Annotated in this window: 58 protein-coding genes and 1 pseudogene (1 of these 59 running past the window's edge); 27 read left to right on the top strand and 32 right to left on the bottom strand. The window is 45.5% G+C overall.

The features are described from left to right. On the top strand, positions 1 to 394 hold a 394-nt coding region (locus A3729_RS11720), incomplete at its 5' end, for a TetR/AcrR family transcriptional regulator C-terminal domain-containing protein (RefSeq protein WP_197475808.1). Between the two features lie 566 nt (positions 395 to 960). Here the strand turns inward: A3729_RS11720 and A3729_RS11715 are convergent. The 3 genes from A3729_RS11715 to A3729_RS34245 all read right to left on the bottom strand — a co-directional run bounded on the left by A3729_RS11715 (position 961) and on the right by A3729_RS34245 (position 1,783). Next, entirely contained in the window at positions 961 to 1,281 is a 321-nt protein-coding gene (locus A3729_RS11715) for a type II toxin-antitoxin system RelE/ParE family toxin (protein ID WP_068633161.1), read from the bottom strand. After that, positions 1,274 to 1,525, bottom strand: a complete 252-nt coding sequence (locus A3729_RS11710) for a type II toxin-antitoxin system ParD family antitoxin (RefSeq protein WP_068506949.1) — start codon at positions 1,523 to 1,525, stop codon at positions 1,274 to 1,276. The genes A3729_RS11715 and A3729_RS11710 overlap by 8 nt, the downstream gene beginning before the upstream one ends. Positions 1,526 to 1,651: 126 nt before the next feature. After that, positions 1,652 to 1,783 carry a hypothetical protein gene (locus A3729_RS34245; RefSeq protein ID WP_255374960.1) on the bottom strand — a complete coding sequence of 44 codons (132 nt, stop codon included), beginning with the start codon at positions 1,781 to 1,783 and terminating at the stop codon, positions 1,652 to 1,654. A 95-nt stretch (positions 1,784 to 1,878) separates the two neighbouring features. Between A3729_RS34245 and A3729_RS11705 the strand changes: the two are divergent. Beyond that, positions 1,879 to 2,928, top strand: a pseudogene (locus A3729_RS11705) (ExeM/NucH family extracellular endonuclease); the annotation flags it as partial. An 88-nt stretch (positions 2,929 to 3,016) separates the two neighbouring features. On the opposite strand, the gene A3729_RS11700 reads toward A3729_RS11705, so the two are convergent. Both A3729_RS11700 and A3729_RS11695 read right to left on the bottom strand, forming a co-directional pair. Then, positions 3,017 to 3,553, bottom strand: a complete 537-nt coding sequence (locus A3729_RS11700) for a GNAT family N-acetyltransferase (protein WP_068633554.1) — start codon at positions 3,551 to 3,553, stop codon at positions 3,017 to 3,019. A 67-nt stretch (positions 3,554 to 3,620) separates the two neighbouring features. Beyond that, positions 3,621 to 3,953: a zinc ribbon domain-containing protein YjdM gene (locus tag A3729_RS11695; protein ID WP_156495285.1), complete on the bottom strand. Its 333-nt coding sequence runs from the start codon at positions 3,951 to 3,953 to the stop codon at positions 3,621 to 3,623. A 206-nt stretch (positions 3,954 to 4,159) separates the two neighbouring features. Between A3729_RS11695 and tmpT the strand changes: the two genes are divergently transcribed. The 3 genes from tmpT (at position 4,160) to A3729_RS11680 (ending at position 6,203) form a co-directional block, all read left to right on the top strand. Then, the gene (gene tmpT, locus A3729_RS11690; protein WP_068633888.1) at positions 4,160 to 4,801 is read left to right on the top strand and encodes a thiopurine S-methyltransferase; all 642 of its coding nucleotides are present in this window, start codon (positions 4,160 to 4,162) and stop codon (positions 4,799 to 4,801) included. Between the two features lie 54 nt (positions 4,802 to 4,855). Next, positions 4,856 to 5,416 (top strand): bifunctional 2-polyprenyl-6-hydroxyphenol methylase/3-demethylubiquinol 3-O-methyltransferase UbiG, encoded by a 561-nt coding sequence (locus tag A3729_RS11685; RefSeq protein ID WP_068506961.1) that lies wholly within the window; start codon positions 4,856 to 4,858, stop codon positions 5,414 to 5,416. A gap of 178 nt (positions 5,417 to 5,594) precedes the next feature. Continuing rightward, positions 5,595 to 6,203 carry a Yip1 family protein gene (locus tag A3729_RS11680; RefSeq protein ID WP_068554227.1) on the top strand — a complete coding sequence of 203 codons (609 nt, stop codon included), beginning with the start codon at positions 5,595 to 5,597 and terminating at the stop codon, positions 6,201 to 6,203. Positions 6,204 to 6,280: 77 nt separating this feature from the next. On the opposite strand, the gene A3729_RS11675 is transcribed toward A3729_RS11680, so the two are convergent. The 11 genes from A3729_RS11675 to A3729_RS11630 all read right to left on the bottom strand — a co-directional run bounded on the left by A3729_RS11675 (position 6,281) and on the right by A3729_RS11630 (position 17,613). Then, a complete protein-coding gene (locus tag A3729_RS11675; RefSeq protein WP_068633885.1) occupies positions 6,281 to 7,960 on the bottom strand; it encodes a hypothetical protein in 1,680 nt (559 codons plus the stop codon). 86 nt (positions 7,961 to 8,046) lie between these two features. Beyond that, the gene (locus A3729_RS11670) at positions 8,047 to 9,414 is read right to left on the bottom strand and encodes an alkaline phosphatase PhoX (RefSeq protein WP_082880574.1); all 1,368 of its coding nucleotides are present in this window, start codon (positions 9,412 to 9,414) and stop codon (positions 8,047 to 8,049) included. Positions 9,415 to 9,441: 27 nt separating this feature from the next. Further along, positions 9,442 to 9,930: a DUF839 domain-containing protein gene (locus tag A3729_RS30855; RefSeq protein ID WP_082880573.1), complete on the bottom strand. Its 489-nt coding sequence runs from the start codon at positions 9,928 to 9,930 to the stop codon at positions 9,442 to 9,444. Between the two features lie 170 nt (positions 9,931 to 10,100). After that, the gene (gene hflK, locus A3729_RS11665) at positions 10,101 to 10,991 is read right to left on the bottom strand and encodes a protease modulator HflK (protein WP_068506873.1); all 891 of its coding nucleotides are present in this window, start codon (positions 10,989 to 10,991) and stop codon (positions 10,101 to 10,103) included. Beyond that, on the bottom strand, positions 10,975 to 11,874 hold the full coding sequence (gene hflC, locus A3729_RS11660; protein WP_156495284.1) for a protease modulator HflC: 900 nt from the start codon (positions 11,872 to 11,874) through the stop codon (positions 10,975 to 10,977). The genes hflK and hflC overlap by 17 nt, the downstream gene beginning before the upstream one ends. Before the next feature lie 25 nt (positions 11,875 to 11,899). Beyond that, entirely contained in the window at positions 11,900 to 13,564 is a 1,665-nt protein-coding gene (locus A3729_RS11655) for a cation diffusion facilitator family transporter (protein ID WP_068506876.1), read from the bottom strand. A 416-nt stretch (positions 13,565 to 13,980) separates the two neighbouring features. Continuing rightward, a complete protein-coding gene (locus tag A3729_RS11650) occupies positions 13,981 to 14,538 on the bottom strand; it encodes a DUF3299 domain-containing protein (protein WP_068506877.1) in 558 nt (185 codons plus the stop codon). Positions 14,539 to 14,548: 10 nt separating this feature from the next. Continuing rightward, positions 14,549 to 15,811, bottom strand: coding sequence for an FtsX-like permease family protein (locus A3729_RS11645; protein ID WP_068633881.1), 1,263 nt, complete (start codon positions 15,809 to 15,811; stop codon positions 14,549 to 14,551). Further along, a complete protein-coding gene (locus A3729_RS11640; protein WP_231872301.1) occupies positions 15,808 to 16,581 on the bottom strand; it encodes an ABC transporter ATP-binding protein in 774 nt (257 codons plus the stop codon). The genes A3729_RS11645 and A3729_RS11640 overlap by 4 nt, the downstream gene beginning before the upstream one ends. Beyond that, positions 16,550 to 17,146 (bottom strand): DUF2796 domain-containing protein, encoded by a 597-nt coding sequence (locus A3729_RS11635; RefSeq protein WP_068633879.1) that lies wholly within the window; start codon positions 17,144 to 17,146, stop codon positions 16,550 to 16,552. Before A3729_RS11635 ends, A3729_RS11640 begins: the two co-directional genes overlap by 32 nt. A gap of 65 nt (positions 17,147 to 17,211) precedes the next feature. Beyond that, positions 17,212 to 17,613 carry a hypothetical protein gene (locus A3729_RS11630; RefSeq protein ID WP_068513298.1) on the bottom strand — a complete coding sequence of 134 codons (402 nt, stop codon included), beginning with the start codon at positions 17,611 to 17,613 and terminating at the stop codon, positions 17,212 to 17,214. A gap of 182 nt (positions 17,614 to 17,795) precedes the next feature. On the opposite strand from A3729_RS11630, the gene A3729_RS11625 reads away from it, so the two are divergent. The 8 genes from A3729_RS11625 to A3729_RS11590 all read left to right on the top strand — a co-directional run bounded on the left by A3729_RS11625 (position 17,796) and on the right by A3729_RS11590 (position 25,500). Continuing rightward, the gene (locus A3729_RS11625; protein WP_068633877.1) at positions 17,796 to 18,521 is read left to right on the top strand and encodes a MotA/TolQ/ExbB proton channel family protein; all 726 of its coding nucleotides are present in this window, start codon (positions 17,796 to 17,798) and stop codon (positions 18,519 to 18,521) included. Then, entirely contained in the window at positions 18,511 to 18,906 is a 396-nt protein-coding gene (locus A3729_RS11620; RefSeq protein ID WP_068513304.1) for a biopolymer transporter ExbD, read from the top strand. The genes A3729_RS11625 and A3729_RS11620 overlap by 11 nt, the downstream gene beginning before the upstream one ends. Further along, on the top strand, positions 18,903 to 19,298 hold the full coding sequence (locus A3729_RS11615) for a biopolymer transporter ExbD (protein ID WP_068633875.1): 396 nt from the start codon (positions 18,903 to 18,905) through the stop codon (positions 19,296 to 19,298). Before A3729_RS11620 ends, A3729_RS11615 begins: the two co-directional genes overlap by 4 nt. After that, positions 19,295 to 20,164, top strand: coding sequence for an energy transducer TonB (locus tag A3729_RS11610; RefSeq protein ID WP_068633873.1), 870 nt, complete (start codon positions 19,295 to 19,297; stop codon positions 20,162 to 20,164). The genes A3729_RS11615 and A3729_RS11610 overlap by 4 nt, the downstream gene beginning before the upstream one ends. Before the next feature lie 9 nt (positions 20,165 to 20,173). After that, on the top strand, positions 20,174 to 22,558 hold the full coding sequence (locus tag A3729_RS11605) for a TonB-dependent siderophore receptor (RefSeq protein ID WP_068633871.1): 2,385 nt from the start codon (positions 20,174 to 20,176) through the stop codon (positions 22,556 to 22,558). Between the two features lie 72 nt (positions 22,559 to 22,630). Then, the gene (locus tag A3729_RS11600) at positions 22,631 to 23,755 is read left to right on the top strand and encodes an alpha-hydroxy acid oxidase (RefSeq protein WP_068633869.1); all 1,125 of its coding nucleotides are present in this window, start codon (positions 22,631 to 22,633) and stop codon (positions 23,753 to 23,755) included. Continuing rightward, the gene (locus tag A3729_RS11595) at positions 23,749 to 24,435 is read left to right on the top strand and encodes a Fe2+-dependent dioxygenase (protein WP_068633867.1); all 687 of its coding nucleotides are present in this window, start codon (positions 23,749 to 23,751) and stop codon (positions 24,433 to 24,435) included. The genes A3729_RS11600 and A3729_RS11595 overlap by 7 nt, the downstream gene beginning before the upstream one ends. Before the next feature lie 42 nt (positions 24,436 to 24,477). Further along, the gene (locus A3729_RS11590) at positions 24,478 to 25,500 is read left to right on the top strand and encodes an extracellular solute-binding protein (protein WP_068633865.1); all 1,023 of its coding nucleotides are present in this window, start codon (positions 24,478 to 24,480) and stop codon (positions 25,498 to 25,500) included. 170 nt (positions 25,501 to 25,670) lie between these two features. On the opposite strand, the gene A3729_RS11585 is transcribed toward A3729_RS11590, so the two are convergent. The 6 genes from A3729_RS11585 to amrB all read right to left on the bottom strand — a co-directional run bounded on the left by A3729_RS11585 (position 25,671) and on the right by amrB (position 29,470). Then, positions 25,671 to 26,030 carry a type II toxin-antitoxin system RelE/ParE family toxin gene (locus A3729_RS11585; RefSeq protein ID WP_068513323.1) on the bottom strand — a complete coding sequence of 120 codons (360 nt, stop codon included), beginning with the start codon at positions 26,028 to 26,030 and terminating at the stop codon, positions 25,671 to 25,673. Then, a complete protein-coding gene (locus tag A3729_RS11580) occupies positions 26,020 to 26,295 on the bottom strand; it encodes a hypothetical protein (RefSeq protein WP_068513326.1) in 276 nt (91 codons plus the stop codon). Before A3729_RS11580 ends, A3729_RS11585 begins: the two co-directional genes overlap by 11 nt. A gap of 126 nt (positions 26,296 to 26,421) precedes the next feature. Then, a complete protein-coding gene (gene chrA / locus A3729_RS11575; protein ID WP_068513329.1) occupies positions 26,422 to 27,570 on the bottom strand; it encodes a chromate efflux transporter in 1,149 nt (382 codons plus the stop codon). A gap of 87 nt (positions 27,571 to 27,657) precedes the next feature. Next, positions 27,658 to 28,014, bottom strand: a complete 357-nt coding sequence (locus A3729_RS11570; protein ID WP_156494819.1) for a hypothetical protein — start codon at positions 28,012 to 28,014, stop codon at positions 27,658 to 27,660. A gap of 71 nt (positions 28,015 to 28,085) precedes the next feature. Continuing rightward, entirely contained in the window at positions 28,086 to 28,640 is a 555-nt protein-coding gene (amrA, locus tag A3729_RS11565; protein WP_082880337.1) for an AmmeMemoRadiSam system protein A, read from the bottom strand. A 29-nt stretch (positions 28,641 to 28,669) separates the two neighbouring features. After that, positions 28,670 to 29,470 (bottom strand): AmmeMemoRadiSam system protein B, encoded by an 801-nt coding sequence (gene amrB, locus A3729_RS11560; protein WP_068513332.1) that lies wholly within the window; start codon positions 29,468 to 29,470, stop codon positions 28,670 to 28,672. 202 nt (positions 29,471 to 29,672) lie between these two features. On the opposite strand from amrB, the gene thpR reads away from it, so the two are divergent. Further along, a complete protein-coding gene (gene thpR / locus A3729_RS11555; protein ID WP_068633863.1) occupies positions 29,673 to 30,188 on the top strand; it encodes an RNA 2',3'-cyclic phosphodiesterase in 516 nt (171 codons plus the stop codon). Positions 30,189 to 30,190: 2 nt separating this feature from the next. Here thpR and recQ read toward each other — a convergent pair whose 3' ends face one another. Further along, positions 30,191 to 32,389, bottom strand: a complete 2,199-nt coding sequence (gene recQ / locus A3729_RS11550) for a DNA helicase RecQ (RefSeq protein ID WP_068633861.1) — start codon at positions 32,387 to 32,389, stop codon at positions 30,191 to 30,193. A 257-nt stretch (positions 32,390 to 32,646) separates the two neighbouring features. Here recQ and A3729_RS11545 point away from each other — a divergent pair, with 257 nt between their 5' ends. Continuing rightward, positions 32,647 to 33,261: a hypothetical protein gene (locus A3729_RS11545; protein WP_068509688.1), complete on the top strand. Its 615-nt coding sequence runs from the start codon at positions 32,647 to 32,649 to the stop codon at positions 33,259 to 33,261. Positions 33,262 to 33,343: 82 nt separating this feature from the next. Further along, a complete protein-coding gene (locus A3729_RS11540) occupies positions 33,344 to 34,360 on the top strand; it encodes a medium chain dehydrogenase/reductase family protein (RefSeq protein WP_068513341.1) in 1,017 nt (338 codons plus the stop codon). A 55-nt stretch (positions 34,361 to 34,415) separates the two neighbouring features. Here the strand turns inward: A3729_RS11540 and A3729_RS11535 are convergent, their stop codons facing one another. The 3 genes from A3729_RS11535 to A3729_RS11525 all read right to left on the bottom strand — a co-directional run bounded on the left by A3729_RS11535 (position 34,416) and on the right by A3729_RS11525 (position 38,672). Continuing rightward, entirely contained in the window at positions 34,416 to 35,609 is a 1,194-nt protein-coding gene (locus A3729_RS11535; RefSeq protein ID WP_156494821.1) for a hypothetical protein, read from the bottom strand. A gap of 104 nt (positions 35,610 to 35,713) precedes the next feature. Continuing rightward, on the bottom strand, positions 35,714 to 38,047 hold the full coding sequence (locus tag A3729_RS11530; RefSeq protein WP_068633857.1) for an EAL domain-containing protein: 2,334 nt from the start codon (positions 38,045 to 38,047) through the stop codon (positions 35,714 to 35,716). Next, positions 38,037 to 38,672 carry a methylamine utilization protein gene (locus tag A3729_RS11525; protein ID WP_082882087.1) on the bottom strand — a complete coding sequence of 212 codons (636 nt, stop codon included), beginning with the start codon at positions 38,670 to 38,672 and terminating at the stop codon, positions 38,037 to 38,039. The genes A3729_RS11530 and A3729_RS11525 overlap by 11 nt, the downstream gene beginning before the upstream one ends. Positions 38,673 to 38,924: 252 nt before the next feature. On the opposite strand from A3729_RS11525, the gene A3729_RS11520 reads away from it, so the two are divergent. Next, positions 38,925 to 39,818, top strand: coding sequence for a PP2C family serine/threonine-protein phosphatase (locus A3729_RS11520; protein ID WP_082880432.1), 894 nt, complete (start codon positions 38,925 to 38,927; stop codon positions 39,816 to 39,818). A gap of 128 nt (positions 39,819 to 39,946) precedes the next feature. Here the strand turns inward: A3729_RS11520 and A3729_RS11515 are convergent, their stop codons facing one another. Beyond that, positions 39,947 to 42,100 carry a glutamate synthase-related protein gene (locus A3729_RS11515; protein WP_082880433.1) on the bottom strand — a complete coding sequence of 718 codons (2,154 nt, stop codon included), beginning with the start codon at positions 42,098 to 42,100 and terminating at the stop codon, positions 39,947 to 39,949. A 137-nt stretch (positions 42,101 to 42,237) separates the two neighbouring features. Here A3729_RS11515 and A3729_RS11510 point away from each other — a divergent pair, with 137 nt between their 5' ends. The 3 genes from A3729_RS11510 to A3729_RS11500 all read left to right on the top strand — a co-directional run bounded on the left by A3729_RS11510 (position 42,238) and on the right by A3729_RS11500 (position 44,359). Continuing rightward, positions 42,238 to 42,546: a hypothetical protein gene (locus A3729_RS11510; RefSeq protein WP_068513352.1), complete on the top strand. Its 309-nt coding sequence runs from the start codon at positions 42,238 to 42,240 to the stop codon at positions 42,544 to 42,546. 42 nt (positions 42,547 to 42,588) lie between these two features. After that, positions 42,589 to 43,221 (top strand): peptide-methionine (S)-S-oxide reductase MsrA, encoded by a 633-nt coding sequence (gene msrA / locus A3729_RS11505; RefSeq protein WP_082870215.1) that lies wholly within the window; start codon positions 42,589 to 42,591, stop codon positions 43,219 to 43,221. Between the two features lie 85 nt (positions 43,222 to 43,306). Continuing rightward, positions 43,307 to 44,359: an aldo/keto reductase gene (locus tag A3729_RS11500; protein WP_068633853.1), complete on the top strand. Its 1,053-nt coding sequence runs from the start codon at positions 43,307 to 43,309 to the stop codon at positions 44,357 to 44,359. A gap of 12 nt (positions 44,360 to 44,371) precedes the next feature. Here A3729_RS11500 and A3729_RS11495 read toward each other — a convergent pair whose 3' ends face one another. The 4 genes from A3729_RS11495 to A3729_RS11480 all read right to left on the bottom strand — a co-directional run bounded on the left by A3729_RS11495 (position 44,372) and on the right by A3729_RS11480 (position 47,373). Then, positions 44,372 to 45,757, bottom strand: a complete 1,386-nt coding sequence (locus A3729_RS11495) for an ATP-binding protein (RefSeq protein ID WP_197470236.1) — start codon at positions 45,755 to 45,757, stop codon at positions 44,372 to 44,374. 21 nt (positions 45,758 to 45,778) lie between these two features. Further along, positions 45,779 to 46,456, bottom strand: coding sequence for a response regulator transcription factor (locus tag A3729_RS11490; protein ID WP_068513365.1), 678 nt, complete (start codon positions 46,454 to 46,456; stop codon positions 45,779 to 45,781). Between the two features lie 13 nt (positions 46,457 to 46,469). Next, the gene (locus A3729_RS11485) at positions 46,470 to 46,736 is read right to left on the bottom strand and encodes a PepSY domain-containing protein (RefSeq protein ID WP_068513369.1); all 267 of its coding nucleotides are present in this window, start codon (positions 46,734 to 46,736) and stop codon (positions 46,470 to 46,472) included. Between the two features lie 61 nt (positions 46,737 to 46,797). Beyond that, positions 46,798 to 47,373, bottom strand: coding sequence for a glycine zipper 2TM domain-containing protein (locus A3729_RS11480; protein ID WP_068509409.1), 576 nt, complete (start codon positions 47,371 to 47,373; stop codon positions 46,798 to 46,800). Between the two features lie 266 nt (positions 47,374 to 47,639). On the opposite strand from A3729_RS11480, the gene A3729_RS11475 reads away from it, so the two are divergent. The 4 genes from A3729_RS11475 (at position 47,640) to A3729_RS11460 (ending at position 52,324) form a co-directional block, all read left to right on the top strand. After that, on the top strand, positions 47,640 to 49,085 hold the full coding sequence (locus A3729_RS11475; RefSeq protein ID WP_082880434.1) for a wax ester/triacylglycerol synthase family O-acyltransferase: 1,446 nt from the start codon (positions 47,640 to 47,642) through the stop codon (positions 49,083 to 49,085). Positions 49,086 to 49,310: 225 nt separating this feature from the next. Further along, positions 49,311 to 50,966 carry a GMC family oxidoreductase gene (locus A3729_RS11470; RefSeq protein ID WP_068513375.1) on the top strand — a complete coding sequence of 552 codons (1,656 nt, stop codon included), beginning with the start codon at positions 49,311 to 49,313 and terminating at the stop codon, positions 50,964 to 50,966. A gap of 88 nt (positions 50,967 to 51,054) precedes the next feature. Then, the gene (locus A3729_RS11465) at positions 51,055 to 51,501 is read left to right on the top strand and encodes an NUDIX hydrolase (protein WP_068513378.1); all 447 of its coding nucleotides are present in this window, start codon (positions 51,055 to 51,057) and stop codon (positions 51,499 to 51,501) included. 520 nt (positions 51,502 to 52,021) lie between these two features. Continuing rightward, entirely contained in the window at positions 52,022 to 52,324 is a 303-nt protein-coding gene (locus tag A3729_RS11460; RefSeq protein ID WP_068511170.1) for a hypothetical protein, read from the top strand. A gap of 24 nt (positions 52,325 to 52,348) precedes the next feature. On the opposite strand, the gene A3729_RS31640 is transcribed toward A3729_RS11460, so the two are convergent. Continuing rightward, entirely contained in the window at positions 52,349 to 52,498 is a 150-nt protein-coding gene (locus A3729_RS31640; protein ID WP_156490768.1) for a hypothetical protein, read from the bottom strand. A gap of 57 nt (positions 52,499 to 52,555) precedes the next feature. Between A3729_RS31640 and A3729_RS11455 the strand changes: the two genes are divergently transcribed. The 3 genes from A3729_RS11455 to A3729_RS11445 form a co-directional block, all read left to right on the top strand. After that, complete coding sequence (locus A3729_RS11455) at positions 52,556 to 53,170, top strand: helix-turn-helix transcriptional regulator (RefSeq protein ID WP_068511171.1); 615 nt, start codon at positions 52,556 to 52,558, stop codon at positions 53,168 to 53,170. A 10-nt stretch (positions 53,171 to 53,180) separates the two neighbouring features. After that, the gene (locus A3729_RS11450) at positions 53,181 to 54,212 is read left to right on the top strand and encodes a GGDEF domain-containing protein (protein WP_068511173.1); all 1,032 of its coding nucleotides are present in this window, start codon (positions 53,181 to 53,183) and stop codon (positions 54,210 to 54,212) included. 543 nt (positions 54,213 to 54,755) lie between these two features. Continuing rightward, on the top strand, positions 54,756 to 55,504 hold the 5' portion of the coding sequence (locus A3729_RS11445; RefSeq protein WP_068511175.1) for an ABC transporter substrate-binding protein. Its footprint extends 88 nt past the window's final position; the window shows 749 of its 837 coding nt (coding positions 1–749); its start codon is at positions 54,756 to 54,758; the stop codon falls past the right edge of the window.

The raw sequence follows: 55,504 nt of genomic DNA, 5'->3' as shown, positions 1-55,504 counted from the left end.
GAAAATTGATGTTCATTATGATGCCGTCAGCCCCTTGGGTGAGCAGCTAACAGCATTACTAAAGCAAGAAGTGAATCTGGTGGGCGACAAAGAATATATCGATTTAGCACGCGTGGCGCTAGGGCACTTCCTGTTCCAGCCGGAGGCCCTACAAAAAGAACTTGAAAAGTTCGATGATGAAGACACCGCGCTGACGCTATGGTTAGAAAGCGCGTCTAAAGATAAGCGCCTAAATTTACATGACACAGAGCTAGCTTTCACACAGCTTCACAACCTAATAAAGGGAAGTTGCTTTTGGCCTCAAGTTGTTCAAATTGCGCCTGTTTTATCTGAACCTGAAAAACAAGCACTAGTGCGCGAAACCGTTGATATGTTTTTGGCTCGATATAAATAATGATAAATATTAATTGTAAAAGTCAGCGCTTGAGCTGAGCTATTAGAACACTGCGTTCGACTAAAGCGCACGACTCCTGCGCATTACTTAGTCGTTAAAGTGCCAAATTCGGCCCCTAGTACGTACCTTGTAGGTCGGGTTTCAACCCGACAGATCGGTGCCAATGAGGTAGTTAATAGGTATTGTAAGCACCGCGTCGGGCTGAAGCCCGACCTACGAATAAAGTGCGAATATGCCAAGTTCGGACTCTTCGATATCAATAGGGTGTGCCGTGCGCACCAGCGGAGTTTGATACCTCGTCTTAGTAGGCAGAGGGTTCAACCCCTCGCATGAATCTGCCCCGTGCTAGCCCGCTTGCGAGCCGTGGAAGGCTCTGCCTACAGGTTAGGGAAATTGCTTTGGCCGCCCCCCCATTACTGTTTGTTTGAGTCGCGGGGTTTATCGGTGCGCACGGCGCACCCTATTTGAGTTGTCAGGGTCTTAAATGCGGACTCATTGGCACTAGTGAAGAAAATTCCGATTAGATGTCTCAAAAAGTTACATCAAATTCATTGGCGGCAAAGAGCTTAATCTCGATCTAGGATATCAATTAGATGTTTACTTGGTTCCATGCGTTGATGAAGAACCCTGAAGATTTCAATGCCACCCTGGCACTCTGCATAATAAATGAAATGTGACTCAACTCTTACATGCAAACAGCTTGGTAGTTGGATATCAAACGTATTTCCCTTCTGAGGATTGCAAGCTAATTGCTTAAACATTATTTCTATATCTTTGATATAACGTGCAGCTCGAGCAAAACCAAATTTCTCTAGGCTATAATCAAAAATAGCTTCTAAGTCTTCATCTGCTTTTTGGTGTACAAAAAAGCTTTGGTTTTTATGCATTATGCTTTTTCTTCATCCGTTGAATAAAATCATCAGCATTCCAATTTTCGATAATGGGACTATTTTCACCATCTTTAATAAGCTGGCGTAATTCTGCTAGCTTTGATTCAGCGTAATGCTCTTGCAGAAGTCTCAAGCCCGCGCGAATGACTTCACTTTGGTTAGAGTAATCACCTGAACTAATCAGACCTTCAATAAAACCGCCTTGATCATCAGTAGGTCTAAATGTAACGGTATCTGCCATAACAAACCTCTTCGTAAGAATATGTCTTACAAATAAATTTACATGACTTTATTCAGGCTGGCAAGGAATTAACCAACACGGCTAAACAATAACTACACTTGAATTCGTTCAGCAAGATCAAGCACATCATCTACTTCTACCGGTACCACTATTAGCACCGGTGATGAGGTAAGTCTTACCTTTAAGAGACTCGATTCGCTCAGGTGTCCAGCCTTTTGGGCCGAATTGATGTTTAGTAAATTGGCGGTTGGTAGACATTGCTTAAACTCCTTTATGTGGAAATAAGGAAATAAGGGGTCGGTGACAACTGATTCTTATTTGTCACCGACCCCTTAGGCTCTTCTACGGATCGTGGCGCTGACAATGCCGATGAGCTTCAGCGACAAGAAGATAAGATAGTGAATGCTATTCTAGCGATGAATGCTGATATCGTCGGTTTGATGGAAATAGAAAATGACGGTTTTACTGAACAGAGTGCGATTGCTAGCTTAGTCGCGGCAATTAATGCGGCAGGTGGCGATTATGCTTATATTGATCCAGGTGTCGATCAAATTGGTACGGATGCAATTGCTGTTGGTCTTATTTATAGAAGTACCCAAGTAAAACCGATAAAACAAACGGTCATTCTGGATAGCTCGGTAGATTCGAGGTTTAATGATGATAAGAATCGACCAGTCTTAATCCAAACCTTTAAAGAAAAAGGTTCAAAGGAGAAGCTTACCGTTGCAGTCAATCATTTAAAATCAAAAGGAAGTGATTGTGACGAATTGGGTGATCCTGACATGAATGATGGCCAAGGCAACTGTAACTTAACACGTACAAGTGCCGCGACAGCATTAGTCGATTACTTGAATTCTGATCCAAGCAATAGTCGCGATAGTGATTTTCTGATCATTGGTGATTTAAATGCATATGCTAAAGAAGACCCCGTTTCTGTCATCAAAGAGGCTGGTTATGTTGATTTGTTTGAACACTTTGTAGGTGATAAAGCCTATTCTTACGTGTTTTATGGGCAGGCAGGTTCACTTGACCATGCTTTAGCGAGTGACAGCTTAAGCTCACAGGTAAGCGGAGTCACTGAGTGGCATATCAATACCGATGAGCCTCGTGTTCTTGATTACAACACTGAATATAAGAGTGATACTCAAGTAGCGGATCTGTATAGCGCTAGCCCGTACAGAGCTTCAGATCATGACCCTGTGATTGTTGAGCTAGCTTTGAAATCACCGTTAAAGGGTGATTTTGATGAGGATGGTGTTTTGGGCTTTGCCGACTTTTTAATCTTGATTGATCATTGGGGGTGTAGAGATCAAAGCTGCGCTCAATATGACTTAAATAAAGATGGAAAAGTCAACTTCCGAGACATTCGTAAGTGGCTTAAGTGGTACAGGAAGTCACGATAGTTTTCCTATTACCATTCAATTAAAAAAGGCAGCTCGAAAGCTGCCTTTTTTGAACTGTACACACTCTTAGCACAGCACATACTCGCGTTTACCAATACTCAGCTTTGGCCAAAGCCTTAACACTTCTGGAACGGCCATCTATTGCTTCGATCGAACAAGCTGTCAGTGACTGTGCCAGCCACCCTTCTGGCTGACTCAATTCAAACGGAGCCTTGACCACGTTCTCACTAATCGGCTCAAAGCCTACTTTAGAATAATAATTCGGGTCACCATAAGTAAAAACCAGTTCTACACCAAGAGATTGTAGAGACTCAATACCATAGTTAATTAAGGATTGACCTACCCCCTGCCCTTGACAGGTCGTAGCAACGGCAACTGGAGAAAGAATAAAAGCAAGCTTGTCATTTGGGAGAAAAAAGCGACTCAAGAAAATCGCGCCGACAAGCCTTTCATCTTTTGAGGCAACAAAACCAAGTAAATCTTCTTCGTTGGTGCTAGCAATCAAGTCGGCAACTAAGTCGCCAATTAACAAACCCTCTTCCTTTCCCTCAGCCCGAGAAAAGACATCACGAAACAGCCCAATCACTTCTTGTGACTGAGCAGGCGTAAACTCAGCTAAGTTCATAGTGCAAAGTCTCTAAGTGATAGAACGCGAGAATATCGATTCCCCCTATGAAGAGAACATATCAACACTAAGCTTTTTTAACGTATTTCGGTGTCACTTTAAGCGCACCGATTCCTGGGACCTTACAATCAATATTGTGATCATCAGAGCTTTCGATCAAGCGAATATTTTTGATCTTGGTACCGACTTTTACGACAGAAGAGGAGCCTTTGATCTTAAGGTCTTTAATAACGGTAACACTATCGCCATCAGCTAACACTGCGCCATTTGAATCTTTTACAATCAAACGATCTTCATCTTCTTCAGCATTAATGGGCCATTCATGGGCGCACTCAGGACAAACAAAACTAGGGCCGTCTTCATAAGGGTATTCAGAATCGCACTTCGGGCAATTAGGCATAGATATTCTCTTTTAGGTTTCAACATGAATCTAACAATGAATCAGCCTGCCCTGGGAGCAAGCTTTAAAGTGTTATTATCTACCAATTAGCATTTAGAATCTTCTAAATAAGTAAGATCATTTTATGTCGACACTTAGTTACACTTGCCTAAGCGCTAGACAGCGTTAAAATACTTAACCTTCCTAAGCTCATCCCAGGTATCTATATGCAATCCGATTTTTGGTTCAATTGTTGGAAAAACAACACCATCGGCTTTCATGAAAGTGAAGCAAACCCTAACTTGGTAAAACACCTCGACTTGCTCAAGCTCGCCCCCGGTAAACGAATACTTTTACCTTTATGTGGGAAAACTCTCGATATTCCTTGGCTAGCCTCTAAGGGATTTCAGATTGTTGGCATCGAGTTAAGCGAGTTGGCCATACAACAACTTTTCGATGAAATGGGCGTTCGGCCAGAAGTGAGCACCCAGGGGCAAATTAAACGCTATCATGCTGAGAATGTAGACATACTAGTCGGTGATTTCTTCAGTGTCGATAAAGAAGCGCTTGGCCAGGTTGACGCTGTGTTTGACCGTGGCAGTTTAGTTGCTTTGCCTGTAGAGATGCGCAAGCAATATGCCTCACACCTCAACACTCTGGTTGCTGGAACGCCTCAGCTAGTGGTTTGCTATCAGTATGATCAGAGCCTAATGGGTGGACCGCCTTTTTCAGTTAGCGAAGAAGAGTTGCAGCAACACTACGCACAGCATTACAACTTGCGGCCCCTTGATAGCACGAAGGTTTCAGACAAGTTTTCAGCAGCCTTTCCTATCACTGAATATGTCTGGCTACTTGAGGGCGAGAATTAAACCCTCAGCCCTTTTATTCTTGTTAGCAAGCCTACTCACTAGAAAGAGAAGACCATGAAAGAAGACCAAGCTCGCTGGAATAAGCGCTTTAGCGAGCGCCCGATGGTTCAAGCGAAAGCACCCGCTTTTATCGAGGAGGCTTTAGACCAGCTCCTACCCGGCAGTGTGCTTGATATTGCCAGTGGCGACGGTGCAGCAGCCTTATTCCTAGCCGCGAAAGGCTTTACTGTATCGGCTGCCGACATATCAGAAGTCGCCCTGGATCGACTGAACACCTTCGCACAAGAGAAAAACCTAGAAGTAAGCACTTATACCTTAGACCTCGATCACCCAGAACAACTAAACGAGCTAGAGACGTTTGATAACATCGTGATGACGCACTTTAAACCAGCGCCTCATTATTGGCCCCTGTTCATCGCACTGTTACGCCCCGGTGGAAAGTTACTTTTGAGCACCTTTAACCTCACCCATCATGAGAAAAACGGCTTTTCCCGTCGCTTCTGCCTAGAGCCAGGTGAACTCAGAAATATAAACGAGCACCTGGAACTCGAGCATTTCGCCTCCATTCAACGAGGTGAAAGTTATATGGATGATTATCTGTTTCGCAAAGTGTAAGCCTTCCTACGCTCACTCAAAAGCGGAGTTCATAAGAACAAAGGGGAAGTACACGTCGTTTTTTAAGTGCAAAGAGATCTAAGCTTCTGAACCCTGACTGGCCTATAATAAAACTGTCTAAGAAATAGACAGCGCAGTAACTCCTAAAAAACAATAATGATCAATAGAGGTTTACCGTATGTTATTAAGTCATGTCCCTGGAATGTTCACACACCCCGATGAAGAGTGGGAATCAATAAGAAAAGAACATTCAAGCCCGCTTAAGATGGCCGCCTATATCTGCCTTCTCGCCTTGATTGCCCCAGTATGCGCCTACATTTCAACCACTCAATATGGTTGGCAAGTGGGTGAAGGTCAGTTAGTTTACCTTTCTCAATCGAGTGCAATGACGCTCAGTATTTTGACTTATGTCGCCATGGTCGCGGGCATTTACTTTATTGGCTTTATGATTGACTGGATGTCTCGCAACTATGGCAGTGGCCATGATGAGTTTGCCGCGAACGGAATAGCACTCGTCGCTTACTCCTGCACGCCTCTGTTCCTAGCTGGTTTAGCACCACTGTACCCAGAGCCTTGGGTGAATGCTGCTATTTTCCTCGCAGCAGCGGGTTATGCAGCTTACCTGATGTATGACGGTTTACCTCATGTACTGAAGATATCCCAGGATCAAGCCTTCTTCTTTGTCGGTGCGATATTAACAGTTTCTCTGGTTTATCTGGTGACAACATTAATCGGCACCGTCATTATTTGGAGCATGGGCGCTGGCCCAGAGTTTGTCACACGTTAAAGGGCAAACACTAAAAAGGAAATACCAAAACGCAGAAGGGGACTTATATTAAGCCCCCTTCTCATTTCATATGCCACTTACCACTGCAAACGAATATCTTTCATACGCTGTTTATCTGCTGGTAGCGTCGGCGCAGTATCCGGATCCACTTCCTTATAAACATTTGTCACCGGCGTAATGTTCGCGTCTCGACCATGGATAAAGTCCTGGTCAGCAACAATGGTCATGTAGGCTTTGTTTAAATCAAGTGCTCGACGAACAGAAGGCGTTAGCAGCTCATATACATCGGCGGCAACCACCTCTTCTTCCTTAACTGTTCCATCTTCATTAAACCATTTCTCTAGCATTTCACCGTTCTCACGAAACTCATCACCACCACCAACTCGCTTTAGGTAGTCCAGGATTTCACCTTCGGTATCACCCATTACCGGCGCATCTTTCATGCCCTTCAAGTTAATATAGCCCCAACCTTCAGAGCCTGTAACCTTCCGTGGAAATGCAAAAGTCTGATCTATCGTACTGCCAATCGAGGTATGACAACCCATGCAGAAGTTATGTTCTTCATAGCTTTGTCTACGCATTGAACCGTCGGCATTTTCTATGAAGCCCAGAATCATCCAGCCAAAGCTGTTATCAAGCCCATGATCACCACGATTGATATACTTCGGCAATATTTCATCAATCTTTTCTTGTCGCTCGTTGCCATACATGGAAATCAAATCAGGCTCATCAAACAATTTGAATTTGCGCATGTAACGCACTTCCTTCATTCGTGGTGACACACCTATATCACCATCAGCTGACACGCCTACATAACGAACAGTATGAAGGAATTGAACACCTTCAGGGTAAAGCATTGGTACGACCGCTACATCAGACGCTTGCCCCACATAGAAAGCGGGTCTATCGATTTCGTAAATCACACCAAGGTGACCATCATTATTCAAGTCGGTACAAAATACGCGCTCATCAACTTGTGGCAAGGATACTGAATCCAGGTTTTTAATCGCCGCTTCCATAATCGCAAGGTTAGCTAAATAAGTATCTCGTGAATAAGCACTGGTATCGTTAGTACAACTCTCGGCAGCCGCTCTGAATTCTTCAGGTAAGCGCACCATTACGTCATCTGTAGAGCCATTTGTTGGCCAAAAGGTGCTAGGTTGAGGTTTGTAATTAAATGCGACCCAGTAGCTGCCGTCTTTGGCAATGCCTTCGTCGTCAAAAGCATCTGCGCCTTGCTGTAAATTTACAAGTTTTGGGATAGGGCCTTCCCAATCCGAACTTGCTTCTAATTGCTCAATTAAAGGCGTGTAGTTATCCGTATTAATGTAATCAATAACCTCTTGATCTGAGATCTGACCAACCTTTTCAGTCTTATCTTCAAACAAGTTCTTCCAATGATTGGTCACCCCAACATCAGAGAAAGCATATTCTGCCTGTAATACGCCATCGGCCATATAGTTTGTGCTGGAGCCAAAAGGATGTGTCTGGTGACAAGCCATACATGGATTGTGCTTTGCTTCATGTTTGGTATAACACTGAGGAGGGACAATCGCTTCTTTGTTATAGGTAATGCCATCTTCCGTCGCACGAAGCTGACCTGATGTTCCCTCATTAATCTCTGTCGGGAAATTAAGACTCGCTAATAGCTCTGTTTCAGCATCAGGGTCATTTTGTGTGTTGTTCTTGCTCGTATTCGAATCACTGCTACAAGCACTCATCAGAACAAGTAAGGCCAATAGGTTAATATATTTCATAAGAATTTCTTTAGTGTCTGAGAAAAAAGGAGGGCAACAATTCGCCCTCCCCTTGCAGTACTCTTAGAGTACTAACTTAATGAAAACTACAGTGCTGGATCTTCATATACCCAGATAACATTGTTTTCATGATTCCCAGTATCTTCACCAATCAATAGACGACCGTCGTCCATTACAGCTAGGTTATCCGGGTTAGAGATATTGTTAACACTACACTCATTCACATCACGATCAGAGTAGTATGGGCCACCCACAATTGCAGGAACCATAGTATCAACGTCTACGTTGCCAGCGTTTTCTTTCAAGGTCATACGATATACCACACCGCATGGGCCGTGAGTGCCGTCTAGCTGGATATCACCTTCATCATCAGCCATTGTTTTGTCAAATGATGACATAGCCATATACATGTAAGCCTGATCACCATCAGCAGCACCAGCATTCCACCAGTTATCTGCAAGACCATAGTTGATAACGACACCTTCCATCTTACGGAACTCACCCGTCGCGCCCAAAGCAACAGCGGCTTTACGGCTCTCTAGGAAAGCAGGGCGGTCATCAGTAAAGGGATCAGCTGCAACAGAACCGCTGCCATCTAGATCCTGAGAAAGCTTAGCTTCAGCCCAATCATTGATTTGCTGATCAGTAATATAGCTTGGGCTAGCAAGTGTGCCCACATCATATTCAGCAATTGCAGCTTCGATATCAGCTTCAGCACCGTGCGCAAGCTCAATCCACTCAATTGCAAAAGCAGCTTCAGAAGGATCGCTAACACCATTCGTCTGAGTGACTTTCGCAGCGTATAAAGTACCAGAGCTCATATCACCTGCTGCATCAGCAACAAACTTGAAGAACACAACACCCGTTCCGTCATCACTCAAGAATACTGTTTTCTGGTCAGGCATCACTACGCTGTTTTCGTGAGAGAAGCGGCCTTGAAGCTCAAGTTTATTTAGTTCTACGTTTGCAAGCGCTGGGTCTGCAGCAGTGCTAGACGTACCGACTTCAACAATGTAGCCATACTTGTACGGGTTTGGCCATGCACCAGAACCGTCAGTTGGGTAACCCAAGTACTGAGCAAGTGATTGAGGGTTGCTGAAGTATTGATATGATTCATCAAACCAATCAGCCGTGTCATCAAAGTAAAGCTCTTCTGCTGTCAAAGGCGTGCCCCAAGGACTGACAGTACCGAAGCAGTTTACCCACGTTCCATCAACTGAAGAGAAATCTAACATACCTTCAAGAGATATATTTTGGTAACCCGTCTCACCTGCGCCAAGGTTGCTTAGGTTCATACGGCTCATGCTTCCTGGGCGGTCTTCCCAGTTAGTGTATAGGTAGAAGCCTGTACCACCGTCAGAGATAACACCGTTAAAATCCGGGTCATTAGAGCTCTTAATCAGAGTCGTGCCATCGGCAGCAAGAATATCACCCATCTCATTGCCATCGACCAAAGTATCTTCTTGCTGAGCAAGAACTTGCTAACGACCTGTTGCTGTCATAACCACTTCTTTATCAGCAGTTGCAATTGGCGCATCCAAGGCAGCAAAGTTAGCCGGGAAGTTATTGAAGTCTTCACCAACAACAACACCTACAGTGCCCTTGTCAAAAATCTTGCCGTCTGCGTCAGCAGTTGTATTTGAAGAACTTGGGTGCTGTACGTTTAAGAATAATGTGCCATCAGTATTTAAGAACATACCGGTGAATTCTGCACCAACTGGCGCTGTTGCATAGCGCTTTAGCCCCATAGGAATATAGTTAGAAATACCATCGCTACCGTCTGCACCATCAGCGCCATCTGTACCGTTAGTACCATCAGTACCATTCGTTCCATCAACACCTGCTACACCAGCTGCACCTGCAGCACCCGCCTCACCATCATCACCATCTTCACAGCCTGCTAGCGCTAAGGTTGCAAGAAAAATGGCCGACACTAAAGGTCTTTTTGTAAACTTAGAACTCACACTCATCGTAACTCTTCCTCAAATAAAAAATCTTAGAATAGATGTTTTTTGCATGCGAAAGTTTGCAGAGCGGAAGTGAAAGTTTAGTGACATTTATGTGAATTAAAAAATACGGTTTCATCAATATAGAGCAGAAAAACCACATAAAAACGCACCGCGCCACTTGCGTTATAGCGCTATAACGCGGGCACCACAATTAGTCGAGATTCACTTAATAGAGACTTAAGCGTTATTAAGCGAGATTGCTGCATCACCCAGTCTGGGTTCTTGCGGTATTCGTTCAGATTACTAATAAAGCTGGCACTGGCACCTTCGGCTTTCTGTATTTCTTCTTCGATTGTCGCTTTGGCAGATTGATGCAAGGCATTGGCCTCACCTCGCGCTTGAGCCATTCTAGAGTTTCTTATGCTTTTCTGCTCCTGAACTCTTTTTCTTTTTTCCGTTCTCGCGATCGTTGCTTGATCAAAATTCTTTTTAATAGAACCGGGAGGCTTCAGCTTTTTAATTTGGATCGCAGTCAACCTGATACCTAAATTCAAGTCCCGTGCCTGCTGTTGAATGGAGTTCTTTAGATAGCTTTGAAATTGAATTCGACCCGTTGTTAACAAGTCGTTAATTGGTTTGCTGGCGATATATTGGATCACCTCAGCGGATGATACTTCAAATAGCAGCGCTTCAGGGTCGAGCGCCTGCGTACGAAAGATGCCAGGCTCCTCTATGGTATATTGAAGTATCAGACTGACCTCCAATAAGTTCTGATCACCCGTTGTCAGTTCCCGCTGAATTGGCGCCGATGTTTCCTCCACCATGTTCAGTTCCATTGAGCGTACCGAAGTCGCCTGTATCTTCTCTACCGTCTCCATGGGCCAAGGTAAATGATAATGCATGCCAGGCAAGACCTGATCGTCGACTATCTTTCCGAATCGCAATAATATTCCACGCTGCTCAGGACCAACAGAGTAAAAGCCACTTAAGAGATATATCAAAGGCAAGAGCCCTAAAAAGATCACCCACAAGACATGCTTATTTGACGCGAGTATATTTCTTAAATCACTTAGCATATGCATCTGACGCTCCGGGGCTCTCCAACAAGCGCTGAACGAGTGGTGACTCACTAGATAGAACCAAGGTCGTATCGTTGCCCATCATGTCTTTGTATAAATCCATGCTTTTTCGAAACTGGTAGTATTCCGGGTCTTGGGCATAAGCCTCGGTAAATATTTCGGTTGCTCTGGCTTCCCCTTCACCCAACATGGTTTGCGACTCTCGATGCGCTTTAGCCAAAAGCTCACGTACCTCTCGTTCAGATTCAGCCTTAATTTTTTCAGCCTCTTCAGTACCTTCGGCACGATAGCGAGCAGCAATACGTTTTTGCTCTGCAATCATACGGTCATAGATAGCCTGAACATTTTGCCTAGGGAAACCAAAACGGTTCGGGCGAATAGCAAGCACTTCAATACCGTAATCCTGTAAGGCAACCGGAGCACTATTTGCAGTAATTTCCTCAAATATGCTTCGCAAACTGGATTTGTCAGGCCTTGTAGAGAATATGCCACTCAAGGTCGCATGACCTATTGCAGCACCAATATTAGACGTCACCAGATCGGTCAGCCTCGATTGTGCGACTTCGAGATTACGCAAACTACCCAGAAAAAGCTCAGGCTTTGAAATTCGCCATAAAGCGAAGCTCTGAATCACTAAATTTCGACGATCGCTTGTCACATATTCAGATGCAGGTAGCTTAAGTAACTGCATTCGCTTATCCATAAATACCTTGGTCTGAATAGGCGCAGGCAATTTAACCTTTAGCCCTGCTTGAGTGATGGTGCGAACAGGTTTCCCAAACTGCATAATGACGGCAGCTTCATTTTCTTTCACCACTACCAGACAAGTCGTCAGCAGGTAGCCCATGATTATCAGGACTCCAAGAATCCAGGAAACTCTTTTCACACTCTTAACCTCATGTATTAGAAAGTTAGCGACGATCGTTTTGCGGTAACCATAATCGAAGCTGCTGATTGGAAATCTTTGGGTCTATCACAGTAAGTTGTTTACCCTGAACTTGTTTTGCTAAGTTATTTTGACGGCTCTGATAATGAAGCGCTTCGGTTTGGCTCTGAAATAAACTTTGCAAAGGCAAGTATCGATTGATATCTCCCTCGGCACGCTCTATTTGTTCTGCCTTCGTTGCTTGAGCCCGATTAACTTCTCCTAAGGCTTTTGCATTGGCATTCGCCAAATCTTCCTGGCTTTTGGAGTCAGCACTCAATTTAGCCTTTAGCATCTTTTGATAAGCATTGAATCTTTTCCAGTGCGAATCGACGACACTAGGAGGAGCTTTAATAGATTGGATATGAGAGCGAATGTAACGAAGCTCCAAACCGGAAGCAGATAGGTCTTCACGTATCAGCTTATTTAGTCGACTCTCTAAAGGCTTTCTCGGCCCATTAAGTAAAGTCAGGTACTCGTTCTCTGCCGCAAGCGTAAGCAAAGCAGATTCTGCATAGCCGCCAAGGATATCCTTTTGAACTGCCGGATCGAGCAACAACTGATGGTAAGGTTCCAGCGAGAAGTGCAGCTTTAGATTAATATCGACCAGGTTTTCATCACGGCTTAGGAAGAACTCTCCTTCGCCTTTCACCTGAGGACTTTTTCCATCAATTTTGTTTTGCCACAGACCGCTGGCAACAGAACTTTCTTGCTCTATATTCTTACGGGCACTATCGGTATCAACACTCAAAATATTACGGTCTTGAAGAATGACTAGCCCTCCAAGCGGCCAAGGAGCCTTATAGTATAAACCTGGAGACAAGTGCTCATTATCAAAATGATGCAGGAGGTGGCCATAGGCAACGTGCCCGTGAGGCACTATACGAAAGCCACTCAGTAAATATGCAGTGCCCAGCAATGCAGCAAATATCGCCAGGTTTGCAGGTTTTCTAAGCTGTTTAGAATGATGCTGGAGGTGCTGAACCGACGGCATATCCATCAGTTTATCCATCAACGATACTTGCTTCAGCTCTGCACCGGTAAGCAAACTCTTAATACCCGAAATCAAAAGCTCAAGGCCGGCTATCGTAACCATCACAGCAATAATCACTGCGACAATCTCATCGAGGTAGATACCTATCATTGTACCTATCAATGAAAGCAAGACCGCAATTGAAGAAAATACATCGAGTTGACTATGATAACCATCCGCCACCAGAGCCATGGAGTTAGTTTCTTTACCTACCCAGGTTTTTAAACGAGACATTAACCAAGCAATCGCTATACATAACAATATACCTACGATGCCAACCCATAAATGTTGTAAATCTTCTGCCTCTTGGGATTTTATTTCCTGAATAATTTCTACCGGAACGTAAAGAATCAAGCAGGACATTATGATCGCCAGAATAGATTCCAGCTGATGCGCTTTTTCTTCAGAAATGGATAAGCGCCCTTTCTCGACAGAAACGCGAATACAGATGCCACAAAGTAAGGTAAGCGAGACCAAAATATCAGACAGGGAGTGATAAGCGTCAGCAAGTAGCGCTGTACTGCCTGTTATCCACGATGTTACTAACTTGATGGCCGTTAATATCAAGTCTGCAACAATAGCGATTAACGATGTACGAATTCGTCGATCTGAAAACAAGAGGGTCACCTAGTTCAAAAGAGAAGGTGAGTCTCTCAACTAAATGTGACAATTTTGTGTCAGTTTATTTGGAGTCAGAGTAGAACGGCACTTGCTTAAGCATATTTTCAATCTGAATACATGTTTATCTATAGGGTGCAATTCAGATTAAATAAGAGCCATTCATTTAAGGGCCCTTCTTTTGGTTTTCTCCGTGCAGACCATCGGCCGCTCTGTGTCCTTTGTGGTGGATTCATTTTTGGTGTCTTGATCTTCAAGATTAAGGCCCTTAACCACAGAGGGCACAGAGCGCTTTGCTGCACAGAGGAATAATGTTTTTCTAGGCACCCACTGTAAAAAAGTGAAATTCAGTTTAAGTAAGTGCCATACCGCCCGGAGTAAAAACTGGCGTTCTTACTCTGGGCCTAAATATCTATTTAATACTCATAAACCTCGGTGATGGCATCAGTCATGTGGTAGCCCGCAGTCGCAAATTCAGTCATCGACAACTTCGCCTTCATTACCCCACTTACCCAGACAGGCGTCCAAAATTCACTAGTCATTAAGGGCTCTTTTAAAGTCACATAAACGATCTGATTTTCAGGAGGCGGCGGTACATGAATGCAAGCTCCTACATAGGGTACCAGCAAGAATTCCGACACCGAGTCAGCGGTGAATTTGAGAGGAATAATATAACCCGGAATCTTGAGTTTCTGTTGATCAAGAGATTTCACGACTGGTGCAGGCTCCTGAACCTGAGCAGGTATTGGGTTTAGGTCCCCATCGTAAGCCTGCCCCTCGAATGACTCACCTTCAAAGGCGCCGCTTTCGAAAGACTCTCCTTCGAAAAACTCCTGCTCTTGTGGCACCGGAGGCTCCCAACCTTCGGGCATTAAATCATCCCAGGATATCTCTTTATACGTGTCTTTCCCTATTGCAAAAGCAAGCGGAGAGACAACAAGCAACACAACTAAAAGCACTCTTAGTAGCTTCATTTACTTTCTCCTAAAGTTTGATCGACATGCCGTCAGCTAAAGATTGTTTATAGGCTCGATAGCCCGGTATACAGCCGATTAACAAACTCATACCGACGACCGCTGCCACCAAGGCAAGCTGCTCAGAACCGAAGCTAGTCAGCGATATCGTTAAGCCATAGCCTTGCAATAAAGATTGACTCATCAATACAGCACCGAAAAATACCGCCAACCCTAGCGCACACCCAAGCACTGCAAACAGCAAGGACTCTGAGGCCAGCAGTACAAATATCTGGTTCGGCCGGCAACCTAAAGAACGGAGAATCGCAATTTCGCGCCGACGTTCATTTAAACTGCTAAGAATACCCGTTAATAAGCCAACGAAGCTATTCAATAAAACGAAGACTGCAATAATCAGCAAAGCCTTTTCGGCCACACCAATTAACTGCCACAATTCCCCCAAAGCAAGGCCTGGCAATACAGCTAATAAGGGTTCTTTTTTGTATTTGTTTATCGCTCGCTGGATACGGAAAATTTCCATTTTCGACTTTAAGCCCAGCATAAATGCCGTGATTTGTTTTGGTTGAAGATCCATTTCTAGCGTTTGTTCTGCAGTGACCTTGTTCCGAGATTGTGTACCCGACTGCCAATCAATATGTAATGCTTCAATACCTTCCAAACTAACATGAATCGTTCGATCAACAGGCGTGCCTGTGCGGGCAAGTATGCCAGTTAGTATAAAAGGTTTATCATCATGCCGGGAGAACCCGGTATCGTTAACACCGTGCGCCAAGGTCAGCTGATCACCAATTTTATAGCCTAAGCTTTCCGCAATCTCAGCACCAATCACCGCATCATAAACCCCGTCAAAGTGCTTCCCTTGCTCGAAGTCCAGCCCTCTGTCATCAGCAAAGCGGTAGTGTTTGAAATAATCCTGCGTGGTGCCCATCACTCTATAGCCTTTGTGAGAGTCCCCAAGTGAAATTGGAATAGCCCAGGCAACCGACTTGTGTGAAGAGATTTTTTGATAACTATCCCAGCCGATATTGTTGGTTGCATTGCCAATACAAAAAACGGAATACAATAACAACTGCACCGAACCACTTCTCGCGCCGACTAATAAGTCTGTGCCTGAAATCGTATTGGTAAAACTATGCTTAGCCTCTTTACGCACCGTATCGACACTCAGTAATAGAAAAACGCTGATACAAATACTAAACAAGGTTAAGCCACTGGTAAATTTCCGGTTGAGGATACTTTTCAGCGTTAGCTTCATCAGCAGTGCCCAATTCATAACACGGCCTCCTGCCCTTTATTTGAAGACTGTTCGCAAGCGCGGTTGAGTTCGCCTAACTGAATACTGCGATCAAAAGCGGCTTCCAGGCCAGCATCGTGGCTAACAAACAATATGGTCGCACCACTTTGCTTACACTCTTCTAGTAGTAACTGAATAAAGTGTTCACGTGTATCGGCATCCAATGCAGAGGTCGGCTCATCGGCAATAATGAGTTCCGGCGAGCCAATCAAGGCCCGGGCGGCGGCGACACGCTGCTGTTGGCCAACGCTCAAATCAGATACTTTTCGTGTCAGCATGGAGCGATCATTTAGCTGAAGCTGCGATAACAAGCGATAAGCTTCCTCTTCCAGGCTGCCCGACTTTGCTAATACTCGTTGAGTACGCAACTTAGAAAATTTACATGCCAGTGTGATATTTTCAATTACCGACATATAAGGAATCAGGTTAAAAAGCTGAAAGATAAAGCCTATATGATCAGCTCTGAAGTGGTCTCGCCGGCTCTGACGCAGCTTGCTAATATCCGTCCCCAAAACCTCGATACAACCCGCATCAGGTAGGTTGATCCCACCTATAAGGCTTAACAAGGTCGTCTTCCCTGTACCACTCTCCCCTTTAATAAAGACACCTTCGCCACTAAGCACTTCAAACTTGGGGATATCGAGAACATCCCGCTGGCCCGAAGGCCAGCGGAAGCGTAAGTTGTCTACTTTCAACAGTACTTGTTTAGCATCCATATTAGAACGTAATACTCGTTTTACGGTGATCAAGCTCCTGTAAGCTCTGACCTGCGCTTGAAATAACCTGTGCTTCAACCTCCTGAAGAGAATTGAAGAGTTCAAACAAGCTAACCTTTACATCTTTCAGTGCCGCGATATTTTTACACTCGAAATGATACTCAGCTTCAAACTCACTATGTGATGCTTCGTGGTGATCATCATGTTCATCGTGATGCTCGTCATCGTGGTCCTCATGATGCTCGTCATAATGCCCCTTATGCGCTCCTGACAATAGCGCAGAAGAAACCGTTACATGCTCCAATTCGCAACCAGCACTCGAGCTCAATTGAAATAAGCGCTTAGCATCTTTAAGAATGCCCTCAGCTGCTTCGACTTTTGCCTTCTGTTCAGCGGTATTAGGCTGGTGTTCAAAACCAACAATATTCATCGCAGGTGACTTAAACACCATCTGCAACTCGTCCTTTTCCTGAACCACCGTCAATGTTGCATGACCATGTTCATGGGCTTCATGCTCTTCTTCAAAGGCAATCGCTACACGACTAGAAAGGGAAATAACTAAACAAACAAATAAACACTGAACCAGGTAGTTCTTCATACATAACTCCACATTAAAACGCTGTGCTGACGCACAATAAAATAATAAGACTTTAGAAATAAAAACTAAGCCTTAAAAGGTGGCGCTCTAGCGAGAAAGCTAAGGTGTGTATGGTTTGATTCATCCTGCTGACCGGGCCGTTTATAGCTAAGGCCTACAGAGACTAAACCGGAAAAGACATCACTCGGTACACAGCCAGTAAGGGAAGAAACAATCAGACAAGCTTCACACAAAGACTCAAATGCATGCTCAGTAGCAAGCTCCTCATGGTCTTGAGAACCACTGGAATGCTGATGATGAACATGATCGTCATGACTTAGCAGGTAAGGTGCAAAGCTGCTCTCCACGTGCTTCGCGGGATTATCCAAACGAAGATGTTCACTTGCATGGAACATGGCAAAGCTCGATGCAAAGAGCATCGTAAGGGCCAGGAAGTAGTGAAATAAAGCACGCAAGGGTTTAGTCATGCCAGCATTCTAAACAAACACTACAACAATTCAACTTTTGATATTTGGGCATGGAGCCCCCTGCCGACCAACGAGGGGCTCCTCAGCAGATAATTCTCCCGTCATAACACCTCTATTGCAATGCTTCATGATAATCATTATCATTTGCATTATTAATAATGATTTATTTGGAATCCCCCCACATGCAAGCCGAAATTACTCCCAACCAAGCAAGTAACTTGAACGCTAATATGCTTGACCCTCTGATTGAACTATTGAATATCGGTGGCCCAGTCGTCTGGATTCTTCTTGCCCTTTCGGTAATATCCCTGTCTATCGTTTTGTTGAAATGTTGGCAGTACTTTTCGGCGAAGGTCGAACAAAGTGCAGAGTGGGAAGCCAGCTTGTCCGCATGGGAACAAGGCCGTTATGACGAGGCACTCAATACCTTAGACAATAAGCAAGCCATTCCAAAGCTAGTTCTTCATGCCATGGATGGTCACCTAGCCAACGAAGATCAAAACATTCTTGAGCGAGAGCTGACACGCCAAGCCAATCAAATCATCATGGACTTGCGCGGATTGCTGAAGCCATTGGAAGTCATTGCCACCTTAAGCCCATTACTAGGTTTGATGGGAACCGTGCTTGGTATGATTGAGGCCTTTCAGCAAATGCAGTCAGCCGGATCCAATGTCGACCCCGCTGTACTCTCAGGCGGTATCTGGCAAGCCTTGCTCACCACAGCCGCTGGCTTAGCCGTCGCTATCCCCGTTGCGGCAGCTTATGCCTGGTTTGACCGTCGAGCCGAGCGTGTTGCCCATCACATCAATGACTCGGTAAGTCGTGTCTTCACTAAGTTCTCTGCGAACAACACCCCTACCAACGACAGCCCTACCAAGATGGTGAACGAGACTCTTCATGTTGCTTAAGGTTCAAACAAAACCTAAGAACCTCGTCAGCCTAACCCCACTCATTGATGTGGTGTTTATCCTGCTGCTGTTCTTTATGCTCACCTCTAGCTTCAGTCAATTTCGGCAAATTGAACTTGGGCAGTTATCTCAGGGCGCGCACTCAAGTGCAGAACAAAACCGCCTGTTGATTCTCGATAGGAATTTGCTCGAATTAAATGGCACCCAATACTCACTTAGCGATGCAGCTCTCAGCGAGGGCTTAAAGGATATTGCGATGCAGCAGAGCTCTCTTATTGTTGCGGCACTCAGCCAAGTTGATATCCAAAGTTTGGTGTCTGTTCTTGATTTTTGCCGTGCTCAGGGCGTGAGCAATCTCAACCTTGCCGAGTCGGTATCGCGATGAAGCTTATTCATATCGAAGCGTCCAATAACAATAGCCTTAACCTGGACGGTAATATGGTCCCTGCGATCAATATCGTCTTCTTGTTATTGATCTTCTTTATGGTGGCCGGTCAGATTAAATCGCCAAGCAAGAGCCTGGAATTGCCCAATTCACAAAATGATCAGAAAGTGGACGCGAAGACGCTGGTACTGGAAATTCATGCAAATGGAGAATACTTACTGGAAGGTGAGCAAGTTAATGACGAACTTAGCAAAGTGTTTTCTGATCAGACGATCACAGAACTGAGTATACGCATTCACCGCCAGCTTCCCGCTTCTGCATTAGACCCGGTGCTAAAGCTGGCACGAACTTACGGCATGGAAAGCCTGAGCATTCAGACGATTCAGCCATGAAGATCAAAAGTGCTCACATAACAACAGCAAGTCTCTTTGCGATCGCGCTCCACTTTTCCCTGGCACTAGCTTATAGCATCTATAGCTTGCCCTCTACTATTGCCATAAGCGGAGCTCAACAAGCAGGTGAAGACGGCTTAATAGCAGGCCTGGGTCTGGCAGGAAGCTTTGTGGATACCAGTGCCGCGGCCTCAAGTGAAGAAGCACCCAACGAGCAAGTTCAAGAAGAGCTTGTCGATATCAAAGAAACCCAAACACCAGACGAAGTCGCAGAAATCGAACCAGCGCTTGAAGCAATAGAAGAAACAATAGAAGAACCCACACCCGTCGAAACAATTGATATGGAGAAGAAGCAAACAGATCTGCCAGCCGAGCTTCCTGCTCCTGAGCAGGTGGCTAAAAAGCTAGAAACGACTCAACCAGAAACTAAGCAAGCAGAAACAAAGCAGGCTGAAGACAGCAAAACTCAGGAAGACATATTTGATAGTAAACAAAACAGTCGAGCAACTATCAAAGCAACGGGAACAGGGAAAAGCACTACGACAGGAGGTAAACCAGCTATTCAGCAAACTTATCTTTCTCGTATTCTCGCCCATGCTGCGCGCCACAAACGCTACCCACGAAGCGCCCGTCGAGCAGGTGTGACCGGCACTGTTCACGTTAATTTTTATCTAAAAACAAATGGTCGTCTAAAACGACCAAGGATTACAAAAAGTTCGGGAGACCCTCGCCTGGATCAGGAAGCTCTAGACATGCTGCTACGAGCTACCCCCTTTCCAGCGATACCAGAAGAATTGAGCAAGGACGGTCTCGACCTTACCTTGCCGATTGAATTTTCACTCAACTCATCCAACACGCTTTTTTAAGGAAGTATCATGTCTCACAACATTAATAATCCGGCCCGAGACTCGGAAACAAACCACACTACACAAAACCCGAAAACTTTTTCTACGACTCGTTCTTCTGGAACATTAGCCCTGGCGATATCCGGTGCTCTAATGACGGGTATGGCAAGCGCTGAAGAGCCCACTCCAGAAAGCATCAAGCTTGATAAGCTTAAAATTGAAGAGTCTGTCACACCCGACACAAACCCTTATGCGACACCAGGTTCCCCTTACCTAGCGGAACGCCTTTCTGACCCTCGCCGAACAAGAACACTGGCTGAAACTCCGGCAACAATAAATGTTGTGACGACTACACAGGTCGCCGAGTCTGGCCGTAGTGACTTGCGCACTATTTTGGATGGTCAGCCTGGCATTACCCTGGGAACAGGCGAAAACGGAAATGCCTTTGGTGACCGCTATGTTATTCGTGGTCATGAAGCGCGCAGTGATGTCTTCGTCGACGGCTTACGCGACCCGGGCATGACCATTCGTGAAAGTTTCGCTGTTGAGCAAGTTGAAATCAGTAAAGGCCCTAGCGCGAGCTTTGCAGGGCGCGGCACAACAGGTGGAGCGGTGAACTCGGCAACCAAACGTGCAAGCACCGAGTATGACTTTGCGAAAGGCTCTATCGGTATCGGCACCGATTGGCACCACCGCGTCACGGCTGATATCAACCAGGTCATTGATTATGACACTGCCCTACGTGTTAACCTGCTTAAGTCAGGTGAAAATGTTCCCGACCGTGACCCGGCTGACCGAAATCGCGCAGGTGCAGCAATCTCACTATCTCACCAGGTAACAGATCAGCTAGAAATCGTTGCGGATGTCTATCATTTCCGAGGCGAAGATAGCCCGGACTTAGGTACCTACATAGATGGTGATACCGGCAAACCTGTTAAAGATATCCCTTCTTATGTGCAAGATGAGGACTTTCTGAAATCTGAAACCAGTACTGCAACGCTGCGTGTTGGTTATGAATTTAGCCCAACTTCGAGCATTGTGAATCTGACTCGCTACGGTATTACCGAGAATGGTTATGTTGCGACAGGAGCCCGAGGTACAACAGCTTACCCAACACTTGATGATGCTACGAATGATACCAATGGCTTTGAAACTGCTTCGTTAAGTACTCATCAAGGCTGGCAAGACGTTGATTATTTTGCCAATCAATTTAATTTTCTGACTACAAAAGAACTCGGCGAGACAGTTCATGACATCGTGATTGGTGTCGAATATACCGACCAAACGGTTATCAACGGCGTCTATAGCTACACTTCTGAAGGAGCCTCAAACTGCTTCACTTCAGGTCGACGTGGTGTTGGGGAAGGCTATTGTTGGTCAGACGAAAATGGTAATACCGCGACAGACCTCAATACATTGATTCAACGAGATATTGCCCAAGGTGATAAAGACTCAGATTGGAATGTTGAAACCCTTGCGCTCTATTTCATGGATACCGTCGAGTTAAGTGATAATTGGACAGCCTTTGGTGGCGTTCGTTACGACTATTACGACTACAGCACCTTCGCAAACTATGACCCGGATGGCCGAAGCGGCCCCTTAGAAAGTGAGTGGACTGAATTTGCTGACGACGGTGGCTATTGGAACGGCCATATCGGTGCCAGCTATCAGTTTATGGACAATGCAAACGTCTATGCCAGCTTCTCGACTGCAACCAACTTGAATGGTGGTGAGTCGGATGTAGGCACTAGCTGTGGCTATGGTGGTATCTGTGTCGATGCCAGCGACCCTCAATTAGGTGACCCGGAGAAAACACAAAGCATTGAGGTTGGAACGAAGTGGCAATTAAACGATGGCAAGTTACTTGCGACAGCCGCGCTATTCCGCATCACAAAAAATGATGTGATGGAGAGCCCCTCTGGCGATAGCTATAGCACGCTGGGCTCACTGAACACAGGCAAGAACCGAGTAGAAGGTATCGAACTTGGCTTAACGGGGAATATCACTGACAAAATCAGTATGTCTGCAGGTATTGCTGTGATGGATGCCGAAGTATTGGAATCCATTAACGAAGAGGATGAAGGAAAAACCCTAGCAAACTTTGCATATACCTCTGCTTCGCTACATGTGAAATATCAGGCTACGCCACAATGGGCGATAGGTGGTACAGCCACTTATGAAGACGAGCGTTTTGTCGGCCAACCTGATACCGCAGCGAATGAAGAAAGAGGTATTCCAGGTTACACAGTCTTTGATGCCTTCGCGACTTACAAGCATAGCCAGGACCTAAGCCTGCGTCTTAATGTCGGCAACATCTTCGATACCGATTATTACTTGGCCGCTTACCGATCCGGCGCCTTTAATTACATCGGCGACCGTCGCAACGCACGCGTGACGCTTGACTTTAGTCTATAGCCTCTTGCACTAAAAAGTGGGTGGAACTGCCACCCACTTTTCCCCTTTTTATCATCAAGAGAATATATAGCGATGCAGGAAACAACGATACTCGCCCCCTTGGATCATATTCCCGCGGAGGTCTGTTGCGCTCAGGACTACGAGAGCTTGGCTGAACGCTTTATTGCCAAAGACCGATTCAACTATATTGCCAACGGTAGTGGGAAAGACCTAAGTCTTCGCCGCAATCGCAGCGCCTTCGAACAACTTGCATTGCAGCCTCGTCTGCTGCAAGACATGAGTACTAGTAAGACAGATATCAAATTTGCTGAAGCAGACTTGAGCGTGCCTTTTATGCTCGCACCAGTCGCCTATCAAAAACTCGTACACCCGGATGGCGAGCTAGCCACTGCGCATGCCGCCGATGCCATGGGTATTGGTTTAATCTCTAGCACCTTAGCCAGCGTTAAACTAGAGGAAACCGCCCCAAGTGAGCCAGGCGCAATTCGCTGGTTTCAACTCTATGCACAAGACAGTGAAGAGGCAACGCTACACTTGCTTCAACGAGCATTACTAAGCGGTTATCAGGCCATTATGCTAACACTGGACACACCACTACAAGCACCCAGCCACCAAACACTACGATCCGGCTTTCAAATGCCGAAAGAATTACAGCCAGTCAACCTAAGTGACTACCCAAATAACGGCGTTCAAAGCGCTGGAGCAGCCGGCATTTTCCAGCAGCATGTTCAAAAGGCTGTTTCACTCGAGCTGCTTAAGAAAATCATTGCGATCAGCCATGTCCCGGTATGGGCAAAAGGCATTATGAGCACTGAAGATGCTACTTACCTAAAAGATCTAGGCATCGCAGGGATCGTCGTGTCAAACCATGGCGGCAGAGCCCTGGATGGCGTACCCGCAAGCTTGACGGTACTACCCGACATTCGCCAAGCCTTGGGTGATGACTACCCGATTCTTTTTGACAGTGGCATTCGTAGTGGTGCCGATATATTCAAAGCCATTGCCCTAGGCGCTGATGCCGTTCTGATTGGACGTTTGCAAGTCTATGCCTTAAGCATTGCCGGTGCCTTAGGTGTCGCTCACCTGATCAAGCTACTCAAAGAGGAGCTTGAATACACCATGGCGATGACGGGCTGTCGTACAATCCAAGAAATTCGTCATGCAAACCTTAGAAAGCTGGGGACTCCTTTATGCTAATCGTCATTCCCAAAGTGTTATCAAGCGAAGAAGTGAAGCAATTCCGAAGTGCCCTGGATAAATCCTCGTGGCGTGATGGCAGCCAAACCGCCGGTGGCATCGCTATTCACGTCAAACACAATCGTCAACTCGATGACCTGGGCGACACCGCTCAACAACTGGGCCGTGAAATTCTGCGCAAGATATCTCAACATCCTGTTTTTATCTCTGCGGCACTGCCTGACAAAATCTTCCCGCCAAAATTTAATTGCTACGGAGAAGGCGAAACCTACGGCAATCATATCGATGGTTCCCTGATGCAAATACCGGGCACCGCTCAAACAATGCGCACCGATGTTTCATCCACTTTATTTCTGAATTCGCCAGAAGAATATGAAGGTGGCGAGCTCCAAATTCATACTCAGTACGGCATACAAAGTGTCAAATTAGAAGCGGGGGATATGGTGCTCTACCCTTCCACCAGTTTGCATCAGGTTAGCCCCGTCAGAAGAGGGCAACGCCTAGCATCGTTCTTCTGGACGCAAAGCATGGTGCGTGAAGATAGCCAAAGACAAACGCTTTATGAACTCGACCAAAGCATTCAAAACCTAAGCGCGGAACTTGGCTCTGACCATAATCAAGTCACGACCTTAAGCGGCCTTTATCACAACCTAATTCGTCGCTGGGCATCCCCATCATAAGCAAGCCTTATTCAATACCATCGCACCCGAACGGACATAAACATGAGACTTTTTCGACCACTTAAACTGCTGGTGATAAGTATTAGCCTTCCTTTCTGCTTCACCCCCGCTCAAGCCGAAGAGCTTATGGTGTACTCATCGCGTAATGCGAGTTATCTAACACCGATGTTCAATCGCTACGCTTCTGAATCAGGCGTTTCGGTCAGCTACATCATTAACAACAGTAGTGAAGCACTCATCCGAAAGCTCGAAGCTGAAGGAGAGGAAAGTCCAGCGGATATCTTCCTAACGACAGGCGCACTCAATCTGTCACTGGCCTCTCAAAAAGGCGTGCTTGCCAGTATCTCTTCTCGTATCCTGAAAAAAACACTGCCTGAACACCTTCGTTCAAAAGATGATGACTGGTTTGCAATAGCGAAACGCGCCCAGGCGATTGCTTATCACCCTGAAAAGCTTAGCGAATCTGAACTGCAGACTTATGCCAACACCTACGCCGCTCTCGCCGATAGTAAATGGAAAGGCAAGCTGTGTTTACGCTCATCAAGAACTGAGTATTCCCAATCACTGCTAGCAGACCTAAGCCACCGTTATGGCGAAGCAAAAATGCAGACGATAATGAAAGGCTGGGTAAGCAATCTCGTCCATTCACCTATGTCGGACGACTTGGAATTATTCACTGCACTGGAAACAGGAGCTTGTGAGCTAACAATCGCCTACTCCTATTACTTGCCTCGTCACCTTTTGACTCACCCGAATTCTAAAATAGAACTCTTCTGGCCTGAACAGAAAGACGGCGGTGTGCATATCGACATCACCGGCGCAGGCGTCGTAGCCGATTCCGACAATAAAGAACTCGCGCAAGATTTTTTAGAATGGATGCTATCTAAACAAGCACAACCCCAATACTCTCGACTCAGCATGGAATACCCGGCTCACCGAAGAGTCTACCCGGACCGAGCTGTCGCCAAGCATGGAAAATTTAAAGAGAACAAAACCCATGTTGAAGAGTTTTCGCCTTATCAAAGCACTGCGAATGCTATCGCGAGGAAAGCTAGGTATAAGTAAGCAATGTCTGGCTAGGGGTATGAAGTTTTCAATCGTAGCCTGTTTTTAACAGACATGGTCGGCTTGGCCGTTAAAGTGCCACAGGCACACCTAATAGGCCATTATCAATATGGCCTCATTGTCCTGATTTAAGGCTGTCGCAGATTTTTGACTTTGAGCACGCAGCTTTATTAAATTACCGATAACGGGTTAGCCAATATCTCCTTGAGCCTATTCGGCGTATCCATTCTTACACCAAGTATACTTATGACACCTACCCCACCACTTTTAAGCTCCTTCAGGTAAATCACCTCATTCTCATAACGAGTAAAATGAATACTTTCAGTTGTGATGTCTGAGATCATATCAAGAGGAAAAACTCGGGGTCTTAAACCATTGTGTTTACCGGTGTTTGAAATTTCATCTATAGCGTCAAAAAGCCCATCAATATACTTGTCAGCTTGGTTTTCTCCAAATCGTTGAAAACCATAATCCCAAATACTATCTAGCTGAGCCATGGCTAAAGGGGAGTATTTAGCTTCAATCGTCATTTTTTAGGCCATTTCTTTTCAAAGCTCTATTTTTAAATTCATCTCGTTTTATTGGTTTAAATTCGCTTTCTTCAAATCTCAAGCCTTCATTTAAAGAAGACCTAACACGTTCCCACTTAGCCGAATCTTTCCGCTCCATATCTCTACGAATAAGATCTCGTAAATACTCACTGGGAGTCTCATATTCTCCGTTTAAGCCGGTACATTCTTCTAAGTGGCTGCGTAAGCTGCCAGAAACTCGTAACGTAACATTTGGGTTGGCCATATAATCATCCTCAAGTTGCACATATATATATTAATAGATAGTGCAACCTTTGACTAGAAATACATTGAAGAAGAACCCTGGCAGTGGAAGTAACGATTGTTTAGTGGCTTTGCTTATTACACTACTTTATGAAAACCAAGCACGTAACAAACCATAAACAAGAACCAATAGAATGATCCGAATAATTGACAGTTTGAAGGAACGCAGTAAAACAAAAATACTTGCGACAACGGCCATATCTATAGGCTCTTTTACAGAAGTAATAAATACAGGGCTATAGAGCGTTGCTGCTAATAAACCCACCACGCTTGCATTAACACCCACAATGGCACCCGACACTCTTGGATGCTCGGCCAAAACTTTCCAGTGTTGGTTAAACGCTAAGACAAGTAAGAACCCCGGCAAGAAAATCCCCAATGTAGCAATAAATGCGCCTATTAGCGGGCTCTCGTAACTCATCGCCCCTAAGTACGTTGCGAAAGTGAACAAGGGCCCTGGCAACGCTTGGGCGACCGCATAACCGGTGATAAAGCTTTCATGTCCTATGGATTGGGCGAAATAATCTTGTAGTAAAGGCAGCACCACATGGCCACCACCAAAGACTAAACTACCAGCGAGGAAGGTTTCAGAAAACAAGGCAAAGCCATCTAGAGCGCCGGATAGGCACACAACGAAGAGCACAATAAAAAATAATGTACTGAATGAAAATGACAAACCGATACGGCCAGCTTTCTCTACAGACTTGCTACGTAAAGAAAATAAACCAAACATTGCGGCAGCCGAAATACAGAGTATTTGTACAAACGGAATGGGGAAAAGCCATATGATGAGGCATGTAACGAATGCCAGTAGTTGCGTTGTTTTAGTTTGGCAAAAGGACTTCCCCATCGATAATACTGCGTCAGCCACTACCGCAACTGCAAGTAACTTAAATGCGTGAATAAGAGAATCTAGAATAGCGTTGGAACCAAAGCTCGTTAAACCCACGGCTACTAGCAGCATGATTAGGAAAGAAGGCAGGGTAAACCCTACAAAAGCCAAGACTCCTCCAAGTAAGCCCATACGATGAAGGCCTATAGCGAATCCTACCTGACTAGATCCGGGGCCAGGTAGAAACTGGCTTAAAGCGATTAGCTGGCTATATGAAGATTCGGAAATCCACTTTTTGTTTTCAACGAAGGTTTTACGAAAGTAGCCTAAGTGAGCGGCTGGCCCACCAAAACTAGTGCAACCTAAGATAAAGAACTGGGTAAACAACGATATCGCGTTTTTCATAAGAGCTAAGAAGAATAAGATAAAGTGGAAAAATGATATTTAGGGCCATGATATTTAGACTAAGAGTAAAAACGCCTGCTTTTACTCTTAGCCCAATTGTCGCTCGACATAATACAGCCCTTGTTTATATAAAGGCTTTAGATTTTCTTCTGACACCCAGTTGTACTTTGCGCAATATATTTCCTTAAACTTTTCGATATTGTTATGCGCTTTAAAGTTGGTCGCCAAAACAAAAGCTGTGTCATGGGCGTATTTAAGCGCTGATAAAAACAGTTGATTATATTCGTCCAGTTCCGTGGCCGAGAGAGTTGGGTATTTTTTAGCGAAGCGTTCCTGTGTTGATACCTGCCAGTTCTTACCAAAAGCCATGGCTAACTGAAGACCTTCATTCAGCATGTCGTTTTTTTTGTTGGGACGCTTTCTAGAAAAAAGTGATGATAACAAAAGGACTCTCCGGCAGGGCTTAATTGCGAACAGTCATAAATACTATCTTAATAAGATCCTTATCTATAGGGCTAATCACCAAAACTCTCTACAGTGTAACGTTCAAGTTCTATTGATTCATTCCAATAGTCCAACGTCAATCCAGCTTTGGCTTTAAGGTGATTTAAAAAATCAGACTTATCTGGCAGCTGCTCCCAGACAGAGGGTAGAAAAGTTGCTCTTCGATTACCTAACGTCAATATCAGGCCATCTATACCGACACGTAGTTGAGATAGTAAGTCTTGCTCTGAATTCACCTGCATCGGCTCTGGGGTGCTTAGTACAGAAATATGATATTGGAGTTTCTCGTATTCGCTCTGTGACATAGGCGAAAAGCGGGAGTCATTAAATGCTGCACGGTAAGCATTCTCTGCAATATCGAGCACTAGAGGCCGATAAGCCTGAAGAGAACCTATACAGCCGCGTAATTCTCCGCTAATTTTCAATGTAACAAAGCTGGCAAACTCTTTTACTAGCTCAGCATCATAGTCACCCATTTGAACGGACAAAGGCCTACCGTGATCTAAACCATGCCTGATAGATGCTTGTGCTATAGCGATCAGTTGCTGCTGATGCTGTTCATTCAAGGCCTTTCTCCTTTTATAAATACGCTAGCTTAGGAAAAACTCCAAGCACCGTAGCCAACCACTCTATCTTTATCTCCAGCAGTATCACCTGAATTACACAGTGCCAAGCGATGCGGCGTCAGATCACGTTTTAGTGCTATTTGAAGTAATCCATTCACCGGGTTTCGGCCACAGGCATCGTCATATTCAATCAAGTCTGCCTGAAGCGTGTCGATAGCTTCGGCAGTCTTGCTATCCTTTTTACTAGCGACTTCGTAGCTCAGAAAATGACTCAGGTCAGAACTGATGACAAACAAGGTATCTTCGCCACCCCATAAGGAATCAATCACCTTGGCAACCTGATGCTTATCCGCATCTCCAACAACTAAGGGAAGCAAACTGAAGTCGCCTAATAGCGCTTGTAGAAAAGGTAATTGAACTTCGAGGCTATGCTCCTGAAGGTGGGCCTGGTCAAGCGTTTGAGCTAGCCCCTTAAGCTCAAGTTTTTGGGTCGCTAGGTAATCAAGTTCGATCATTCCCAAGGGAGTCTCATAGCTATGGAAGTGGCTACTGGCCAAACCTTTAAAACCATAATGATGGGATGGCCCCAAGAGAACGACTCGTTTGATTTTATCGACATAGGGTAGCAAACTCGCGTAAGCCGAGGCAGCGACCGCACCTGAATAGATATACCCTGCATGAGGCACGATAATCGCTTTTGGCTGAGCTGCCGGTACTTCTGGCAAGACCGACAAGGCGATTTTCATACAGTCATCAATATTAGCGCGCAGCTGCTGCGGGTTGGACGGGTAAAACTGTCCTGCCACGGCAGGAGAACGACTCAAATTCATAGGTGAAGCCCTCCGTTTGTGCAAGGGAAATCGACTCGGCACATTGAGATTGACAAACTTAACCCCAATACTGATAAGTATAGAGGCCATTGATAAAAGGAAAAAGTAATTAGCTAGCAGAATCAAGGCAAAGCTAAGTGCCCGGCATGTGGCGCAGACTGTCCGGGATATTTCTCACAAGATAATGAATAGTGGAAAAGCTATGAGGCTCTTTATCGCAACCCCCTTATCAAATACAACACAAGCTGAAGTGTTACAGTATCAGCCGCCAACAGCTGAGGGCGCTCGCTTACTTCGCCCTGAACTCTTGCATATGACCTTACAGTTTATTGGTGAAGCAGAGCCTAAGGTGGTCAGCCAAGCACTGCAGAATATCCAATTCAATGCCTTTAGTACTCACTTCACTCAAACCGGAGTCTTTTCCCCTAAAAAGAGTAAGAACATTTTATGGCTCGGGCTCGCCCTGAATGATGACTTAGCTCGGCTGCAAAAAATGATTAGCCACTCACTACGCGAAGCGGGCATCAAAATCGACTCCCGTCTGTTCACCCCACATATCACGTTGGCGCACTGTAAGCACAGTATGGATAAGGCCTATATCGACGCATTCGTCAATCAAGAGCCCATCGCCTGGCCTTACCAGATTAATCAATTTCACCTATATCGTAGCCATAATAAAGGCGGGCAACTGCACTATGACATTATAGAGAGCTACTAGGTTTAAACCTCTGTATCGCTCAAACATACCGCGTAACGTATCTGTTCCCAGTCATAGCCCTCACCCAAGGCCTCGAATACTGGTTTGATTCGTTCAGGCTTGTTCAAGCTTAGCCATTGTGCCTGAATACCCGCTATTTGTTCTGGCGATATCATCGTACTGACATCAACGTCTTCCCCATGAAAAGCCAGACGATATATATGGCTAATTATCGTAGACTTACTTAAACCTCTCGTTTTGGCGATCTCATTGGGTGACTGCCCTTGCTGATAGAGCGAAAAGGTCTCTCGATGCGTATCGCCTAGTTTCGCCATAGTAAAGTCACTACGCGCAGGTTTAGGCGGCAACTTTTTCCGCACAGGCCCATCAATAAGTAAGCGATCACTCTCATCAACCAATCTGGATATTAAGGCAACGAAGGGTTCACCATACTTCTCACACTTATGATCCCCCACACCGCTGACCGTCAAGAAGGCGGCTAAGTTCCCAGGCTTAAGCCGAGACATATCTTTTAAGCTTGCATCTGAAAAAACGGTATAGCCCTGAACTTTATCCTTCTGCGAAATTTCTTTTCTGAGCCCTTTTAATGCCTCAAACAAAAGATGCTCAGCCTCGCTAAGATCGGCGTGCTTGTTCACTTTTTTCTCAACCTGATTGATTTTTGAATCTACAGGCTCACATAGCTGAACTGTCTTATCTCCTTTCAAAACAGCCATCGATAAGTCCGTCAGATGCAGTGTACTGCCTTGAGAAAAGTCGAGTGATAGATAGCCGCGATCAATCAGCTGTGTAATGTAGTGAGACCAGTCTTTCCAGGCGATGTCCTTACCTGCGCCGTAGGTCTTGATAGTATTTAGACCCGACTCCAATACCGCGCGACTCGATGAAGCTCTCAAGATATCAATTAACATATTAATACCTACAGCCAAATTGCGCTGCTGAACTCTAAAGCAAGCAGACAGGGCTTTCTGAGCGATGACTGTGCCATCGAAGCTTTTGGGTGGATGAATGCAGTGGTCGCAGTGCCCACAACCTTCTTCTCGATGCTCACCAAAGTAATTCAGAACAAAATTGGTACGACAAGAAAGCGTTTGGGTAAACTCCCAAAGCCGGCTAAGCTTGGCTAATTGCACTTGTTTGAAGCGCTCATCGGCATCGCTATCTTCGATAAAGCCTGTCAGGGTTTTCATATCACCAAAACCTGCAAACAGTAGCGCTTTGGCCTCTTCGCCATCTCGCCCGGCACGGCCCATTTCCTGATAATAGCTTTCAATATTTTTTGGCAGGTTATAGTGAATTACCCAGCGAATATTCGGTTTATCGATACCCATACCAAAGGCGATGGTAGCGCAGACTATCTGGATATCATCACGCAAGAACTTGTCTTGCACCTCTGCCCTACGTTCACTATTCATCGCTCCGTGATAATGCTCGGCAATGTATCCGGCATCACGTAATTTCGCTGCCGTTTCTTCGGTACTGCGGCGGCTCAAGCAATAAATAATACCGGCTTCCTTGCCTTGCGTTTGCAGAAACTGGTAGATCACCTGAATTCGTTTTTTAGCTGGCAAGACCTCTATTTCAATATTTTTACGCTCAAAACTGGATACAAAGGTCTCGCAGTTGACCAAGCCTAGTTGCTGACGAATATCTTGCTGTGTCGCAGTATCTGCGGTTGCAGTCAAGGCGGCTACCGGCACATTGGAGAACAAACGTATCAGCTCGGTTAGGCGAGTATATTCAGGACGGAAGTCATTCCCCCATATTGAAACACAGTGCGCTTCATCAATGGCAATTTGCACGATATTCAAACGACTCACCCAATTCAAAAAACCTCTTGAAACAGCGCGTTCGGGTGATACATATAAAAGCTTAAGTGCACCACTTTCCGCTCGGGTTCGAATCATCTGCTCCTCATCACTGCTGCAGGCACTATTTAGCGCCTCAGCTTGAATACCGCTAAGTTGAAGTGCTGAGACTTGATCCTGCATTAGTGCGATAAGAGGTGAGACAACAATACTCAAACCGTCCAGCATGACAGCGGGCAGCTGGTAACAAATAGACTTACCACCACCGGTAGGCATAATCACCAGGCTAGACTGGCCCTTAAGTGTACGTTCGATGGCACCCGCCTGATTGAGGCGAAAGGCATCATAGCCAAAGTAAGATTTTAGGGCGTGAAGCGCCGTGTCCATATTCATAGGTCGTTCTCCTGAAAGGGGCTGTGATTCTTAACTTCCCTTTGGGCATCATGAGGAGACACGTCGGGCAGGTCTTTCCAATTTATCGGCATCGCAAATTCCTTTTGCTAATGATTGAATTCACGAGAAGCCTAGCAAATATAGTGGGTCGCATGCAAAGTCGGCCAACACGATTTACATTACAATAGGCCAAAATATTAAACGCCATTCTGGCAACTAAACTAGATGGAACACCTCCTAAATGCTAAAGTAAGCAGATGCTAACTTCCTATAAGCCAATAACGCTAATAATAAAGCGCTCAATAGTCCTATTAGCACTGTTTTTATCAGCTTGCGCCAGCTTTGATCAGACCAACATTAAACCCGGTCAGCGTGTTGATGGCTTTACTTTCTCTTTTGAAGTGCCTACAGAAACACCCTGGTTTGCAGTCGTATATGGCACAAGTCATCGTCTGAAACTCAGCCAATTAAACCAAGACGATAGTTACTCCATTCTAGTCACCTTAACTCGCGGCCCAAGAAGCGGTATGTATTCGAGTGCCAACGCGCACTTACAGGCACTAAAGCGCCACCTGCAATTAGAACGGCAGCCAAAAGGTTTAGTCCTCCATCACCAGGCACAAGCCATTGATACACGCTATGGCGAATTATGCATTCGTCAAACCAGTAATAGCGAAGACTGGCGAGGTCGAGCAAAGCCCGGCCCAGCGCTGATAGACAGTATCACCCTGACCTGTCCTCACCCCGGCTTCGCAAACGTACTAATCAGCACGACGCTAAGCCGACGCTATGAAACTCACGCAGCAACACTTGAACTAACAAACTACGCAGACCAACTTTTCGCTTCATTCGAGTTTGAACCAGATTATTGAAAACACCATTCCGAAAAGTAAGGGTTTTCTCATTCTCTGAACTGAGTTAGTTTTAGCACCAGTCAAGTTCAAGGAGCGCATCATGAAAAAAATCATCATAAGCAATAGCGGGAAAGCAAATGTATTACAAGTTCAAGAGGCTGCCGACCTGGTGGCTGGTGATAAGGAAGTTCGTATTGCAGTGAAAGCTGCGGGATTGAATTTTGCTGATATTTTGGCTCGACAAGGCCTCTACCCTGATGCGCCGAAAACGCCTTGTACCGTTGGCTATGAAGTATCGGGTGTCATTGATGCTATCGGCACAGGCGTAGATGAATCCTGGCTAGGCAAGGAAGTTATCGCCTTAACACGCTTTGGCGGCCAAGCTGAGCAAGTCACAGTGCCCCTACAACAAGTATTTGATAAACCAGAAACGCTCTCCTTCGAAGCCGCAGCAGCAATCCCCGTAAACTACCTTACCGCCTACCAATTACTCGTCGCGATGGGAGGCTTACAAGCTCATGAGAGCGTTCTCATTCACAATGTGGGAGGTGGTGTCGGTCTTGCTGCACTGGAAATCGCCAAGCATATTGGCGCTACAATTTATGGTACTGCTAGCTCAAGGAAGCACAAGTTCTTAAAAGAAAAGGGCTTGGATCACGCAATAGATTACCGTACCCAGGATTGGAAGAAAGAACTTCTCGCCCTCACCAATAGCCGCGGTGTCGACTTGATCACAGACCCTATTGGCGGCGATAACCTGAAAAAAAGTTACAGTGCCTTAGCTAACACCGGCCGACTAGGCATGTTTGGTATTTCCTCTGTGTCCGACTCGGGAATCAAAGGCAAGTTGAATATGCTTAAGATGATTGTGCAAACACCTTTTTATCACCCTTTTGGTTTAATGGATCAGAACAAAGGCGTATATGGTGTCAATATGGGGCATTTATGGCATGAACATAAGAAGATTGATATCTGGATGAAAGAGATACTAAAAGGCTATGCTGAAGGCTGGATCAAGCCTCATGTCGATAGCACGTTTTCCTTCAAGGATGCAGCCAAAGCGCATGAGCATATCGAGCAACGCAAGAATATTGGTAAAGTAATTTTAGTCCCCTAACTCACAATGAAAGCAAGGCTCTTCCATTTATTGGCTTGCTGAGCCTTCGCATATTCTAGAAGGTATACTGAGCCAACATACTGACACTAATAGAATCGCTGTCACGATAGACTTGCGGGCCCTCAAGTACGCGGTATCGCTTACCCTTAAGGAACAAGACTTCCGCCCCTAAGCGCAGCGCACTGTCTTCTTCCTGCCACATTAACGCTAAGGTATGACTACGCCCAAACTCGTTATTTTCTTGGTCCATCTGATCTTGGTCATCAATACCAAACTGGTCATAGCGATAGCTGATTCGATAGTCATTCAGACGGTAGGAAAACATGCCGTACAGGCTGTAGAAATCTATATCAATGCCAGGACCCGCTCCCATTTCAGAGCTGCCTTGAGAGGCTTCCGATAAGAACTCCCAGCCCTCACTAATACGCCAAGCCAAGCCAGCCATAGCAAAGCGGGTTTTCCAGGCATATTCTGCATGTAGAAGTGTCGTATCGCCCCGGTTATCGACCCAAGTGAGCTTTATATTCAGCTCATCCAAAGCCAGTGATGACCTCAGCGCATACCCTGGCCGACCATCAAGATCTAGACCAAAAGGTTTAGTACCGTCATCTCGCTGCCCCGCAAAAATCTGCCCGTATTGAAGGTTGCTGAGCTCAGGCAAGGCCAATACATCACCCAATACCGTGCGCTGACGCCCGTAAGTCCAACCTCTATAGGCCAACAAAGCGCCCATTGAATCATTACCACCAAAGATCGTTGCAGCTGCCGATAACTCTGGCCCACTATCAAAATGATAACGATAAGACATGTCTAAGCCGATAGGGTGAAACTCCTCACCTATCCAGCTATTGAGCGAAGAGTAGCTAATGGTATAAGGGGATTCCCAGAAGCGATCTATATTTTCCATTGAGGTCGGTAAGAAAAACTGGCCCAGCTTAACACTAAGCGCTTGATTGAAGTCGATATCATGACGATACCTTGCGCTCCACTCTATCACCCCAAGAGAGCGAACGGAGCTATCATTACTCGTACCTTGTGCTTGGATATGAGTACTCAATTGAAAGGCAGAAGAAGGCCGGTACCGATACTCGATATTTGATTCAAATAGGCCTGAAACCGAGCTATCCTGGTCACCCTGTCCAAAACGTCCCAGCCCACCATTGAGCCATGTATTTCCGCTGTCTTGATAGTTGGTAACAAGCGTCACATTGCCGATAAAGCGGTGTGGGCTATTCTGCTTTGCATGCACAAGTGCGCTGCTGATCAAAGCGACTAGAAGCAAGGCGGCACAGATAACTGAAGAGTGTTTTATTCTGAATGCTTTGTTTAGCCTTGTTCATCGAAAAAATAATGCTAGTACTCACTGTTTACATCATAGCCTTTAAACCAGGTAACAAAGTCTGCCGAGTTTTGTGGGCGAGAGATATAGTAACCTTGTAACTTATCGCATCCCCATGTTTCGAGTAAGGCCCAAGACGCTCTGTTTTCAACCCCTTCAGCAACGACAGTTAAACCGAGCTGATGAGCCATGTCTATCGTTGACTGGACAATAGCCTGGTCATATTTACTTTCATCCAGTTTCAAAACAAAGGCCATATCGATCTTTAGCTCGTCTACGGGTAAATCTTTAAGTTGGCTCAAAGATGAATAGCCTGTGCCATAATCATCAATCGCCAAGATAATCCCTTGGTCTCTTAATTGATTAAGCACTTTTAGGGCTTGAACCGGGTTATCAATCATCGCACTTTCGGTGACTTCAAGAATTAGCGAAGAAGTAGAGAGGCCGTTTTTCTCAAGCTCTTGCGCCACATAATCGGGTAGGTCATCGTTGGCCAGATCATAAGCCGAGAGATTGACTGCCATTTTTAGGTCTATCCCTTGAGTTCTCCAAGCAGCGGCTTCACGCAATACACTAGCAATCACCCAACGCGTTAGCGGTGGCATCAAGCCAGACTGTTCAGCAAGACCAATGAACTCTTCAGGTGAGATAAAGCCCAACTCGGGATGAATCCAACGAATCAATGCCTCAACCTGGGTGACTTTGCCTTGCTTAAGCTCCAGCTTTGGCTGATAGAACATGCATAAGGAATCTTGATCGATCGCCTCTTTCAAATCGTTGACCAGGCGCGTTTGCTTAAGATGCTTTTCATCACTACCTGGCTGATAAAGCAACAAAGCAAGCTTCTGCTCATTCGCTTCATTGAGCGCTATGTCCACACGCCTCATTAATTCATCAGTTCGTTGACCATGCTGTGGATATAAAACCACACCCGAGGTAAATGCAATGGGGAGCTTAAGCTCGTTTATTTGATAGGGCTCAATAATCGCTTCTAAAATTCGATTCGCTCGTGCAGATACTTCTGGTTCTGTATCTGCCTTGAGCAATAACAAGAACTCATCCGCCCCCAGCCTTGCAGCACTATCATCCTCACCCATCAGCGAAGAAAGGCGCTTGGCAATACTAATTAGAAGCTGGTCGCCGATATGATAACCAAAGGTCGTATTCACTTGTTTGAAGTGACGAACATTCACCTGCATCAGTGCAAATATGTCTGAATCACCATCGCTTTGCTCAAGCAGGGTTTCAATCTTCTCTTGTATCGAAGCGCGATTAGCCAAACTCGTCAAAGTGTCGTGAAAGACTTGATAGAGAATTTTGTCTTCTCGATCAGCGATGCCCCGCTGCATATGACTTAAGCTGTTAGCGAGTTTACCTATCTCGTTCTTCTTAAAAAGATCAAAATCAATTTCTCCCTTATAATCACCCTGGCTAATTCGTTCTGCCGCACTCACCAGCGTATTAACCGGTCGTGTAATATTTCGGGCAATAATAAAGGCAATAAAAGCCGATAGTAGCAATGCAACGGATGCAATAATGAGTATATGGATTTTTAGTGGTGAAAATTTGGCAATAGCCAAAGACAAGGAGGTACTCAATACCGCATTCACTTGATAATTATCAGCCTTCACCAATGAAGTCACCAGCGCTAAAAAAGACTCTCCCTGGTATGTCATGTGCAACCAGTCACCCTGAGTTTCATAGACCCTCATTGCTGCGTTAGTCTGCTCATCCAGAGTCGACAACTCAAAGCGGCGCTCATTGCTATCCCAACCCGAAAAGCTCACCTCCAGCGTTGTCAGCTCTTTTAACTGCCGAGCAAGCTTATCGTCAATTTGGAAACCTACGGCTGTCCAGGCAGACGTAACCGGCGCAAGTACCGGCAACATCAGAATTTGGTAGGGTAAGCCATCTAATACAACGGTTTGCATCAGACCGCCATTTTCCTCTGCTTCTGACAACAAGTGCTTAAAGGGGAAGTTCTGGCTTTTACCTGTGCTGGCAATCAAGTCACCTTCGAGTGAGGCGATCATCATCAAGTCAGCGCCTATTCTAGCCCCATGATTGTCGAGCACTGAGCCAATAGTTGAACGGTCCTGATCCAGCACAGCGGCTTTAAAACCAAAGTCTGAGGTCAGTACCTCAGCAGACTCGAACAACTGGTTACCTCGCAGCGCCAGTAACTGTTCAAAAACCTTTTGACCTACGACGAGCTTCTCTCTCGCCTGCTCAGCGACACTATTGTTAGTCGCTAATAACACTGCCGAAATCGTCATAATCGACGAGACAATAATTAAACTTAAAAAGGATAGTAGGATTTTTTTTCGCAAGCTCAAGTCAATAATCATCGCGATCCCTTCTATACGCTCTGAACTGACGTCGCGTCTTTTCCTTTTTGAGCTTCAAGGTAATCGTGACTGTTTCATGCTTACTATCGATAGCTTTTCTAACTAAACCGGCTTTCCCCTCTAAGCGAGGATGCCAAATGAGCAGTTCTTCAGCTGTCTGAGAAAAGGTAAGTTTGCCGCTTTCATCGCTCACACCATAATTAGGCCATGGTGACACATAGATATAGCCCAACATTGAGTCATGAATATTGCAACCTAGTGCCACTAAACCCGGCTGATTAAAGGTAATCGGCTGTTCGGGAACTCCTTGATATAATTTAATTTCAAACTTTTTGGGTTGGGAAAAGGAATAGACATGGTGACGGATATTATCACTATTGGGAAAGACAACCGCTTGCCCTTGGTCTATCGCCAATACATGAGGTACAAAGGCAATATCAAGCTGATCCATAATGGCCGGCGTTTCCTCTGCTTGCTCAATATTTCCTTCGGGTATCGCTACATAAGCGTCTTTAACCGGTTTACCGTTCTGATCAAGCACTAAAACCTCAAAAGCAGCTAAGGGTGTCGAACAGAAAACAAGTAAACTAATCATTGCAAAAACAAGTGGGTTAACACGGCTCACTAACACTCTCCAGTCGCTATAGAAGTCCTTAGACGCTGTTAATCAGTGTAGGTTCAAAAACCGGAATCAGAAAGAAGTCAGGTGACTATTTTTTGATTCCGATTAAGGGTCGTTCGATTATACTTAGCCAGAGCCGACGAATTCGAATCACACCTAAATAGCCTAGTAAATTTAAATTATAGGCTATAGATATTAGTCCTACAGCATGCTTAAATAGGCTTCTACGCAAGGGATAATGCGTTAATAACAAAAATGAAGCCGTGCACTACCTTCTACCCAACAACCATAGCAGCTGACCATGAAAGTCCGAACGCCATCATCACTCCGCCAACCGAGCTAGAATCGGATGATGCGGTTTCTGGCCTGGACATTCTTTCAAACTTTCAACGTTCAGATGTTACTAGCGAACTGAATATCTCGACTATGACTGATAATAACAAAGGACAAGCTATCCCCTTCAACATTCAATCATTTGGTTTCAGTGATGTAGGTAATAAACGAACTCAAAACCAGGATGAAATCCTGGTAAAAGATTCTGATTCATTATGGCTTGTCGCTGACGGTATGGGCGGTCATGTTGATGGCGATAAAGCTAGCCAGGAGATTGTAAGGCAACTATCTGAAAAGGAACTACCAGTAAACCTTTTCTCCAAAGTAGATGCAATTAAACAAACTATACAAAATGTAAACACCGAGATATTTAGCTATGCAAAGGATAATCAACTAACGTGTGGCAGCACGGTTGTACTTCTGGCGCTTGAGAATAACAAATCTACCTTCTTATGGGCTGGGGATAGCAGGCTTTACTTATGGAGACGCGGTGAACTAACTCAATTGTCTTCAGACCACTCAATCTATAACTTATATAAAGAATCAGGTCTACCGACAGAAAACATTCAAAACAATGCAATTACTCGAGCGGTAGGTGTTGATGAGAACATTGATCTGGATATCGGTTTTCTAGACTTGGCTGTGGGCGATAGACTAATGCTGTGCTCCGACGGTCTGCACGACCCGGCTGGAGATGAAGGCATCAAGTATGCTCTATCCCTAGATACCCCGGAAAGTGCTGCGGAGAACTTAAAAAGCACCGTACTCGCGGGTGAGGCTAAAGATAACTTATCAGGTGTTTTTACTTGGCTGTAGCATTATCGATCAAAACTAGCTTCAACTAAAGCCCACACTGACACAGATTCTTGGAAACTAACATGTCAAAGACAAGCCACCTCAAAAAGGTGACATGTTACTAATTCAACTGTTGGGAAAAGGTATCTCTACATGCCACTAAACGGTATACCCGTTAATTCGGCAATCTCCTTTTTCCAAGTCGCAATATCTTGCAGAGTAAACTTACTCAAATGGTCATGGCCACACGCTCTCGCCATCACTTGCATCAAGTGTGTCGAGGATTTAAAGAAGCGTTCAAGCTGCTGTGCAGAGGTGTCAATATCCAGCTTAGCTCTGAGTTCAGGTTTTTGTGTCGCAATGCCTGCCGGACAAAGGTTGGTATTGCACATCCTGGCAGCAACGCAGCCAATAGATTGCAAAGCAGAGTTTGAGATCGCAATGCCATCGGCCCCTAGGCACATTGCTTTGATAAAGTCTGAGGGCACTCGCAAACCACCAGTAATTATTAGCGTGACATCATGACGTTTACGGTCATCCAGGTAGCGCCTAGCGCGTGCCAAGGCTGGCAAAGTAGGCACAGAAATATGATCTCTAAACAAACTCGGTGCTGCACCAGTACCACCACCACGGCCATCGAGAATCAGATAGTCTGCACTGGCTTGCAAGGCAAACTCAATGTCTCTCTCGATATGATTAGCAGATAACTTCATGCCAATGGGGATACCACCCGACACCTCACGAATGCGATCAGCGAAGTGTTTAAAATCTTTAGGGCCATTCATCTCAGGAAAACAAGAAGGCGATATAGCATCCACACCTTCAGCCAAACCTCTTACCTCAGCAACCTTTCCACGCACTTTGGCTCCTGGAAGATGACCTCCGGTACCCGTTTTCGCGCCTTGCCCACACTTAAAGTGGAAGGCCTGAACTTGTTGTAGAACATCTTCAGAGAAGCCGAATTGCGCTGACGCTAATTCATAGAAATAGCGGCTATTCTCGGCCTGTTCCTCAGGCAGCATACCGCCCTCCCCGGAACAAATACCCGTCCCTGCTAATTCCGCCCCTCTTGCTAGTGCGATCTTTGCTTCTTCTGAAAGTGCACCGAAGCTCATATCTGAAACAAATAGTGGGATATCTAATACCAAAGGCTTTTTGGCTTTCGGTCCGATGATCAACTCCGTCCCTACTTTTTCATCTTCCAACAAAGGCTTCGTTGCCATCTGGGCGGTCATGATTTGAATATCATCCCATTCTGGAAGTTGCGTACGGGGTACTCCCATCGCTACCATTTCACCATGGCCACCGGTTTTCTCTAAACCGTCTTGTGCCAAAGCTTTAACCTCTGCCAAGCTTGGCTCTTCGGCGACTTCTTCAGTACCCGTTGGTATAGAGGAGGCTTCCGCAGCAATTGCCCCAGGTTTCGGTAAGTTCTTATGGCTACCATCACAATAAGGCGGGTTCTTGCTATGTTTACACATACACAACCAGGCATCCTGATCTTCATCGACCTTAAATACCTTGGGTTTAAATGAGGTGGAGCGGTGACTACCATCACAGAATGGCTGATTCTTACTCAAGCCACAAGAGCACCAAGCATAGCTTTCACCCGACTTTAATTCGGCTTTGATTGGCTTTCGACCCGCTATATTCGGACTGTTATCTGAGGTTTGAGAGCCGCTAGGAGCAAGCTCAACAACCTGGGCTACAGTGTTATCCTGCTTTATCTCGGCACCTGTCTTTCTTGTCAAAACATTTGCATCAGTGTGATCAAAGGTCTTGCCGTAGATATCCAGCACTGTGGTTTCGGAGTAGCTTAAGGTATCACCTTCAATGGTGACTTCATGACGAAAGGCGATCGTGCGAGCGTTTTTTTGCATAAACGGTGACTGAACAATTCCCCAGTCAGCATCGCCATCTTTGGCTTGTACGAATAGCTTAATTTTTCCCGGTGTACCTGCATTCGAGTCATAGGATCCGCCAGCAAGAAGGCCAACCGCTCTAGGGATTTGTAGCGAGTGCATAACAATTTTCTGTTCAGCGTCCCACATCCAATAGCCAAGCTCATCATGGAAGATCTCGCCATTGCTTTGACGCCGTACAACCTGATGGTAGCGAACAATCGCCAGCGTCTGCTGCTTGGCATTTTCAACATCCCCTACTCGTTCGACAACAATACGTTCAAAGTAAGGGCTATCTTCTTTTTGAGTTCCTGGCAAAGGCGCGACATCCAAACCTTTATCACCTTCCCAGGTACCAATCATCGCTTCCAACGGACCAAAATCGACGCTTTCCTCGCTCATATCATCCTCTCATTTTTGATATTTTTATAAACAGATAAGCCTTCTAAATGTAGTCAACAAAGCTCAAAAAACAACCATCAAGAATGAATCATAAGGTACAATTGGCTAAGCCCGACTAAACAACTGGATTCTCAGCAATGAATACCTATATCCCTATTATTCTTATCATCGTAATCGCCGTATTAATTTTTAAAAGCATGAGCAAACCCGACCCGGCTGCAGAGCAGTGTGCAAAGGATATTATTCAGCTATTAAAGAAAAACCAGGGAGCCAGTGCCGAGGAGATTGCAAAAGTGCTTAAAGCACATAACCGAACTGTGGAAGATGCAGAGAAGGTAACGGTCATCGTCAAAACCAGGCTAGTGCAAGCTCATATCAGGAAAGAGGATCATAATGATGTCATGTTGAGAGTGCGCCAAGCGAAGCAATTACTAGCGACACCCTAAGCCTGCAGTTTAAAATTTCTCACACCAAGCGACGAGATCCCTATGTTTTTTAAGCCCGAAAAAGCCAAAATGATCAAACCCGAAAACGCCTTACCAGGGCGCGATCAGGCAATTAGCATTAGCGCCACCCATACCGTCACTGGCAATTCAATGCTGCCCCCCTTTCCTTCTGGAATTAAACAAGCAATGTTTGGCATGGGCTGTTTTTGGGGCGCCGAACGAAAGTTTTGGTCACTGGCAGGAGTTTATTCTACGGCGGTAGGCTATAGCGCGGGCTTTACGCCCAACCCAAGCTACCAAGAAGTTTGCTCAGGATCGACAGGCCATAATGAAGTGGTATTAGTCGCTTATGATCCGTCCCAAGTATCATACTTAGACTTACTAAAAACATTTTGGGAGGCGCATAACCCAACACAAGGCATGCGCCAAGGTAACGACCAGGGAACACAATACCGTTCAGGCATTTACACCTTCAATGACGAACAAAGCAAACTTGCTAATGAAAGCCTACAACAATACCAAGTAGCGCTAACAGCGCGGGGGTTTAGCGAAATCACTACCGAGATTAAACAAGCCTCTGAGTTTTACTATGCTGAAGAATATCACCAGCAATACCTTGATAAGAATCCCGACGGCTACTGTGGCTTAGGTGGCTGTGGGGTCGAGCTGTTCTAGTAATGCGGTAAAGCCCCTGGAAAAAACACTGTCCGCACCTAAGGAGATCTATTACTATAAGCGAAACTAAATAGAGGCTTGATCAATGAACTATTCAAAACTTGGTAGCAGCGGCATTAATGTTTCACGAGTATGCCTGGGCTCGATGACCTGGGGCACACAAAATACTCAGCGCGATGCCAGTGAGCAAATCGACTTCGCCTTGGCGCAAGGCGTGAACTTCATTGATACAGCAGAGATGTATGCAGTGCCACCTGCAGCCGATACCTATGGCAAAACAGAAAAGATGATAGGTAACTGGCTGGCAGCTAATTCGAGTAAACGAGGTGACATTATTCTGGCCTCAAAGATTGCAGGAAATGGCCTACCTTGGATACGCGGGGGTGGTGACATCACGGGTGAGTCGATTATCACCTCAGTAGACGCATCCTTAAAGCGCCTTAAGACCGACTACATCGACCTCTACCAACTCCATTGGCCCAATCGTACCTCGCCTCACTTCGCCAAACATTTCCCTGGTCGAATTTCTTTTACCGATGTAGACCGTCAGGCACACTCCGATCAAATGCTAGAAATTCTTCAGGCTTTAAATGACTGCATCAAAGCCGGGAAAATTAGACATTGCGGTTTATCAGACGACACACCTTGGGGGATCAATGAGTACTTACGTTTAGCTGAAAAGCACTCGCTTCCCAAGATGGTATCAATACAAAATGAGTTTAATCTACTACATACCAAAGACTGGCCTTACCTGATTGAAAACTGTGTTCACCAGGATGTCGCTTACCTTCCCTGGTCTCCGCTTGGTGGCGGCGTATTAAGCGGTAAATATCTAAATGGAGAAAGGCCTGATGGTAGTCGCTGGAGCATTCCACAACGCAATGGTATTTTACGGGACAAGCCAAATGTCGAGACGGCTGTCAGTGCCTATGCCTCGATTGCTAAGCAACTCGATATCACGCCGGCACAATTGGCATTAGCCTGGTGTAATCAGGTCGATGGTGTCACATCAACAATTATTGGCGCCACCAGTTTGCAGCAGCTGGAAGAAGATATCGAAGCCTTTAAAGTTGAGTTATCCAAAGATGACCTGAAGGCTATTTTCAAAGTACTTAGGGAATACCCTTTGCCTTTCTAGCACAAAAAAGCTCTATAAACCCTGAGAAAAGGCGAGCTCTACACTTAGCCCGCCTAATTCAGAATCAGATAATCTTAGCGTCCCGCCGTAGCTCTCGACAATATCATTTACTACAGCTAAACCTATTCCTTGGCCGGGAATCGTAGTGTCCGCGCGCTGGCCTCGTCTGACGAGCTTTGCCTGCTCAGCTTCACTTATCCCCGGGCCATCATCTTCAATGGTGATCCGTAAGGTATTGTCATGGGCCCTTGCATGAACATTAACCTGCGCCTTTCCGTATTTAAAAGCATTATCGATCAAGTTGCCTAAGAGCTCTATCAGGTCACCTTCATCTCCCCTAAAGACTGCGTCGCCGGAGATATCACAAGCCAAAGTCATCGACTTATCATGATAGACCTTGCCCATGGCTGCACAGATTTTATCGCACAAGGGTTTGACTACTACGGCCTTATTAAACGGGGCTGCCACACCCCCAACGGCGCGTGTTAGCTGGTAGGAAAGTATTTTATCGATGCGCTCATTCTGCTCCTCAATATCCTGGAGCCATGAGGTATTGCGCATATCATCAGGTAGGGAGTTTCCCGCCTGATTCAAGGCGCTGCTAATAATGGCAGAAGGGTTTTTAATGCTATGTGCCAGGTCCGCTAAGGTATTCCGATAGCGTTCTCGCTGATGAGCTTCGTGGGAAATAAGACGATTAATACTATCCGTCATCTCCTGAAGCTCTAAGGGATAATTGCCTTTCAGCGAATCCGACTCACCTTTCTGAATCACACTCAAGTCATGACTTAAAGCAGCAATAGGGCGAAGCCCCCACTTCAGTATCATGAACTGAAGTGCAATGAGTGCCAGCGCTACCGCACTCAACCAAAACCAAAGCGAGGCTCTGTACTCCTCCATTGCTTGGCGATAAGCATCTTGCGTTTCCAAGACAACAAAACGGAAAGGTAAAACACGCTCACCATCTTCCCACTCAACTAAATAATGTAGGTGGAAAAAAGGCACGTCACTAATAGGTAAACGAAGGAATTTTGGGTCTCCCAGGCTTAGCTCACTTACATCATACTCAACCGTGTCCAAGCGTCCTTGAGCGGAGAGAGACTTCCACAAGAGAGCGTTATCTTGATGATTAAAAGCAAAAGCATAGTGATTAGAAAAAGCTTGGTTCAAACGATCATCAGTCACCAGTTCAGGCAACCAAAGCGATTGGGATTCCAGTTCGGCCGATGCAATCAAAGCATAAGCCTGTGTCGTCATTTTTTGATGCTGGGCTTCCAGCAAGCTAGCAGAATAAGCGCGCTCAAGCACCCAAGCCAAGGCACCACAAATAAGGGGTAGCAATAAGACTGAAGCCAACGCCAAGCGCCCTTGTATACTTGTCAGCAGCCAGTTTTTCATCAAGCAAGTCTTCATCAACACTTACTCTGAAGGGTGAAGGAAGCGATAACCCTGCCCTCGCACAGTTTTGATTAAGGAAAGCTTACAAGCCGTTTCAAGTTTCTTTCGAAGACGGCCAACCAAGACCTCTATCACGTTGCTATCCCGGTCGTAGTCTTGCTCATAAAGGTGCTCGGTCAACTCAGCCTTCGAGACTGGTCGCTCAGAATTTAGCAAAAGGTACTCTAGAATATTGAACTCAAAAGCAGTTAAGTCAATCGCGCTATCATTTACTGTGGCTTGCTTGGCCGATAGGTCTATTGTCAGAGTCTCAAACTTTAGCACTGAAGAGGCTTGGCCGCCAAAACGTCTGAGCAAGGCTTTAATACGTGCAAATAACTCTTCGACATGAAAAGGCTTCACCAGGTAGTCATCTGCACCAGCATCCAGGCCTTCAACTTTATCTTGCCAATTTCCGCGAGCAGTCAGTATCAATATAGGGAAGTCCCTCCCCGCTTTTCGCCAACGACGAATCACTTCAACGCCTTCAATTTTTGGCAAACCTAAGTCCACAACCGCCAGGTCGATCGGGAACTCCATTCCCTTATATAAACCTTCTTCACCATCAGCCGCGAGTTCAAGACAATAAGATTGTTGCTTTAAAGCATCTGCCAACTGTTCTCGCAGTTTGTTTTCATCTTCAATCACTAGAAGCTTCATCGTCTAGCTCTCTTTACTTGGCGCCACTGAGCAGCTCACCACTCAGGCTATCGACATGCAACACCCTAACTCGACCCGCTTTAGTTAAAAACTTAACCCGATAGACGCTACCACGGGGCGTTTCTTTGAGCTGAACTTTCAGGACCTTTCCTTCGAACCTTTCCTGAACAAGGGCAATTGCTTGATCTCGACCAATTCTCTCATTCTTTGTCTCTGCGACCAGGTTTGCGGATAAGCACACCAGCAACACGGCGGACAAAAAAAGTTTTACGAGTTTCATAGCAATCACCTTTGCGAACGTTGCCAACTAACGAGGCTTCTTTCGGTGTCACAGCTCCCTTCTAAAAAGGTTCCACCCTGACACGCACTTTTATTTTCTTACCCGGCTTCTGATCCATTCGGGTCTTATATCTTTCACCCTTGTAACGATACCATACATGGTAGCCGAGCACCTTCTCTTCATAGCTTATACGATGCCGGGTTTCGCAGCGCTGTTCATCACGGTAGTGTGACCTTGTTTTATACCGACGACGCTCATTCGAGGCGATATCGCTCCCCACTGAGGCCCCTAATATTGCACCCACAGCCGTACCAATCTTCTTGTTTTTGCTTCGGTGCCCTACAGCATTACCAATTGCGCCACCAATAATACCGCCAAGAATAGTACTAGTATGTGAATGCTCACTTCTAGGATAATCATCATATCGAACCTGTTCAGTCCAACATTCCTCTTCGGGAATTCTTTTTTCAATGGTTTTAATAATCGGCTCCACCTTCACTACGCGAGCAAAGTCGATTGAACGGTGACTCCTTCCACCCGCATAGCTAAGCGAGCTGAATAGCATCGCCACAATAATAAACGCCACCAATACCGTAGGCTGAGGTAGGTAGTTTCTTGAGTAGGTTAATTGTTTCATGTTCATATTCCTCTTTCTTTTTAGAAGGTGGAATAATCTTAAAACACTAAAGCTGAATGAAAGCTGAACAAAGAATATGAATACAAAAATGAAATTTCAGCGTACAAAACACCGAAATATAAAAAATACAATCAATAAAAAATCAATCACTTAAAAAAACAAATAGACACAGATCAAACAAAATCAACATTTGAGTTTACAGTTGTGCGCACAAATGAAAGAATTAGCTAACTCATCCAGCAACGTGTAGCCACCCCGGAGGCACCATGCACAGACTATCCAATCTCGATGCTTCATTTTTACACCTCGAATCTGCCAGATCACCCATGCACATCGGCTGCACGCTGACCTTTTCTCAGCCTAAGAACAAGACAATGACCTTCGAGCAGTTCAAGAGTCATATTCAATCGCATCTGTCGATATCGCCTGTTTTTAGAAAGAAGCTGGCGACACAAATCCTAGACCTTGATCGACCAGCCTGGTTAGACGATGAGAGCTTTGATATTGATCAACACTTGTTCCACACAAGTTTGAAAGGTGAGCTGCACGAACATGACAAAAAGCAGGTTATCAACCAGTTCTTTAGTCGCGCACTAAATCATCACAGGCCTTTGTGGGAAATAATGTATATGGAAAGTGAAAACAAGCCGGATGAGTTTTTTGTCCTGCTGAAGTTTCACCATGCCGCAGTCGATGGTATGTCTGCCGAGCATATTCTCGCTGGCTTACTAAGCCCTAAAAGCGCCCCGCAAGCCGAGCTTACCGATGATTGGAAACCCGAACACCAAGACTTGCCGAGCACCGTTTATGAAATTGGTAGCAAGCACATTCAAAACGCCTATCGCAGCCCACTTAAGGTTTACGGCCTAGCTAAACGTCTGAGTCACTCTATCTTCAGCTCCCAAGCACTTAGAATGCTCGATAAGGAACAGCGTCCTCCGCACTTTTTCACCGCACCTGAAACGCCGTTCAATCAAGCAATCAGTAAAAAGCATTTCTTTGCAAGCGCCCATCTACCGCTCTACAAAGTAAAGGAAATTAGAAAGGCCTACACGGGCAGCACAATCAATGATGTTGTATTAGCAATCTGCTCAGGTGCTCTGCGAAAGAACCTGGAAACAAGCAATGAGCTTCCTGAAGAATCTTTAGTCGCTATGATTCCCGTATCAAAACGAGAAAAGGACGAACAAGGAAGCCCAAAAAGTTCAGGAGGGAACCTAATCTCTCCAATGCTCATATCGCTCGCGACAGACCTCGACAGCCCGAGCTCCCGACTTGGCATGATTCATCAAAATGCCCTTAGAGCCAAAGAGTTTAACTATAAAGTCGCGGTTGAACGAATCATGAAGCATCTTCCCTCGTGGTCTTCTTCCTTAACCATGAAAGCTTATACACGCCTTCGTCTAGCCAATATTCTAAAGCCCGTTTTCAACCTGATTATCACCAATGTACCGGGCCCCAAGGTTCCCTTGTTTCTGAATGGCGCCGAGCTAAAATCTCTTGAAGGCGTTGCACCGATCGTTGATAACATGGCGCTAACTGCTGTGGTCACCAGCTATGTCGATACACTAACAATCAGCCTGACTAGCTGTGAATCGATTGCTGATAAGGTCAGCTTTTTGGCAAGTAATTTCAACGAGGCACTGGACGAGCTATACCAAGAACTGGTACCTGAGAGACCAGAAGCGCCTTCTCCACAACAAGCCGCATAATTACTATCTTGCGAACAGTTATTCCACTCTGGGTTTAGAGCCTAAGGCTGTAAACCCTCTTCTAGTTAAAGAACCTCCCCCTTACTAGCAAGGCTCACAAGTGAGATTTCCCTTTTCAAGCCCCTTCCTATCGTTCAAACTATCTTCAACAAATACACGACCACATTGATAAGCTTGTTCTCAAAACGATGAGCTTATTTGATAATAATAAGAGGCGCACACCACATGGACTCACTGACTTTCGATTACGTCATCATTGGCGCTGGTTCTGCGGGCAGCGTATTAGCTCAGCGTTTATCCCAAGAAGGTGATAAAACCGTGCTTGTGCTGGAAGCCGGGCCGCGAGATAAAAGCCCGATGATCAAGGTTCCCGGGGCTTTTGCTTACTTCATGTATAGTAAGAAATATAACTGGCGCTACGAGTCTGAGCCGGTTGCCGATATACGTAACGGGCAGCCTCTATTTTGTCCTCGCGGAAAAACTCTCGGCGGCAGCAGTGCTGTCAATGCCATGGTTTATATTCGCGGTCACAAATCAGACTACGATACCTGGGAAGCACAAGGAAACCCTGGCTGGAGCTTTGATGACATGCTGCCCTACTTCAAAAAATCAGAAACCAACGAGCGCGGTGCCAGTGACTATCATGGTGGAGAAGGCCCTATCTATGTCTCTGACACGCAAAACACTTACCCGCTTAACGAGTGTTTTTTGGCTGCAAGTGAGCAAGCAGGATACCCTCTAACAGAAGATTTCAACGGACCACAATTTGAAGGCGCGGGCTATTATCAATTTACCATCAAAGATGGCGAGCGCTGCGGCGTTTCACGCGCCTATTTAAAGCCGGCCATGACAAGGCAAAACCTCTTTGTTGAATGCGAGGCCTTTGTCGATAAAATTCTCATCGAGAACAAAGTCGCAACAGGGGTCGAGTTTACTCAACAAGGTGAAAAGCATACCGTCCATGCACGTAAAGAAGTGCTGTTGTGCGGCGGCGCCTTCAACTCTCCTCAAACGCTTATGCTTTCAGGTATCGGCGATAAAGAGGAGCTTCAACAACATGGTATCGAAGTGATACAGGATTTGCCCGGCGTCGGAAAGAACCTGCAGGAACATGTTGATGCCTGTGTTTTGGTGAAAAGCAAAAAGAAGGATGGTTTCTCGACAAGCCCCGGCGGACTGCTAAAAATGCTACCCGACACTCTTAAATATCTGCGCGACAAGCAAGGCAATCTGGCGAACTCAATTACCCAGGCGGGCGCCTTTTTGAAGTCTAGCCCCGAGGTAAAGGTACCAGACATTCAGATGCACTTTGTTCCCTTACTCTTTGACGACTGCGGGCGCGATTTAAAACTCCTGTCTAGCCATGGCTACTCTCTTCACGTTTGCGTCCTTCGCCCTAAAAGCCGAGGCAAACTCAGCTTAAAATCAGCAGACCCAAGAGAGCCAATCAAAATCGACTTCAACTTTTTCTCCGACCCTGAGGATGCAAAAGTATTAGTCAACGGCATTCGGGTTGCTCGGAAAATATTAGCAAGCCCAGCCTTTGATGGGCATCGTGGCGAAGAGTTGCACCCAGGTAATAACATCCAATCAGATGAGGCACTTTTGAAGAAGTGTAAAGAACGGCTAGGCTTGGTATATCACCCTAGCGGCACCTGCAAAATGGGCAATGACCCTATGGCTGTCGTAGACAGTGAGCTGAAAGTTCATGGTATTAAAAAGTTGCGAGTAATCGACGGCTCAGCAATGCCGACTCTGGTTAGCGGTAATACGAACGCCCCCATTATCGCGATGGCAGAAAAGGCCGCCGAGATGATCTTGCAAGCTAAAACACAGTCTACTTTCCATATACAAGAGAAGGAACTTGAGACAACTAAATAAGTCTTTCTCAGTATTTTGAAATGTTCAGCTCACTGATAAGATATCCGCTTTACTGGCACACCGACTATATAAAGGATTTAACACAATCATGACCTGGACACCCCATGCAACCGTCGCCACGCTTGTCGAGCGAGATGGCAAGCTGTTACTCGTTGAAGAACGCTCTCATGGGAAAACCGTATTCAACCAACCTGCCGGTCATATAGAGCAAGGTGAAAGCATACAAGAAGCCGCTATTCGAGAAACGTTGGAAGAGACCGGCTGGCGCGTCAAGCTCACGGGATTTATTGGCTTATATACCTATACCGCCCCACAAAATGGCGTATGTTATTACCGCTTTTGCTTTGCCGCCGAAGCACTTGAAAAAGAGAGCGATAAGCTCGATAAAGATATTATTGCTGCTCATTGGTTGAGCATGGATGAGATACGAGCACTAGAAGATAAACTCCGCAGCCCGCTCGTACTAAAGTGTTTTGATGACTACTTCCAAAAAGACCACCTAGCACTCGATACCATATATGAGTACACGACCTAAGCAGTCGTCAAAACAAGAATTATATAAAAAACAGCGTTTTTCTCTTAAGCTTATCTCAAGATAGTTTTTTTGATCGGAATAGAAACAATGGGGCCGCGTCCTTGCGAAAACTGAATCTAGCGCTTGAAAAAACACTAAATAATAATGAGAAAACTTTTGCACAAGGCCAGCTTAACATTCAGGCCAAACAAGAGCTGTAAATGCGATGCGCAAAAGTAAAAGGCTTGCCTAACTAGTGACTGGCCCAGAACACCGTTGCTAATCCGTGCAAACAGTGCTCAGGCAAGCCAAGTACTACTATACGTAGAATATATTCTTAATCGAACCCGTCTGGGTCTTGACAATTCTCCGCCCAAATGGCGACCCAGGAATTTTTTTCTAATTCAATGCCAATTCTGTGAACTAGCGCTTATTAAACTGGAAATCTACTCAGGAATTCCGTTACTATCTTTACAACTTAAAGATCTCTCAAGCGCTTAAATCTAGATCGCTCAGCAGTTATAGGTCTCGTGGCATAGCAATGAACTACAACAATAAAATTGTCGACCTTGTCGCTCATATATATGAATCGGTCGCTTACGACGATGTATGGGAAGAGGTTATCAGCGATATCTGCGATGCAATTGAAGCGCTGGGCGGCTATCTAACGATTACTGATAGGAAGTCCCAGCAACTTAGTATCGTTGCTAATCGATTTAACGACAAAACTATCGAGTCATATAGCGAAGAATACGCCCCCCTTGATGAACGCAGACTAAGCGTCGAAGACATGTCTACCAGTTCAATCAAAAAAGGCTCAGAGCTATTAGATAGCCAAAGCTAACGCTCTTCTAAAGTCTATCAGGAGCTATTCCGTGAAAATGATTGCTTCCATAGTATCAGCACCTGCTTTTATCGAGATACCCAGTTCATTGCCAGCATCACCTTTTACCGCCCAGATACTCAGCAGGATTTTGATAACCAAACAAAGAAAATTCTCGGCATCTTTGTACCACACCTAACGCGCGCTTTTACCATATCCACCCAAACCAAACTTGCCCAGCTACAAAGCCAGGTGCAAGAGCAGCTAAAAAGTAGTACTGAAGCTGCTATTTTTTTGGTGATGGAGAATTATGTCTCCAAACCTATGAACGCCCGGGCAGAAGAGTTTGCAAAATCGAGTGAGGTGCTCACCTTAAAACATGACCGCCTCGCACTGAAGAACCCTGCCGCCAACAAGCGGCTACAGCACCTTGTCATGCAATGCATTCTTGCTTCGCAGGGAATAGATTTGTTTCCAGGAGGCTTCATTCGTTTAGATGCATACGTTGGTGGAGGCAATGAATGGCATATTGGTGTTACGCCCTACCGAAAGTCTGCGCATGAAAATAAGATATGGAAAGCGAAAGGTTCACTCGTGGTGATGCGTCCTGTCGAGAAAGACAGCTTTGAGAAGCTCAATCTAGTCCTGGCTGACTTTTATGGCCTGACCGCCTCCGAGACACAAGTTCTCAGCAAGGTGATATCTGGGCTATCAGGCTCAGAAATCGCCGAAGAGCTCAAGCTCACTAAAGAGTGCGTTCGCTCTCGCTTGAAAAAGATATACCAAAAAACAGGTGTATCGAATCAAGTTCAGTTAACACACAATATACTGGAAGGCCCCTACAAACTGGCCAACATGTTAGGATAAACAAACAGGCATGAAGCAAAATAAGGCATCTACACAGCAATCAGAAGTTCTTAGTACCAAGCTAGGCACACAATATCGTAAGCGAATCGTTATTAGCGTGTCACTGGTCGGCGTGATTGTATCCTTATGCTATTCAGCTATTTTATGGACTCAATACCAACAAGCGCTGAGCAGCTTTACAGATTTCCTATATGCGCTCTGCTATGCCGGAACATTCTACTGGGTCAGGCAGGAGAAGTTTGTCCTTTCCGCCTATTGGTTGATACTCATTGCCAGCCTGCAAGTTACCTTGGGGAGTATATTCTTTGTCGGCGCTGAAACGGGCTTCCAACTCTATTTCCTAAGCCTCCCGGTCGTGGTCTACTTTCTGCTCAATGACCAGGAAAAATGGAAAAAGCTTGCTGTCATGCTTTATGGTTGCTTGTGCTTTTGCGCGGCCCATACACTACGAGTCGAAACTTACATGGCCCCCATTCCGCCCTCCATCGCACAAGGAGTTTTTATCGGAAACGCGCTAATTGTTTTTCTTATTGTTGTTAGCGCCGTAAAGTTCTTTTCTGATGAGATGCTAAATGCCTATAACGAGCAGCAAAAGTTCGTGCTCACTGACAATTTAACCGGTATTGCAAATCTTCGCTTCGTTCAACAATACGCATCGCAACTACTCTCGCAAGCCGACCGCTATGGCCACCCTATTAGCTTGATCCATTTTGATATCAACCACTTTAGCCAGATTAATACCGAACAGGGACTAGATGCAGGCAACCGCAGCCTGGAGTTTATCGCCCAGCTAGTAAAAAATGATATTAGAGATGCTGACATCATTGCCCGTATAGGTGGCGATGAATTTGTCATCATCTTGCCAGAGAGCAACGCACAAGATGCCAAGCAAGTCGCTGAGCGACTGAGTCAACTCATTAAAAGCCGTAGCTATGAACTTAAGGAAAGCAATGTAAGCTTTTCTGCTAATTTTGGTATCAGCTATTGCGATAGTAGTAATATGAAAAGCATCGACGACTTGATTAGAGAAGCAAGCAGTTAGCACCGTTTTACAAGAGAGTACTGCGGAATAAATCGCTCTGCGATGTCAGGTGTTTTTGATTGAGCTTAAATTTCAGACAAAAAAAAGCGGCGAAAGGTGCCGAACTACCTAATCGCCGCGTTCACTAATAGGGCTTGTAGGGAGGCCCTAATCGGAAAAAGTTATCACAACACAAGTTTAGAAAGGAGCTAAGCAAAAAGGCCTGAAGTTTTTTGCTTAACGCCGTTCGTCTTGATGATTCAAATAATAGGGCTTAGCCGGGCTTAGTTTGATCACCCGAAGGGCTTAGCCCCCGGCGTACCGACCTCAAAACATGACACGCATCACAGTTTTTTCGTCTTTTTAATACTTTTAGGCTAAGTTTTTCTCTTGGAACAAGGTTTAAGCAAAGGCAACGAAGCCGGCTTAATCCCAATAACAATAGTCATCCTTGAATTTAGGCTTGATGGGTGCAATCCAAGCACCATGGTCTAAACTAATGCCTTATAGCCCCCATAAGAAGTCATGGCGCCGTTCATAAGCCACGTTATCGGAAGACTGGAAATGATAAAAATTAGCCGAAATAGACACTCAATCGCTTCGGCACTCATCGTAGTCAGTATGATGCTTGGCTTTAGCGCCTTATCTCAGGCTCATCAAGAGAAAGGCAAGCCTGTCTCATTTAATAGTTATCCTCCTGTCGCTTACATCAACGAAACCACACAAGAAATTGATGGCCCGGTGGCCGCTCTGGTTAAGGCGGTTAATAAGAAGCTAATGCGAGACACCACCTTTCAATTTAACCCCTTGCCCCGAATGTTTGTTGAACTAGAAGCGCATCGTGCGGACGCTGCATTCAATATGAGCTATAACACAGAGCGAGCCAAGAAATGGCACTACAGCTTGCCCGTTCATGTAGTGAACTATGGTCTGTTTGTTAAAAAAGATAACCCTTTAGACTACAGCTCGCGTCAGCAGTTAAGCGGTTTAACCATCGCCACCTATGGCCCGACCAACATGTCGAAAAAGGTCGAGAAATTCGCAAAGAAAATCCCTGGGGCTCGTGTTGTCATAGAGAACGACTTTGAGCATGTGTTTAAAATGCTCGAAGCTGATCGCTTTGGTAAACGTGGGGTGGTCTATGTACCGGATGTCGTCGGCTTTGATACGATCAAAGAGTTCAAGCTGCAGAATGTGCGTTATGCAGGGCCAGATATTAAGAACTTATATTATGTGATTTTTGTCAAAGAAACAGTTTCTAAAGAGTATGTCGATGCCTTTAACCAGGTCTTGCTAACCTTTCACCGTGACGG

It is taken from the genome of Oleiphilus sp. HI0043, assembly GCF_001634935.1.
The sequence above is the reverse complement of the archived record's forward strand: the minus strand, read 5'-3'. Positions and strand labels throughout refer to the sequence as shown.

Excerpts from the sequence above, each read along its gene's own strand:
- hflK (WP_068506873.1), bottom strand. The coding sequence starts at position 10,991 with ATGCATATGCTAAGTGATTTAAGAAATATACTCGCGTCAAATAAGCAT.
- A3729_RS11485 (WP_068513369.1), bottom strand. The coding sequence starts at position 46,736 with ATGAAACTCGTAAAACTTTTTTTGTCCGCCGTGTTGCTGGTGTGCTTA.
- A3729_RS11580 (WP_068513326.1), bottom strand. The coding sequence starts at position 26,295 with ATGGCCAACCCAAATGTTACGTTACGAGTTTCTGGCAGCTTACGCAGC.
- A3729_RS11620 (WP_068513304.1), top strand. The coding sequence starts at position 18,511 with ATGTTGCTTAAGGTTCAAACAAAACCTAAGAACCTCGTCAGCCTAACC.
- A3729_RS11495 (WP_197470236.1), bottom strand. The coding sequence starts at position 45,757 with ATGAAAAACTGGCTGCTGACAAGTATACAAGGGCGCTTGGCGTTGGCT.
- A3729_RS11475 (WP_082880434.1), top strand. The coding sequence starts at position 47,640 with ATGCACAGACTATCCAATCTCGATGCTTCATTTTTACACCTCGAATCT.
- A3729_RS11480 (WP_068509409.1), bottom strand. The coding sequence starts at position 47,373 with ATGAAACAATTAACCTACTCAAGAAACTACCTACCTCAGCCTACGGTA.
- A3729_RS11530 (WP_068633857.1), bottom strand. The coding sequence starts at position 38,047 with ATGATTATTGACTTGAGCTTGCGAAAAAAAATCCTACTATCCTTTTTA.
- tmpT (WP_068633888.1), top strand. The coding sequence starts at position 4,160 with ATGCAATCCGATTTTTGGTTCAATTGTTGGAAAAACAACACCATCGGC.
- A3729_RS11605 (WP_068633871.1), top strand. The coding sequence starts at position 20,174 with ATGTCTCACAACATTAATAATCCGGCCCGAGACTCGGAAACAAACCAC.
- A3729_RS11635 (WP_068633879.1), bottom strand. The coding sequence starts at position 17,146 with ATGAAGAACTACCTGGTTCAGTGTTTATTTGTTTGTTTAGTTATTTCC.
- A3729_RS11465 (WP_068513378.1), top strand. The coding sequence starts at position 51,055 with ATGACCTGGACACCCCATGCAACCGTCGCCACGCTTGTCGAGCGAGAT.
- A3729_RS11585 (WP_068513323.1), bottom strand. The coding sequence starts at position 26,030 with ATGACGATTGAAGCTAAATACTCCCCTTTAGCCATGGCTCAGCTAGAT.
- A3729_RS11450 (WP_068511173.1), top strand. The coding sequence starts at position 53,181 with ATGAAGCAAAATAAGGCATCTACACAGCAATCAGAAGTTCTTAGTACC.
- A3729_RS11500 (WP_068633853.1), top strand. The coding sequence starts at position 43,307 with ATGAACTATTCAAAACTTGGTAGCAGCGGCATTAATGTTTCACGAGTA.
- A3729_RS11540 (WP_068513341.1), top strand. The coding sequence starts at position 33,344 with ATGAAAAAAATCATCATAAGCAATAGCGGGAAAGCAAATGTATTACAA.
- A3729_RS11595 (WP_068633867.1), top strand. The coding sequence starts at position 23,749 with ATGCTAATCGTCATTCCCAAAGTGTTATCAAGCGAAGAAGTGAAGCAA.
- A3729_RS11630 (WP_068513298.1), bottom strand. The coding sequence starts at position 17,613 with ATGACTAAACCCTTGCGTGCTTTATTTCACTACTTCCTGGCCCTTACG.
- A3729_RS11520 (WP_082880432.1), top strand. The coding sequence starts at position 38,925 with ATGAAGCCGTGCACTACCTTCTACCCAACAACCATAGCAGCTGACCAT.
- recQ (WP_068633861.1), bottom strand. The coding sequence starts at position 32,389 with ATGAATATGGACACGGCGCTTCACGCCCTAAAATCTTACTTTGGCTAT.
- A3729_RS11715 (WP_068633161.1), bottom strand. The coding sequence starts at position 1,281 with ATGCATAAAAACCAAAGCTTTTTTGTACACCAAAAAGCAGATGAAGAC.
- A3729_RS11645 (WP_068633881.1), bottom strand. The coding sequence starts at position 15,811 with ATGAATTGGGCACTGCTGATGAAGCTAACGCTGAAAAGTATCCTCAAC.
- A3729_RS11710 (WP_068506949.1), bottom strand. The coding sequence starts at position 1,525 with ATGGCAGATACCGTTACATTTAGACCTACTGATGATCAAGGCGGTTTT.
- A3729_RS11510 (WP_068513352.1), top strand. The coding sequence starts at position 42,238 with ATGAATACCTATATCCCTATTATTCTTATCATCGTAATCGCCGTATTA.
- A3729_RS11600 (WP_068633869.1), top strand. The coding sequence starts at position 22,631 with ATGCAGGAAACAACGATACTCGCCCCCTTGGATCATATTCCCGCGGAG.
- thpR (WP_068633863.1), top strand. The coding sequence starts at position 29,673 with ATGAGGCTCTTTATCGCAACCCCCTTATCAAATACAACACAAGCTGAA.
- A3729_RS11625 (WP_068633877.1), top strand. The coding sequence starts at position 17,796 with ATGCAAGCCGAAATTACTCCCAACCAAGCAAGTAACTTGAACGCTAAT.
- A3729_RS11610 (WP_068633873.1), top strand. The coding sequence starts at position 19,295 with ATGAAGATCAAAAGTGCTCACATAACAACAGCAAGTCTCTTTGCGATC.
- A3729_RS11650 (WP_068506877.1), bottom strand. The coding sequence starts at position 14,538 with ATGAAGCTACTAAGAGTGCTTTTAGTTGTGTTGCTTGTTGTCTCTCCG.
- A3729_RS11515 (WP_082880433.1), bottom strand. The coding sequence starts at position 42,100 with ATGAGCGAGGAAAGCGTCGATTTTGGTCCGTTGGAAGCGATGATTGGT.
- A3729_RS11675 (WP_068633885.1), bottom strand. The coding sequence starts at position 7,960 with ATGAAATATATTAACCTATTGGCCTTACTTGTTCTGATGAGTGCTTGT.
- msrA (WP_082870215.1), top strand. The coding sequence starts at position 42,589 with ATGTTTTTTAAGCCCGAAAAAGCCAAAATGATCAAACCCGAAAACGCC.
- A3729_RS11685 (WP_068506961.1), top strand. The coding sequence starts at position 4,856 with ATGAAAGAAGACCAAGCTCGCTGGAATAAGCGCTTTAGCGAGCGCCCG.
- A3729_RS11700 (WP_068633554.1), bottom strand. The coding sequence starts at position 3,553 with ATGAACTTAGCTGAGTTTACGCCTGCTCAGTCACAAGAAGTGATTGGG.
- A3729_RS11615 (WP_068633875.1), top strand. The coding sequence starts at position 18,903 with ATGAAGCTTATTCATATCGAAGCGTCCAATAACAATAGCCTTAACCTG.
- A3729_RS11460 (WP_068511170.1), top strand. The coding sequence starts at position 52,022 with ATGAACTACAACAATAAAATTGTCGACCTTGTCGCTCATATATATGAA.
- A3729_RS34245 (WP_255374960.1), bottom strand. The coding sequence starts at position 1,783 with ATGTCTACCAACCGCCAATTTACTAAACATCAATTCGGCCCAAAAGGC.
- chrA (WP_068513329.1), bottom strand. The coding sequence starts at position 27,570 with ATGAAAAACGCGATATCGTTGTTTACCCAGTTCTTTATCTTAGGTTGC.
- A3729_RS11695 (WP_156495285.1), bottom strand. The coding sequence starts at position 3,953 with ATGCCTAATTGCCCGAAGTGCGATTCTGAATACCCTTATGAAGACGGC.
- A3729_RS11590 (WP_068633865.1), top strand. The coding sequence starts at position 24,478 with ATGAGACTTTTTCGACCACTTAAACTGCTGGTGATAAGTATTAGCCTT.
- A3729_RS30855 (WP_082880573.1), bottom strand. The coding sequence starts at position 9,930 with ATGAGTGTGAGTTCTAAGTTTACAAAAAGACCTTTAGTGTCGGCCATT.
- A3729_RS11680 (WP_068554227.1), top strand. The coding sequence starts at position 5,595 with ATGTTATTAAGTCATGTCCCTGGAATGTTCACACACCCCGATGAAGAG.
- amrB (WP_068513332.1), bottom strand. The coding sequence starts at position 29,470 with ATGAATTTGAGTCGTTCTCCTGCCGTGGCAGGACAGTTTTACCCGTCC.
- A3729_RS11545 (WP_068509688.1), top strand. The coding sequence starts at position 32,647 with ATGCTAACTTCCTATAAGCCAATAACGCTAATAATAAAGCGCTCAATA.
- A3729_RS11470 (WP_068513375.1), top strand. The coding sequence starts at position 49,311 with ATGGACTCACTGACTTTCGATTACGTCATCATTGGCGCTGGTTCTGCG.
- A3729_RS11490 (WP_068513365.1), bottom strand. The coding sequence starts at position 46,456 with ATGAAGCTTCTAGTGATTGAAGATGAAAACAAACTGCGAGAACAGTTG.